The sequence below is a fragment of the Bradyrhizobium sp. genome (assembly GCF_016219575.1).
Lineage (GTDB): Bacteria > Pseudomonadota > Alphaproteobacteria > Rhizobiales > Xanthobacteraceae > Bradyrhizobium.
Genome location: NZ_JACRMG010000037.1, coordinates 55,355 through 107,947 on the forward strand (window position 1 = coordinate 55,355; position 52,593 = coordinate 107,947).

61 protein-coding genes, 1 pseudogene and 1 riboswitch (1 of these 63 running past the window's edge) are annotated in these 52,593 nt (G+C 64.9%); of the genes and pseudogenes, 25 read left to right on the forward strand and 37 right to left on the reverse strand.

What is annotated here, in order from left to right; genetic code table 11:
• The first annotated feature begins 132 nt into the window (after positions 1-132).
• Positions 133-756, forward strand: coding sequence for an outer membrane protein (locus HZB49_RS27465; RefSeq protein WP_291617169.1), 624 nt, complete (start codon positions 133-135; stop codon positions 754-756).
• A gap of 115 nt (positions 757-871) precedes the next feature.
• Here HZB49_RS27465 and HZB49_RS27470 read toward each other — a convergent pair whose 3' ends face one another.
• The 4 genes from HZB49_RS27470 to HZB49_RS27485 form a co-directional block, all read right to left on the reverse strand.
• Entirely contained in the window at positions 872-1,084 is a 213-nt protein-coding gene (locus HZB49_RS27470) for a cold-shock protein (protein ID WP_013501119.1), read from the reverse strand.
• Between the two features lie 261 nt (positions 1,085-1,345).
• On the reverse strand, positions 1,346-2,206 hold the full coding sequence (gene rlmJ / locus HZB49_RS27475) for a 23S rRNA (adenine(2030)-N(6))-methyltransferase RlmJ (RefSeq protein ID WP_291617171.1): 861 nt from the start codon (positions 2,204-2,206) through the stop codon (positions 1,346-1,348).
• Positions 2,207-2,345: 139 nt separating this feature from the next.
• A complete protein-coding gene (locus HZB49_RS27480; protein WP_291617350.1) occupies positions 2,346-3,041 on the reverse strand; it encodes a ribonuclease T2 in 696 nt (231 codons plus the stop codon).
• Between the two features lie 129 nt (positions 3,042-3,170).
• The gene (locus HZB49_RS27485) at positions 3,171-3,638 is read right to left on the reverse strand and encodes a hypothetical protein (protein WP_291617173.1); all 468 of its coding nucleotides are present in this window, start codon (positions 3,636-3,638) and stop codon (positions 3,171-3,173) included.
• 164 nt (positions 3,639-3,802) lie between these two features.
• On the opposite strand from HZB49_RS27485, the gene HZB49_RS27490 reads away from it, so the two are divergent.
• The gene (locus HZB49_RS27490) at positions 3,803-4,093 is read left to right on the forward strand and encodes a hypothetical protein (protein ID WP_291617175.1); all 291 of its coding nucleotides are present in this window, start codon (positions 3,803-3,805) and stop codon (positions 4,091-4,093) included.
• A gap of 38 nt (positions 4,094-4,131) precedes the next feature.
• Positions 4,132-4,674 (forward strand): DUF3617 family protein, encoded by a 543-nt coding sequence (locus HZB49_RS27495; RefSeq protein WP_291617177.1) that lies wholly within the window; start codon positions 4,132-4,134, stop codon positions 4,672-4,674.
• 773 nt (positions 4,675-5,447) lie between these two features.
• On the opposite strand, the gene HZB49_RS27500 is transcribed toward HZB49_RS27495, so the two are convergent.
• Positions 5,448-5,828: a hypothetical protein gene (locus HZB49_RS27500; RefSeq protein WP_291617179.1), complete on the reverse strand. Its 381-nt coding sequence runs from the start codon at positions 5,826-5,828 to the stop codon at positions 5,448-5,450.
• Between the two features lie 166 nt (positions 5,829-5,994).
• Here HZB49_RS27500 and HZB49_RS27505 point away from each other — a divergent pair, with 166 nt between their 5' ends.
• The gene (locus tag HZB49_RS27505) at positions 5,995-7,155 is read left to right on the forward strand and encodes an acyl-CoA dehydrogenase family protein (RefSeq protein ID WP_291617181.1); all 1,161 of its coding nucleotides are present in this window, start codon (positions 5,995-5,997) and stop codon (positions 7,153-7,155) included.
• Positions 7,156-7,232: 77 nt separating this feature from the next.
• Here the strand turns inward: HZB49_RS27505 and HZB49_RS27510 are convergent, their stop codons facing one another.
• From HZB49_RS27510 to HZB49_RS27540, 7 genes and pseudogenes are all read right to left on the reverse strand, one after another.
• Positions 7,233-8,219: an ABC transporter substrate-binding protein gene (locus tag HZB49_RS27510; protein ID WP_291617183.1), complete on the reverse strand. Its 987-nt coding sequence runs from the start codon at positions 8,217-8,219 to the stop codon at positions 7,233-7,235.
• Positions 8,206-8,433: pseudogene (locus HZB49_RS27515) on the reverse strand (ABC transporter substrate binding protein); the annotation flags it as partial. The pseudogene HZB49_RS27515 and the gene HZB49_RS27510, both read right to left, overlap by 14 nt.
• A gap of 136 nt (positions 8,434-8,569) precedes the next feature.
• Positions 8,570-9,418: a hypothetical protein gene (locus HZB49_RS27520; RefSeq protein ID WP_291617185.1), complete on the reverse strand. Its 849-nt coding sequence runs from the start codon at positions 9,416-9,418 to the stop codon at positions 8,570-8,572.
• Between the two features lie 205 nt (positions 9,419-9,623).
• The gene (locus HZB49_RS27525; protein WP_291617186.1) at positions 9,624-10,361 is read right to left on the reverse strand and encodes an enoyl-CoA hydratase-related protein; all 738 of its coding nucleotides are present in this window, start codon (positions 10,359-10,361) and stop codon (positions 9,624-9,626) included.
• A 272-nt stretch (positions 10,362-10,633) separates the two neighbouring features.
• Positions 10,634-12,022: an ATP-binding protein gene (locus HZB49_RS27530; protein ID WP_291617188.1), complete on the reverse strand. Its 1,389-nt coding sequence runs from the start codon at positions 12,020-12,022 to the stop codon at positions 10,634-10,636.
• Positions 12,023-12,032: 10 nt separating this feature from the next.
• Positions 12,033-12,761 (reverse strand): response regulator transcription factor, encoded by a 729-nt coding sequence (locus tag HZB49_RS27535; protein WP_291617190.1) that lies wholly within the window; start codon positions 12,759-12,761, stop codon positions 12,033-12,035.
• Between the two features lie 43 nt (positions 12,762-12,804).
• Positions 12,805-13,356 carry a MarR family transcriptional regulator gene (locus HZB49_RS27540; protein ID WP_291617193.1) on the reverse strand — a complete coding sequence of 184 codons (552 nt, stop codon included), beginning with the start codon at positions 13,354-13,356 and terminating at the stop codon, positions 12,805-12,807.
• A 363-nt stretch (positions 13,357-13,719) separates the two neighbouring features.
• Between HZB49_RS27540 and HZB49_RS27545 the strand changes: the two genes are divergently transcribed.
• The 4 genes from HZB49_RS27545 to HZB49_RS27560 all read left to right on the forward strand — a co-directional run bounded on the left by HZB49_RS27545 (position 13,720) and on the right by HZB49_RS27560 (position 17,355).
• Positions 13,720-14,793 carry a branched-chain amino acid aminotransferase gene (locus HZB49_RS27545; protein ID WP_291617196.1) on the forward strand — a complete coding sequence of 358 codons (1,074 nt, stop codon included), beginning with the start codon at positions 13,720-13,722 and terminating at the stop codon, positions 14,791-14,793.
• A gap of 186 nt (positions 14,794-14,979) precedes the next feature.
• Positions 14,980-16,485 (forward strand): histidine--tRNA ligase, encoded by a 1,506-nt coding sequence (hisS, locus tag HZB49_RS27550; RefSeq protein ID WP_291617198.1) that lies wholly within the window; start codon positions 14,980-14,982, stop codon positions 16,483-16,485.
• Between the two features lie 122 nt (positions 16,486-16,607).
• Positions 16,608-16,811, forward strand: coding sequence for a tautomerase family protein (locus HZB49_RS27555; protein WP_025590867.1), 204 nt, complete (start codon positions 16,608-16,610; stop codon positions 16,809-16,811).
• Between the two features lie 148 nt (positions 16,812-16,959).
• Entirely contained in the window at positions 16,960-17,355 is a 396-nt protein-coding gene (locus HZB49_RS27560; protein WP_291617200.1) for a thioesterase family protein, read from the forward strand.
• Between the two features lie 102 nt (positions 17,356-17,457).
• On the opposite strand, the gene proC is transcribed toward HZB49_RS27560, so the two are convergent.
• On the reverse strand, positions 17,458-18,288 hold the full coding sequence (gene proC / locus HZB49_RS27565; RefSeq protein ID WP_291617351.1) for a pyrroline-5-carboxylate reductase: 831 nt from the start codon (positions 18,286-18,288) through the stop codon (positions 17,458-17,460).
• 172 nt (positions 18,289-18,460) lie between these two features.
• Positions 18,461-18,961 carry a YbjN domain-containing protein gene (locus HZB49_RS27570; protein ID WP_291617202.1) on the reverse strand — a complete coding sequence of 167 codons (501 nt, stop codon included), beginning with the start codon at positions 18,959-18,961 and terminating at the stop codon, positions 18,461-18,463.
• Between the two features lie 409 nt (positions 18,962-19,370).
• A riboswitch (FMN riboswitch) is annotated at positions 19,371-19,523 on the forward strand.
• A gap of 80 nt (positions 19,524-19,603) precedes the next feature.
• Here HZB49_RS27570 and HZB49_RS27575 point away from each other — a divergent pair.
• Together HZB49_RS27575 and HZB49_RS27580 are read left to right on the forward strand one after the other, a co-directional pair.
• Complete coding sequence (locus HZB49_RS27575; protein WP_291617204.1) at positions 19,604-20,170, forward strand: 6,7-dimethyl-8-ribityllumazine synthase; 567 nt, start codon at positions 19,604-19,606, stop codon at positions 20,168-20,170.
• A 77-nt stretch (positions 20,171-20,247) separates the two neighbouring features.
• Complete coding sequence (locus tag HZB49_RS27580; protein WP_291617206.1) at positions 20,248-21,060, forward strand: SDR family oxidoreductase; 813 nt, start codon at positions 20,248-20,250, stop codon at positions 21,058-21,060.
• A 111-nt stretch (positions 21,061-21,171) separates the two neighbouring features.
• On the opposite strand, the gene HZB49_RS27585 is transcribed toward HZB49_RS27580, so the two are convergent.
• From HZB49_RS27585 to HZB49_RS27600, 4 genes are all read right to left on the reverse strand, one after another.
• A complete protein-coding gene (locus HZB49_RS27585; RefSeq protein WP_291617208.1) occupies positions 21,172-22,125 on the reverse strand; it encodes a ribose-phosphate pyrophosphokinase in 954 nt (317 codons plus the stop codon).
• A gap of 230 nt (positions 22,126-22,355) precedes the next feature.
• Positions 22,356-22,658, reverse strand: coding sequence for a type II toxin-antitoxin system RelE/ParE family toxin (locus tag HZB49_RS27590; protein ID WP_291617210.1), 303 nt, complete (start codon positions 22,656-22,658; stop codon positions 22,356-22,358).
• A gap of 2 nt (positions 22,659-22,660) precedes the next feature.
• Positions 22,661-22,918: a type II toxin-antitoxin system ParD family antitoxin gene (locus HZB49_RS27595; protein WP_291617212.1), complete on the reverse strand. Its 258-nt coding sequence runs from the start codon at positions 22,916-22,918 to the stop codon at positions 22,661-22,663.
• Positions 22,919-22,994: 76 nt separating this feature from the next.
• Positions 22,995-23,600, reverse strand: a complete 606-nt coding sequence (locus HZB49_RS27600) for a hypothetical protein (protein ID WP_291617214.1) — start codon at positions 23,598-23,600, stop codon at positions 22,995-22,997.
• A gap of 175 nt (positions 23,601-23,775) precedes the next feature.
• Here HZB49_RS27600 and HZB49_RS27605 point away from each other — a divergent pair, with 175 nt between their 5' ends.
• Both HZB49_RS27605 and HZB49_RS27610 read left to right on the forward strand, forming a co-directional pair.
• Positions 23,776-24,777, forward strand: a complete 1,002-nt coding sequence (locus tag HZB49_RS27605) for an NADP-dependent oxidoreductase (RefSeq protein ID WP_291617216.1) — start codon at positions 23,776-23,778, stop codon at positions 24,775-24,777.
• 199 nt (positions 24,778-24,976) lie between these two features.
• Positions 24,977-25,420 (forward strand): CBS domain-containing protein, encoded by a 444-nt coding sequence (locus tag HZB49_RS27610; RefSeq protein WP_291617218.1) that lies wholly within the window; start codon positions 24,977-24,979, stop codon positions 25,418-25,420.
• Between the two features lie 254 nt (positions 25,421-25,674).
• On the opposite strand, the gene pgeF is transcribed toward HZB49_RS27610, so the two are convergent.
• The 4 genes from pgeF to HZB49_RS27630 all read right to left on the reverse strand — a co-directional run bounded on the left by pgeF (position 25,675) and on the right by HZB49_RS27630 (position 29,157).
• Complete coding sequence (gene pgeF, locus HZB49_RS27615) at positions 25,675-26,442, reverse strand: peptidoglycan editing factor PgeF (protein WP_291617220.1); 768 nt, start codon at positions 26,440-26,442, stop codon at positions 25,675-25,677.
• A complete protein-coding gene (locus HZB49_RS27620) occupies positions 26,439-27,497 on the reverse strand; it encodes an SAM-dependent methyltransferase (RefSeq protein ID WP_291617352.1) in 1,059 nt (352 codons plus the stop codon). The genes pgeF and HZB49_RS27620 overlap by 4 nt, the downstream gene beginning before the upstream one ends.
• A gap of 85 nt (positions 27,498-27,582) precedes the next feature.
• On the reverse strand, positions 27,583-28,413 hold the full coding sequence (gene lgt / locus HZB49_RS27625) for a prolipoprotein diacylglyceryl transferase (protein WP_291617222.1): 831 nt from the start codon (positions 28,411-28,413) through the stop codon (positions 27,583-27,585).
• Positions 28,414-28,425: 12 nt separating this feature from the next.
• Positions 28,426-29,157, reverse strand: coding sequence for a dienelactone hydrolase family protein (locus HZB49_RS27630; RefSeq protein ID WP_291617224.1), 732 nt, complete (start codon positions 29,155-29,157; stop codon positions 28,426-28,428).
• A gap of 201 nt (positions 29,158-29,358) precedes the next feature.
• Here HZB49_RS27630 and HZB49_RS27635 point away from each other — a divergent pair, with 201 nt between their 5' ends.
• The 4 genes from HZB49_RS27635 to ychF all read left to right on the forward strand — a co-directional run bounded on the left by HZB49_RS27635 (position 29,359) and on the right by ychF (position 32,490).
• A complete protein-coding gene (locus tag HZB49_RS27635) occupies positions 29,359-29,622 on the forward strand; it encodes an accessory factor UbiK family protein (protein ID WP_291617353.1) in 264 nt (87 codons plus the stop codon).
• Between the two features lie 254 nt (positions 29,623-29,876).
• The gene (locus HZB49_RS27640) at positions 29,877-30,626 is read left to right on the forward strand and encodes a 50S ribosomal protein L25/general stress protein Ctc (RefSeq protein ID WP_291617226.1); all 750 of its coding nucleotides are present in this window, start codon (positions 29,877-29,879) and stop codon (positions 30,624-30,626) included.
• 25 nt (positions 30,627-30,651) lie between these two features.
• Positions 30,652-31,257 carry an aminoacyl-tRNA hydrolase gene (pth, locus tag HZB49_RS27645; RefSeq protein ID WP_291617228.1) on the forward strand — a complete coding sequence of 202 codons (606 nt, stop codon included), beginning with the start codon at positions 30,652-30,654 and terminating at the stop codon, positions 31,255-31,257.
• Positions 31,258-31,392: 135 nt separating this feature from the next.
• Positions 31,393-32,490 (forward strand): redox-regulated ATPase YchF, encoded by a 1,098-nt coding sequence (ychF, locus tag HZB49_RS27650; RefSeq protein ID WP_291617230.1) that lies wholly within the window; start codon positions 31,393-31,395, stop codon positions 32,488-32,490.
• A gap of 126 nt (positions 32,491-32,616) precedes the next feature.
• Here the strand turns inward: ychF and HZB49_RS27655 are convergent, their stop codons facing one another.
• A complete protein-coding gene (locus HZB49_RS27655; protein ID WP_291617232.1) occupies positions 32,617-32,910 on the reverse strand; it encodes a DUF4282 domain-containing protein in 294 nt (97 codons plus the stop codon).
• 194 nt (positions 32,911-33,104) lie between these two features.
• Between HZB49_RS27655 and HZB49_RS27660 the strand changes: the two genes are divergently transcribed.
• The 3 genes from HZB49_RS27660 to HZB49_RS27670 all read left to right on the forward strand — a co-directional run bounded on the left by HZB49_RS27660 (position 33,105) and on the right by HZB49_RS27670 (position 34,438).
• Positions 33,105-33,572 (forward strand): MaoC family dehydratase, encoded by a 468-nt coding sequence (locus tag HZB49_RS27660; RefSeq protein ID WP_291617234.1) that lies wholly within the window; start codon positions 33,105-33,107, stop codon positions 33,570-33,572.
• Positions 33,569-34,054, forward strand: a complete 486-nt coding sequence (locus HZB49_RS27665; protein ID WP_291617236.1) for a MaoC family dehydratase — start codon at positions 33,569-33,571, stop codon at positions 34,052-34,054. The genes HZB49_RS27660 and HZB49_RS27665 overlap by 4 nt, the downstream gene beginning before the upstream one ends.
• 237 nt (positions 34,055-34,291) lie before the next feature.
• Complete coding sequence (locus HZB49_RS27670) at positions 34,292-34,438, forward strand: hypothetical protein (protein ID WP_291617238.1); 147 nt, start codon at positions 34,292-34,294, stop codon at positions 34,436-34,438.
• Here HZB49_RS27670 and HZB49_RS27675 read toward each other — a convergent pair.
• The 7 genes from HZB49_RS27675 to HZB49_RS27705 form a co-directional block, all read right to left on the reverse strand.
• Positions 34,425-34,724 (reverse strand): hypothetical protein, encoded by a 300-nt coding sequence (locus tag HZB49_RS27675; RefSeq protein WP_291617240.1) that lies wholly within the window; start codon positions 34,722-34,724, stop codon positions 34,425-34,427. The two genes, HZB49_RS27670 and HZB49_RS27675, sit on opposite strands and share 14 nt — an antisense overlap.
• Before the next feature lie 53 nt (positions 34,725-34,777).
• Positions 34,778-35,191, reverse strand: coding sequence for a hypothetical protein (locus HZB49_RS27680; RefSeq protein WP_291617242.1), 414 nt, complete (start codon positions 35,189-35,191; stop codon positions 34,778-34,780).
• A 172-nt stretch (positions 35,192-35,363) separates the two neighbouring features.
• The gene (locus HZB49_RS27685) at positions 35,364-36,272 is read right to left on the reverse strand and encodes a hypothetical protein (RefSeq protein WP_291617244.1); all 909 of its coding nucleotides are present in this window, start codon (positions 36,270-36,272) and stop codon (positions 35,364-35,366) included.
• Between the two features lie 119 nt (positions 36,273-36,391).
• Positions 36,392-36,829: a nuclear transport factor 2 family protein gene (locus HZB49_RS27690; protein ID WP_291617246.1), complete on the reverse strand. Its 438-nt coding sequence runs from the start codon at positions 36,827-36,829 to the stop codon at positions 36,392-36,394.
• A 217-nt stretch (positions 36,830-37,046) separates the two neighbouring features.
• Positions 37,047-37,322: a hypothetical protein gene (locus HZB49_RS27695; protein WP_291617248.1), complete on the reverse strand. Its 276-nt coding sequence runs from the start codon at positions 37,320-37,322 to the stop codon at positions 37,047-37,049.
• Positions 37,323-37,527: 205 nt separating this feature from the next.
• Entirely contained in the window at positions 37,528-37,977 is a 450-nt protein-coding gene (locus HZB49_RS27700; RefSeq protein WP_291617249.1) for a nuclear transport factor 2 family protein, read from the reverse strand.
• Positions 37,978-38,110: 133 nt separating this feature from the next.
• On the reverse strand, positions 38,111-38,602 hold the full coding sequence (locus HZB49_RS27705; protein WP_291617252.1) for a nuclear transport factor 2 family protein: 492 nt from the start codon (positions 38,600-38,602) through the stop codon (positions 38,111-38,113).
• A 350-nt stretch (positions 38,603-38,952) separates the two neighbouring features.
• Here HZB49_RS27705 and HZB49_RS27710 point away from each other — a divergent pair, with 350 nt between their 5' ends.
• Positions 38,953-39,405, forward strand: coding sequence for a nuclear transport factor 2 family protein (locus HZB49_RS27710; RefSeq protein ID WP_291617255.1), 453 nt, complete (start codon positions 38,953-38,955; stop codon positions 39,403-39,405).
• Between the two features lie 217 nt (positions 39,406-39,622).
• On the opposite strand, the gene HZB49_RS27715 is transcribed toward HZB49_RS27710, so the two are convergent.
• Positions 39,623-40,438, reverse strand: a complete 816-nt coding sequence (locus HZB49_RS27715) for a hypothetical protein (RefSeq protein WP_291617257.1) — start codon at positions 40,436-40,438, stop codon at positions 39,623-39,625.
• A 77-nt stretch (positions 40,439-40,515) separates the two neighbouring features.
• On the reverse strand, positions 40,516-41,328 hold the full coding sequence (locus HZB49_RS27720) for a BglII/BstYI family type II restriction endonuclease (protein WP_291617259.1): 813 nt from the start codon (positions 41,326-41,328) through the stop codon (positions 40,516-40,518).
• 131 nt (positions 41,329-41,459) lie between these two features.
• On the opposite strand from HZB49_RS27720, the gene HZB49_RS27725 reads away from it, so the two are divergent.
• Complete coding sequence (locus tag HZB49_RS27725; protein WP_291617261.1) at positions 41,460-42,095, forward strand: MT-A70 family methyltransferase; 636 nt, start codon at positions 41,460-41,462, stop codon at positions 42,093-42,095.
• A gap of 13 nt (positions 42,096-42,108) precedes the next feature.
• Here the strand turns inward: HZB49_RS27725 and HZB49_RS27730 are convergent, their stop codons facing one another.
• The 5 genes from HZB49_RS27730 to HZB49_RS27750 all read right to left on the reverse strand — a co-directional run bounded on the left by HZB49_RS27730 (position 42,109) and on the right by HZB49_RS27750 (position 47,666).
• On the reverse strand, positions 42,109-42,810 hold the full coding sequence (locus HZB49_RS27730; RefSeq protein WP_291617263.1) for a BglII/BstYI family type II restriction endonuclease: 702 nt from the start codon (positions 42,808-42,810) through the stop codon (positions 42,109-42,111).
• Between the two features lie 75 nt (positions 42,811-42,885).
• Complete coding sequence (uvrB, locus tag HZB49_RS27735) at positions 42,886-45,906, reverse strand: excinuclease ABC subunit UvrB (protein WP_291617265.1); 3,021 nt, start codon at positions 45,904-45,906, stop codon at positions 42,886-42,888.
• Positions 45,907-46,231: 325 nt separating this feature from the next.
• Positions 46,232-46,435: a hypothetical protein gene (locus HZB49_RS27740; RefSeq protein WP_291617267.1), complete on the reverse strand. Its 204-nt coding sequence runs from the start codon at positions 46,433-46,435 to the stop codon at positions 46,232-46,234.
• Positions 46,422-46,667 carry a hypothetical protein gene (locus tag HZB49_RS27745; RefSeq protein WP_291617270.1) on the reverse strand — a complete coding sequence of 82 codons (246 nt, stop codon included), beginning with the start codon at positions 46,665-46,667 and terminating at the stop codon, positions 46,422-46,424. Before HZB49_RS27745 ends, HZB49_RS27740 begins: the two co-directional genes overlap by 14 nt.
• Positions 46,668-46,766: 99 nt before the next feature.
• The gene (locus HZB49_RS27750; RefSeq protein WP_291617272.1) at positions 46,767-47,666 is read right to left on the reverse strand and encodes a LysR substrate-binding domain-containing protein; all 900 of its coding nucleotides are present in this window, start codon (positions 47,664-47,666) and stop codon (positions 46,767-46,769) included.
• A gap of 289 nt (positions 47,667-47,955) precedes the next feature.
• Here HZB49_RS27750 and HZB49_RS27755 point away from each other — a divergent pair, with 289 nt between their 5' ends.
• From HZB49_RS27755 to HZB49_RS27770, 4 genes are all read left to right on the forward strand, one after another.
• Complete coding sequence (locus tag HZB49_RS27755; RefSeq protein WP_291617274.1) at positions 47,956-48,711, forward strand: sulfite exporter TauE/SafE family protein; 756 nt, start codon at positions 47,956-47,958, stop codon at positions 48,709-48,711.
• A 12-nt stretch (positions 48,712-48,723) separates the two neighbouring features.
• Entirely contained in the window at positions 48,724-48,984 is a 261-nt protein-coding gene (locus HZB49_RS27760; RefSeq protein ID WP_291617276.1) for a hypothetical protein, read from the forward strand.
• A 141-nt stretch (positions 48,985-49,125) separates the two neighbouring features.
• Positions 49,126-51,051 carry a hypothetical protein gene (locus HZB49_RS27765; protein WP_291617278.1) on the forward strand — a complete coding sequence of 642 codons (1,926 nt, stop codon included), beginning with the start codon at positions 49,126-49,128 and terminating at the stop codon, positions 51,049-51,051.
• Positions 51,052-51,063: 12 nt separating this feature from the next.
• On the forward strand, positions 51,064-52,593 hold the 5' portion of the coding sequence (locus HZB49_RS27770) for a PEP/pyruvate-binding domain-containing protein (protein ID WP_291617280.1). 90 nt of this gene lie beyond the right edge of the window; 1,530 of the gene's 1,620 nt are visible here — the first part of the coding sequence; its start codon is at positions 51,064-51,066; its stop codon lies off the right edge, out of view.

Below are 52,593 nucleotides of genomic sequence, written 5' to 3' on the forward strand. Positions count from 1 at the left end.
GCGGTAACTCCGCTTAACAAGCCTTTAACTTAAAACTCTCGATAACTCTTAGCCGAAAAGACTGCAATTCCGTAACCATGGCGGGCTTTCGCCGTCCTGGCCGCGGGTCGAGTGGCGTGGTGGAGAGTACCGATGACCAGGTTTGTGTTGGGCGCGCTCGCGTTCCTCGCGGCAGGCTGGAGCATCCAGGCGAAGGCGGCGGACTTCAACTACAATTCGCGCGGGCCCCTGACGGTCAACCAGCCGCTCAACGCCTATAGCTGGGCCGGTCCCTATCTCGGCGGCAATTTCGGCTACGCCTGGGGCAGCGTCGACAACGCCTGGGCCAAGCCGAGCGGCTTCGTCGGCGGCCTGCAGGCCGGCTACAACTTCCAGCGGGGCCCGTGGGTGTTCGGCGCCGAGGCCGACATCCAGGGCTCCAGCGCCGACGATACCTTTGCAACCTGGAAGTTCTCCAATCCCTGGTTCGGCACGGTGCGCGGCCGCGGCGGCTATGCCTTCAACAATGTGCTGTTCTACGGCACGCTGGGCCTGGCGTTCGGCGAGCTGCGCGCCTCCACCTTCGGCCTGTCGGAATCCCACACCAATGTCGGCTGGACCGCGGGCCTCGGTGCCGAGTTCGGCTTCGCGCCGAACTGGAGCGCCAAGATCGAATATCTCTATGTCGATCTCGCCAACAGCAACTTCGTGACCACCGGCGCCTCGCACGGCCTGAGCTTCGGCACGGTGCGGGCGGGGGTGAACTACCGCTTCTGAATACGAAACGCCCAACGAGAAAACGTCCGACAAGAATACCTGGCGTAACAACCTCCCGGCCGCCGAAAGTGGCCGGGATTTTTTTGTCTTCGCGAATCGAGAAAGCGAGCGCGCGTCAGGAAACGACGAGGTTGACCGCTTTCGGGCCCTTGCCCTTCTTGTCCGGCTCGACCTCGAAGCTGATGCGCTGTCCCTCGGTGAGGTCCTTCAACCCGGCGCGTTCCACCGCGGTGATGTGGACGAACACGTCGCGGCCGCCGTCGTCGGGCTTGATGAAGCCGTAGCCGCGCTCGCCGTTGAAGAACTTGACCGTCCCTGTCATGGCCATCGGGAAACCTCCCCCGTCTGCTTTGCCGACTCGCAGTTCCGCGTTCGGCCGACCGGACAATCGCTGCCGGAAAGCATGGCCACCTTGACGAATGTCGCGGCCAATTCCGCGCATTCGTCCGGCTGTTCTTCGGCCTTGTCACTCCGCCGCAACCATTCGCGGAAGCGGAACGTAAAGCCAGTCCCAACACCCTCAAGCATAATACGGTTCCCGGCGGGTTGCCTATGGCTTTGATGGCCGCAGGCCTGCCGCCGAGGCGCTCTAAGGCTTCGGCACCTCCAGCCGGAAGCGGCCGGCGCCGCCCTGGCCGAGCGGCTTTTCCAGCTCGGGGAGGATGGTCCTGAGTTCCGCCTGCAACGTCCACGGAGGGTTGACCATCAGCAGCCCGGTGGAAGCGAGCGGGCCTGAGGCCTGTTGCGGGGCGACGGAGAATTCCAGCCGCAGGCACTTTCCGGCGGGCGTTGCGCCTTGCGCGGCCTGCGCCACCTCGCGCGCCAGCGTGTCGGCGGCGCGCCGGCTCTTGACGGGGTACCAGATGAGATAGCTGCCGGTCGGCCATTTCTGGAAGGCGGCGCGGAAGCTTTTCGCCAGCCGCTCGAACTCGTCCTTTGCCTCGAAAGGCGGGTCGATCAGGACGAGCCCGCGCCGCTCCTTGGGCGGCACGAAGGCGGCCAGCGCCGTCCAGCCGTCGAGATCGACCACGCGCGCCTGGGTGTCGCGGCGCAGCGCATCGATCAGGGCCTTGCGCGCTTTCGGCTCGAGCTCGCAGGCGGTCAGCCGGTCCTGCGGCCGCAGCAGCGCGCGCACGATCAGCGGCGATCCCGGATAGGTCTTCAGCTCCGCGCCGGTGTTGAAGGACCTGACGATGTCGAGATAGGGCGCAACCAGCGGCAGCGCCTTTTCCGAGAAGCGCGCCTGCACGATGCGCGCGATGCCGCTTTTCCATTCGCCGCTGCGCTGCGCCTCCTCGCCGGCGAGGTCGTAGAGGCCGGCGCCGGCATGGCTGTCGATGACGCGAAAGGCGGCCGGCTTGTCCTGCAGATAGAGCAGCATGCGCGTCAGCACGATGTGCTTGACGACGTCGGCGAAACTGCCGGCGTGGAAGGCGTGGCGATAGTTCATGGGGAATATGGAGGTACCGAGCGGATTCCTTGTCTTTCTACTTCGTCATGCCCGGGCTTGTCCCGGGCATCCACGTCTTACTTACTTCGCGGCTCGAAACGTGGATGGCCGGGACAAGCCCGGCCATGACGCAGGATAACTATCCACCCCGCACCGGCGGCATCAGCACCTGGTCGCGGCGGCAGGCGCGGCGGTCGTTGTCGCCGCAGTCGCGGAACTGCAGGTCCCGGCTCATGCAGATGCGCACCTCGCTGAGGCGGCGCGAGTCGCAGGTCACCTGGATCGACGATGCGGTGAGTCCCGGGTTGGCCTTGATGAAATCCGCCTCCAGCTCCTCCGGCGAGATCAGCTTCGGATTCGGCAGTTGCAGCAGCTCGTGCGGGATCTTCACCGCGGCGCGCGCCTTGCGGATGGTCTCGAAATAGGCCCGCGTGCCGAGCCCCGAACAGGTGCCGTGCTTGTCCCACTGGTTGTAGATCAGCCCCGGCGCCGGCATCAGGTCCAGCATCGAGACCATGACATGGCGCTCCAGCCGCGGCGCGGGACGCCGGCAATATTCCGGAGAGCCGCGGTCGTATTGCGGCCACAGGCCATGGACCACGAAGGAGTAGGAGCGCTCGCTGCATTGCGCCCTGGAGCGCTCGGCATTGCCGCGCTCGGCCGCCGCCTCGCAGAAGGAGGGCGACCAGGACAGCGACAGCACATAGAAATCGAACTCGCCGGGGGCGTTCTGGCGGCGATCCTGCGCCTGCGCCGAGGCGAGGAAGGCCGGTCCGAGCAGGAAAATCAGCGCAACGAGAAACCGGGAAGCCAGCTTCGGCAGGGACTGCAACATCGGGAGATAATGAAATGGGAAGCAATGAACCATGACCGCGTCCTCACACCAGAGCGGGGCGGAGCCTAGCAGGCGGCGAGAACATTTCAAGAACAAAATTTTGGGTTGCTGCGGCCCCCCGGCGGCGAATCAGGGCCGCGCGGTCTTGCAGGCCGGGTTGAAGGCCCAGTTGCGGTCGAGGCCGACCACGCACCATTCGACGCCCTGGCCGAACCCGGCAAAGCCGCCATCCTCGATGATCGAGAAGTGCACCGGGCGCATCTTGCCGTCGGAGAGCAGCGCCTCGGCCGAGCAATAGCGGCGCGGAATGTTGTCGGACTGCCAGGGACGGAAGGCGGTCTCGCGGATATTGCCGTAGGCGGTGATGGCGAGGCTCGAATTCCAGAAGCTGCTCTCCTTCTCCCGGAACTGCGAGGTGATGGTGGGCAGCGCGCTCTCGCAGGGCGCGACCCGGCCGTCATAGCGGGGGCCGCTGAGCCAGAAATTCAGTTCCAGCGGGTTTGCGGCGCGGGCCTCGCCGAGAGCCAGAAGGCCGAACACGGCGCCGAGCACCGCGGCAAGGGCGGATTTTGTCGAGAATTTCAACGGCGCGCGCATGGGAATCCGCTTACGGTCGATTTGGCGGGACGGTGACGCGAAGGCGGGGGGAGGTCAAGTGCAGCGCGGCAACACCTGACGAGAGTTCGCCATGCGGCGGCCGGGCCGTTCTTTCCAGCGCCGGCCGGGCGCTCTAAGGTGCGCCCGTGAAGATGGAGTCGCCGATGCGAAAAGTTGTGGCCGCGGGCTTGGTTGCGATCTCTGGGATGCTGGCCGCTGCGCCGGCGCAGGCCGATTGGGTGCCGCCGTTCAAGGCCAACGACACCGGCGGCATCGTCGCGTTTTCGGCGGCCCAGCAGGTCGACGCGCGCCAGCTCGCGGTCGATCACTGCGCCTGGTACGGCAAGGTGGTGAAATTCCTCGCCGTGCAGGCCTATGAAGGCGGCTACATCTCCTTTGCCTGCCGCTGGGTGCCCTATGGCGCCAACGCGCGGCCGCTGGTCACGCGCTACTAGCTGCCGTTCCCTCATACCGCCAGACGGGAGCGCGACGCATGACGCGACAGCTTCTCTCATTCGTCTCCTCGCTCGGTTTGCTGGCGCTCGTGCCCTGTGCCGGCGCGCTGGCGTTGGAGCTGCCGGTCCGCAAGGCGGGCCTGTGGGAAATGAAGATGGTGCGCACGGGCGGCTCGACGCCCGACATGACCATGCAGCACTGCACCGATGCCTCCACCGACAAGCAGATGAGCACCTCGTTCTCGCCGGGCAGGGAGACCTGCTCCAAGCAGGACATCCAGAAGACCGCGACCGGCTATGTCAGCGATTCCGTCTGCAGCGTCGCCGGCATGACCATCACCTCGCATGCCGACATCACCGGCGATTTCAATTCCGCCTACACGGTGAAATCGACGTCGCGCACCGAAGGCGCGCCCTCCGGCATGCCGCGCGACTCCGCGACCACGATCGAGGCGAAGTGGCTCGGCGCCTGCAAGGCCGACCAGAAGCCCGGCGACATCGTGATGCCCGGCGGCATGAAGATGAACATCCTCGAGCTCGACAAGCTCAAGTCGATGCTGCCGAAGGGGATGCAGAAATAGCGAGCCGCGCTCGCGTCTCACACCATTGACGTCCCTGCGAAAGCAGGGACCCATAACCACGGGATCGGGTTGTTGAAGCAGGTTGTAGTTCCAGCCTTCGCAAAATGACTTCCTGTGGTTATGGATCCCGGATCGCGCTCGCTTGTCCGGGACGACAGCGGTGTGTGAGGCGCGTGCGCTCTCATTCCCGCGACTGGTTTTCGCCCGGGTTGTGCATCTTCGTCGGCCCTCTCTCTGACAGAGGGCGCAGGGAAGGCCGGGCGCCGACTGCGCCCGCATTGCCGTGTGCAAAAAAGTGGAAACGACGCACACGGGTTTGACAGGTACAGCCGGGACATCCCGGCCTTCCCCGCGCAATGGCTTTACGGCTTACTTCGTGCTCTCCCCGGTGAGCGGCCTTTATTGTCACCGTTGCCAGGCCCGCACAGGCGGGCCGGATAGACGCCAGGGTCGCGGCGCCAGGACCACACGACTTCGCCGTACGCCGCGGCGTTTTCGTCAGGTGAACACCCGACGCCGCAAGCGTCCATCGCAACCCGCGCCAACGTTCGTGACGACCGCGAAGCGTCCCCTCATGGTGGCGCGGGCTGATCGGGTTATGCCGCAAATCAGAATTCCGGTAAAGCGAAAATTTTTTCAATTTGGGGCTTGACACGATTCCGGCAAACCGAACTGATTTGCCCGTCGGGCCGGCTTGGCGCAGCCGCCACCCGGATCAAACGAAAGAGGCCGCAGACCCTGCGACCTCTCGTTGTTCGGACCTCGGCTGGCGGTCACCAGCGATAACGATATCCGCGGACGACCCGAGGGCCGTAGGCGTAGGGGCGGATAACCCGCCGGTACCTCGGACCGTAATAGACAGGGGGACCATAGTAGTAAGAAGGTGCGTAACCGTAGTTGTAGTACGCCGGGGCGTAGCCGCCGTAATAGACGGGGGCATAGCCGCCGTAGTAGCCGTATCCCGGTCCATAGTAGCCGTAGGGCCCATAGGCATACGCGCTGGACGCTATGCCGCCGATCACCGCGCCGGCAATCAGCCCGCCAGCGAGGCCTGGCCCCCAACCGCCTCGCCACGCATGAGCCGGCGACGGAGCCGCCAATGCAGCCACACCAATCGTGGCAGCGGTCGCCAACGCCAATACCGCCTTCTTCATATTCAACCTCCCGCTTTCCTGGGGAAACTCGACTGTTCGCCCGGCAATACTAATTCCTGCAGCCACCCTTTGTGAAAGGAATTGTCGTGCAGTTTAATGTTGATGAACGGGCAGTGTTGCGCCTGACTGCGGGTCCAGTTGCCAGCGGGGACCGGCCGGAGAAACAATGACCCATCGAATTGAAAGCATTGCCGCAGCGATCGAGGCCTTCATCCGGTCGGAGGTCATTCCTTACGAGAAGGATCCGCGCAGGGGCCGGCATGGCCCCAGCGACGAGCTGGTGCAGGAATTGCGCGCCAGGGCCCGCAAGGCCGGCGTGCTGACGCCGCAGATGCTGCCGGACGGATCGCAGCTCACGCAGCGCGAAACCGCAAAGCTCCTGATCAGGACCGGTCTGTCGCCATTGGGGCCGATCGCCTGCAACACCATGGCGCCCGACGGCAGCAACATGTTCCTGATCGGCAGGGTCGGAAACGCCGAACAGAAGGCGCGCTTCCTCGCGCCGCTGATGTCCGGCAAGGCGCGTTCGGCGTTCTTCATGACCGAGCCGGCGGAAGCGGGCGGCGCCGGCTCCGATCCCTCGATGATGCAGACCACGTGCCGGCTGGACGGCAATCACTGGGTCATCAACGGGCGCAAGAAATTCATCACCGGCGCCGACGGCGCCAGCATCGGCATCGTCATGGCGAAGTCGGACGCCGGCGCCTGCATGTTCCTGGTCGACCTGCCCGATCCCGCGATCCGCATGCTGCGGGTGCTGGACACGATCGACAGCGCGATGGCCGGCGGGCATGCCGAACTCGAGATCGACAACCTTCGCGTCCCCGCCGACCAGATGCTCGGCGCCTGCGGCGAAGGCTTCAAGTATGCGCAGATGCGGCTCAGCCCGGCGCGGTTGTCGCACTGTATGCGCTGGCTGGGCCTCGCCATGCGCGCCAACGAGATCGCCACCGATTATGCCTGCCGCCGCCATGCCTTCGGAAAGCCGCTGGTCGATCACGAGGGCGTCGGTTTCATGCTGGCGGACAATTTGATCGATCTCAGGCAGTCGGAATTGATGATCGACTGGTGCGCCGGCGTGCTCGACAGCGGTTCGCTCGCAACGGCCGAGAGCTCCATGGCCAAGGTGGCGGTGTCGGAAGCATTGATGCGGGTTGCCGATCGCTGCGTGCAGGTGATGGGAGGCAGCGGCATCACGGCCGACACGATCGTCGAGCAGGCCTTCCGGGAGATGCGCGCCTTCCGCATCTATGACGGCCCGACCGAAGTCCACCGATGGTCGCTGGCCAAGAAGATCAAGCGCGACTGGAACGCCGGGCAGCAGTGAACATCAGCGCAGGCGCATCTTCCGCAGGCCTGATGGCTGACCTTGCCTGCCAATGGCCATGAACAGACGCGGCTTTCCTACTCGATCACCTCGTCGGCGCGGACGAGCAACGCGGGCGCCACGTTGAGACCGAGCATCCTGGCAGTCTTGAGATTGATGATCAGTTCGACTCGGGTAGCCTGTTGTACCGGCAGATCGGCGGGCTTCTCGCCCTTGACGATGCGGCCGGTGTAGACGCCGGCGAGGTGGTAGGTCTCCGCGAGGTTGGTCCCGTAGCTCGCCAGGCCGCCGGCCGCAACGAACTCGCGAAATGGAAAGATGGCGGGCAGGGAATTGAGCAGGCTCAGTGCAGCGAGCCGATCGATATTGCTGATGAACAGCAGATCTGCAACGATCACAAGCGCACCGGCACCGCGCTCCCTGGCACTGGTGAAGACCATGTCGAAATCGCGGGCGTTGTTGGCATGCAGGATGTGAATCTTCAGTCCCATCCTGCCGGCCGCGGCCTCTATCTCCCGTATGTAGCCCTCGGTCGTGGCGAGATTTGCCGGATTGACAAGCAGCGCAATGGCCGTCGTCGCAGGAGTCAATTCATGGAGAATCTCGAGCCATTTCTGCGCCAGCTGGAGATTGAGATTGATGACGCCCGTGAGATTGCCGCCTGGATGATTGAGGCTGGTCACGAGCCCCAGCTCGACGGGGTCGGTGCCAAGCATGAAGACGATCGGGATCGTTGTGGTCGCCGCCTTTGCCGCGCGGACCGCGGGCGTGCTGCCGAGCGCGACGATGACATTTACCTGACGATTGACCAGTTCGGCAGCCATCGATGGCAATCGATCGGTTTGGCCACCGGTCCAGCGGTATTCGACCAGGACATTGCGGCCTTCGACGTAACCGGTTTCACTCAATCCTTTGCGGAAGGCAGCCACGAGGTGAGCCGCTTCGTCAGGCCGCGCATTTCTGAGGAAGCCGACCACCGGCTGTGTTGGCTGCTGCGCGCGGGCGGTGCGCGACCATGCAACCGCTGAACCGCCGAGAAAGGTGATGAATTCACGCCGTCTCATTTCCTTGACAATCCTGCCAGGCGCCGCATTGGGCGATATGATCACAGGGAGCGTCGCCCGACCAGTGGAGGCCTAGCGCATTGGCGGTCTTGAGGTTGACGACCAACTCACATCTTGTCGGCGCCTGCACCGGCAGGTGGCCGGGGTTCGCACCCTTGAGTATGCGGTCGACGTAACCGGCAGCGCGATGATAGAGGTCGAACTGATCGGGTCCGCAAGAGAGGGGAATCCGATCTCCGCGTTGGGTCACCAGGCGACGTCGCAGGTCCAGCCGACGGCGATCCGGTCTGGCCTCGTGGCGGCACTGAACAAAGGCTGCGGCCTGTTAGCTGATGCGCTTGCCCATTCGTTCAAGTGAGGATGTCCAGCGCCATTTCGCGCACCGGCAAATGCTCTGCCGGTCGGGCATCCAGGGCGACGTCAATTGTATGGGCGCCGAGCTCACACATGACCTGGGAGGGAACATCTCCGCGGAGAATGCACTCCCGGGCAAGATGTTCGAACTGGGCACGCACCTGTCGCAGCGTACTTTCGCGGACTACAACGCCCGGCTCTTCCTTCGCATTATCTTGCATGTAGGATCGCTCGCCCGCGACAGGCCCGGTCTCCAATGGAGAACGATGCCGCGCATCGCTCGTTTGATCCGACGCAGCGCGACCGTCGGCCTGACTGGCTTCAAGGGCGGCAATTTTCGCCTCGAGTTGCTCCTTCTCCTGACGGTGCTGAGCGCCGAGCGCTGCGAGCTCGACCTTGCAAGCCTCCAATCGAGATTCAAATTCCGCGCGCTCGCCAACAAACAAACTGCGGGAATCGGCGAGAAGCTGCTCTCCGGCCTGGATACGCGCTCTGAGCGCGTCAGTCTCCTGTTCGAAGGCAAGACGGGTCTCGGCAGATTCCATCGCGTTCCTGTCGATAGTTGCGCCTAACTCGGTGCGCAGCTCTTCGATTTCAAGCTTGAGTGTATGGCATTCTGCTTCCAGCTCATCAGCGTGATCGGTCACAGTCGAGTGCCTGTACCGCCACAGCTTCTCTTCGTCCAAGGCAGCCGCGAGCCGAACAGTCAGATCGTCAAGCAGTCCCGCAGCCTGATTCAAATACGACGAGTTCTGTCCATTGGACATCATGCTTGCGAATCGACGGAGAAACTGTGCGATTTCGAGAGCATTCGCCGGTTCAGCTGGGCTGAAATGATCGGTCATCAACATAATCTCCAGCGATAATCAAATTCCCGAAGATCTGACCGGCTTGACTGGGAGATCTCGATCGCTCTTTAACAGGCTGAAAAAACGGCAGCTACAGTTCAGCCGGGTTTTGTTGTCGCACCGTAACCTCGTGGCCAACGGTGAAATAAAGTGCGCGTCCCGGCGCAATCTTGATTTTCTTCCTGTCAGTGCAGTTCCATCCTCACTTCCCCCTGAAATCCGGCGTGCGCTTTTCCTTGAACGCCTTGACGCCTTCCTTGAGGTCGTCGCTGGCGCGGATCGGATCGAGCAGGCGGCGCACTTCGGCGACCGTCTCCAGCGGGCCCTTGGGCGTGACCTCGCGCGCGAGTTTCTTCAGGCCCTGCACCACCAGCGGGGCATTGGCGGCGATCTTGGCGGCCATGACCTGCGCCAGCTCGACGTGCCTGCCCTTCGGCGCGATCTGGTTGACGAAGCCGATCTGCCAGGCGCGCTCCACCGGCAGCTCCTCGCCGACCAGCAAAAATTCCATCGCCACCTTGTGCGGCATGCGCGCCAGCACCGAGGAGATGCCGCCGGCGGTGATGCCGATCTTCGCCTCGGGATAGATGAAGCGCGTGGTCTCGGAGGCCACGCACATGTCGGCCATCTGCACCAGCACGAAGCCGCCGCCGACCACCCAGCCCGACGTCGCCGCGATCACGGGCTTGTCGAGCTCGACGCCGAGCCCGGGCACCGCGTGCCACATGTTGTCGGGCAGGCCGTTCACGTCGGCGCCGACGGTGTAATAGCCGTCCTCGGCGGAAGCCAGTACCGCCGCGCGGTCGTCGCTGTCGCGAAAGCGCTGCCAGGCGTTGCGCAGCTCCGTGCAGAGTTCGTTGTTCAGCGCGTTGTGCGCCGAGCGGCGGTCCATGGTGATGGTCGCGACGCGGCTCTTGCTCTCGTATCTGACAAGGCTCATGGGAACTCCCGACGGGTTTGGCACTACGCTCACCTCTCCCCGCTCTTCTGCGGGGAGAGGTCGACGCCAGAGCGTAGCGAAGGCGGCGGGTGAGGGGCAAGATGAGAAGCTTGCTGCAAAAATGAACTCACCGAATCCCTGGTGAAAGAGTTCGAGTTGGAGGGACCATCGCCGCGGAAAACTCGTGGCCGGCCCCTCACCCGGATCGCATCTGCGATGCGATCCGACCTCTCCCCACGGAAGAGCGGGGAGAGGTGAGTGAGCCAGCTCAGCTAAACCGGAATCCTCACGCTTGCGCGCAAGCCGCCCATCGGGCTGTCGCCGAGCGTGATGTCGCCGCCGTGCGAGCGGGCGATGTCGCGGGCGATGGCAAGGCCGAGGCCCGTGCCGCCTTCGTCCTGGTTGCGCGCGTCGTCAAGCCGCAGGAACGGCTTGAACACCTCCTCGCGCATGTTGGCGGGAATGCCGGGACCGTCGTCGTCGACAGTAACGGTGAGATAGCGGTGGTCGCGATGGCCGGTGATGGAGATCGCGTTGCCGTGGCGCGCCGCGTTGGTGACGAGGTTGGCGAGGCAGCGCTTGAACGCGGCCGGCTTCACCGTGACCACCGGCAGGCCGTGGAAGGCGACGGTGGCCTTGTGGCCGTGGCGCTCGGCGTCGCTGCGCAACTCCTCCAGCGCCGCCGACATGTCGGTCGGCTGGGCGTGCTCGCCGGAATCGCCGCGCGCGAAGGCGAGATAGGCCTCCAGCATCGCGCTCATCTCGTCGACGTCCTTGCGCATGGCGTCGACCTCGGGGCTGTCGCCGATCAGCGCCAGCTCCAGCTTGAAGCGGGTGAGGACGGTGCGCAGATCGTGGCTGACGCCGGCCAGCATCGCGGTGCGCTGCTCGATCGAGCGCTCGACGCGGCCTTTCATCTCGATGAACGCCTGCGCCGCGCGCCGCACCTCGCGCGCGCCGCGCGGGCGGAAGTTGGGCGCTTCACGGCCCTTGCCGAAGCTCTCGGCGGCATCGGCCAGCCGCAGGATGGGGCGGATCTGGTTGCGCAGGAACAGCACCGCGACGATCAAGAGGATCGACGAGGTGCCGACCATCCAGAACAGGAAGATCTCCGAATTGGAGGCATAGGCGGCGCTCCTCTGCGCGAACACGCGCATCACGGCGTCGTCGAGCGCGATGCGGATCTCGACCAGGTTGGACTTGCCGACGGTATCGATCCAGAACGGCCGCGCGATCTGGCGGCCGAGCTGCACCGACAGCGTCTGGTCGAGCAGCGAGAAGAACGGCTTCGGCCCCGGCGGCGGCATGTCGCCGGCGGGCAGGAAATCCACCACCAGGCCGAGTCGCTGCTGCGCAATACGACGGAGCTGGGCGCGGTCCTTGTCCTGCGGATAGACCTTGTAGACGTCGATCAGGGTGGCGATGTCCTGCACCACGGCGGCCGACAGGCGCCGCGTCACCGTGTTCCAGTGCCGCTCCATGAACACGAAGGCGACGACCGACTGCAGCACCACCATCGGCACGATCATGATCAGGAGCGCGCGGGCGTAGAGGCCGGTCGGCATCCAGCTCTTGAGTTTGCCGCTCATCCGGTCGTTGGCCGCGGCCATCCGCTGCGAGGCGGTGCGGATCAGATTGAGGCCGGTGTCGAGCGTGCTCATTATTTGTCTATCAAGGCGAGGCGACCAGGCGATAGCCGATGCCGCGCACCGCCTGCAGGAACAGCGGGTTGGCCGGATCGCGCTCGATCTTGCGGCGCAGGCGGTTGATCTGCACGTCGACGGCGCGCTCGTTCACCGTGCCGCCCGAGGTCAGCGCCGCGCGCGGCACGGTCTCGCCGGGCGCCTGGCCCAGGATGCGCAACATCTCGCGCTCGCGGTCGGTGAGGTGGATGATCTCCTCGCCCTGGCGCAGCTCGCCGCGTTCGAGATGGAACACGTAGGGGCCGAACGCGACCTGCTCCAGCGCCGCCACCTGCGGCGGCGCGCTGCGCTTGAGGATGTTGCCCATGCGCAGCACCAGCTCGCGCGGCTCGAACGGTTTTGCCACGTAATCGTCGGCGCCGATCTGCAGGCCCTCGATGCGGGCTTCCGATTCCGAGCGCGCGGTCAGCATGATGATCGGCACGGTGGAGGACTGCCGGATGAAGCGCGCGAGATCGAAGCCGGTCTCGCCGGGCATCATCACGTCGAGGATGAGCAGATCGAAATGCAGCCCGAGCAGTTTGGCGCGCGCATCACCGGCGCTGGCCGCCGTGGTGACGCGGTAGCCTTCGCTGGCCAGGAAGCGCGACAACAGATCGCGGATGCGGCGGTCGTCGTCGACCAGCAGCACATGCGGGGCGTCGTCGGCCGGCTGTGCCGGCGGCCGCGCTGCGGCCATCATCGCGCTCGCATTCATGGCTTGCTCACTTTCAGGTCTTGCACTCTCAGGTCTTGCACGCTCAGGTCTTGGCGGGCTTGCCGCTGCCGAAGATCGTCTCCAGCACCTTGTCGGGATCGTCGCGGTCGATCATCGCGCGCAGGAACTGGCGCACGGTCTCGGTGCCGGCCGGGCCGATCTCGGCAATCGCGCGGTTGATGCGGTCGGTCTGCATGCCCGCAAGCTTGCCCACCAGCGCCTCGCCCTTGGGCGTGGCGTAGAGCAGGCGCTGGCGGCGGTCGTTGTTGCCGGTCTTCTGGATGATGTAGCCCTCGTCGAGCAACTGCTTCAGCACGCGCCCCAGCGACTGCTTGGTGATGCGCAGCACGTCGAGGAGGTCGGCGACCTTCAGGCCGGGATAACGGTGGACGAAATGCAGTACCCGGTGATGGGCCCGGCCGAAGCCAAAGGCCTCCAGCTCGTGGTCGGCGTCGCCCACGAAATCGCGGTAGGCGAAGAACAGGAGCTCGATGATATCCCAGCGCAATTCGCCCGCGCGGGCGCTGCCGGGGGAGACCTCGGCGCCCCGCGAATCGGGCTGGGCGGCCGGCCTTGAGAAATTTATGTCAGCCATGTTGACATATCTTCGGTTCAATGTTACAAAACTGCCCGTCCGCTACGAAACATTATGTCGTTTCGCTTGCGACAGCGTTCGAGGCGGCCTGAGAAAGCCAGCGATGGCGGCTGAGGCCGGCGAATTGGTCTACCGTGCGATTGTCGAGCGGCATATCGGCAAACATACTGGACTTCGCCATCCCGCAAAAGCATGTCCTGGGGGCACGCGGCTGTGGTAACCCGCCGCAAGACGGGGTGGGGCGAGGCCCGAACCAGCAGCGGCGCGTATCGCGCCAGTCCGGGAGAGAACCCAATGGCTGTTTCTTCGGCTGTTTCCTTGGCCAGCAAGCCGGCACCCGTTTCGACATCGGGAAGCGAGGCAATGAAATTCGAGATCCATCCCACGGCCAGTCCGACGTCCGACAAGGACCGCACGGCCAAGCTCGCCGATCCCGGCTTCGGCCGGGTCTTCACCGATCACATGGCCATCGTCCGCTACAACCAGGCGAAGGGCTGGCATGACGCGCGCGTCGAGTCGCGCGCCAATTTTCCGCTCGATCCGGCGCTTGCCGTGCTGCACTACGCGCAGGAGATTTTCGAAGGGCTGAAGGCCTACAAGCGCGACGACGGCGGCGTGAACCTGTTCCGCCCCGACGCCAATGCGCGCCGCTTCCGCAGCTCGGCCGACCGCATGGCGATGGCGCAGCTGCCGGAAGCCGTGTTCATCGAGGCGGTCGAGCAGCTGGTGCGAATCGACCGGGCCTGGATCCCGGGCGGCGAGGGCTCTCTGTATCTGCGGCCCTTCATGATCGCGAGCGAGGTTTTCCTCGGCGTGAAGCCTTCGGCCGAATACATCTTTGCCGTCATCGCCTCGCCCGTCGGTTCCTATTTCAAGGGCGGCCCCGCGCCGGTCTCGATCTGGGTGTCGGAGAACTACACGCGCGCCGCCGTGGGCGGCACCGGCGCCGTCAAATGCGGCGGCAATTACGCCGCGAGCCTGCGCGCGCAGGCGGAAGCCATCGAGCACGGCTGCGACCAGGTCGTGTTCCTCGACGCGGTCGAGCGCCGCTATGTCGAGGAGCTCGGCGGCATGAACATCTTCTTCGTTTTCGAGGACGGCTCGCTCTCGACGCCGCCGCTCGGCACCATCCTGCCCGGCATCACCCGCGACTCCATCATCCAGCTGGCGAAGGACGCCGGCAAGCAGGTGCGCGAGGAGGCCTACACGATCGAGCAGTGGCGCGCGGACGCCGCCAGCGGCAAGCTGAAAGAGGCGTTCGCCTGCGGCACCGCGGCAGTGATCTCGCCGATCGGCAAGGTGCGTTCCGGAAGCGGCGATTTCCTCATCAACGGCGGCGCCGCCGGCCCCGTCGCCATGGGCCTGCGCAAGCAGCTGGTCGACATCCAGTACGGCCGCACCAACGATCCGCACGACTGGATCGTGAAGGTGTTCTGAGCGGGGCACGTCTTAAGGGACGAACGAACTAGCCACATTTGACGTCATGCCCGGGCTTGTCCCGGGCATCCACGTCTTTGGTACCGCCAACGAGGTGGCGCGTGGATGGCCGGGACAAGCCCGGCCATGACGAGTTCTTGGATACGCTGGTTGCCGCGTCGCGCATCGGCTGGTACCAAGCCGCCCATGAAGGACAAACCCAAGAAACCGCAGAAATTGAAGGCGCGCCTGCCGCGCGGGCTGGAAGATCGTGGCCCCGCCGCGATCGCGGCGACGCGGGCGATGGTCGAGAAAATCCGCGAGGTCTATGAGCGCTATGGCTTCGAGCCGGTGGAAACGCCGGCGATGGAATACACCGATGCGCTCGGCAAGTTCCTGCCTGACCAGGACCGGCCGAACGAGGGCGTGTTCTCGTTCCAGGACGACGACGAGCAGTGGATCTCGCTGCGCTACGATTTGACCGCGCCGCTGGCGCGCTATGTCGCGGAAAGATACGGAACGGATAGCCTGGTTCTGCCGTATCGCAGCTATCGTTTCGGCTGGGTGTTCCGCAACGAAAAGCCCGGCCCCGGCCGCTTCCGCCAGTTCATGCAGTTCGACGCCGACACGGTCGGAAGCGGCTCGCCCGCGGCCGACGCCGAGATGTGCATGATGGCGGCCGACACGATGGAGGCGCTGGGCATTCCGCGCGGTTCCTATGTGGTGAAGGTGAATAACCGCAAGGTGCTTGATGGGGTGATGGAGTCGATCGGGCTTGGCGGCGATCAGAATGCCGGCCGTCGACTTACCGTGCTTCGGGCGGTCGACAAGTTCGATCGATTGGGTGAAGGAGGGGTTCGCGCGCTGCTTGGCGAAGGCCGCAAGGATGAGAGCGGCGACTTTACCAAGGGCGCGGGTCTTCAAGGCGATGCCGTCGACCTGGTCCTGAATTCTACGTGCCCGGAGACGGGGACCAACGACGAGATCATCGCAAAGCTCGCGCGGGGTACCGACTACGAGGCGGGCGCCGAAGGCGTCACTGAGCTGGCGGCCATCTCGCAGCTTGTTGCTGCCTCCGGCTATAGCGACCGCGTTCGCATCGATCCCTCCGTCGTCCGTGGCCTCGAATACTACACCGGCCCCGTCTACGAGGTCGAACTCCTGCTCGACACCAATGACGAGAAGGGCCGCCCGGTGCGTTTCGGCTCGGTCGGCGGCGGCGGGCGCTATGACGGCCTCGTCTCGCGCTTCCGCGGCGAGCCGGTGCCGGCGACCGGATTCTCCATCGGCGTGTCGCGGTTGCAGGCGGCGCTGACCATGCTCGGCAAGCTCGACACGCGGCCGGATTTCGGCCCCGTCGTCGTGACCGTGTTCGACCGCGACCGCGTCGCCGACTACCAGAAGATGGTAGCCAGCTTGCGCAGCGCCAACATCCGCGCCGAGCTCTATCTCGGCAACCCCAAGAACATGGGCAACCAGCTCAAATATGCCGACCGCCGCAATTCGCCTTGCGTCATCATCCAGGGCTCGGACGAGAAGGCGCGCGGCGAGGTGCAGATCAAGGATCTGATCGAGGGCGCCAAGGCGGCGGCCGCGATCGCCTCTAACCAGGAATGGCGGGAGACGCGCCCTGCGCAATTCTCGTGCAGGGAAGACGAGATCGTCGCCAGGGTGCGCGACGTGCTGGCTCGGCATGACGTGAAGTGGGGTTAGCTATTCGCTGCCACCGTCATGCCCGGGCTTGTCCCGGGCATCCACGTCTTGTTTGATAGTGAAGATCGTGGATGGCCGGGACGAAGCCCGGCCATGACGAAGAACAAAAAGGGAGTAGCGAAATGCCTGAGATTACCGTGAGCATGGCCGCGGGCCGCACCGACGAGCAGAAGGCCGGCATGATGCGCGACATCACCCAGGCGCTGGTGAAGAATCTCGGCGTCGATGCCGATGCGGTGGTGATCCAGATCAACGAGGCGCCGCTGGCCCACAAAATGAAGGGCGGCAAGACCTTCGTCGAGCGCGCAGCTGCGGCGAAGAAATAACTGTCGCCCCGGCGGCACGCCGGGGCCCATAACCACAGGTGCTTGTGGTTATGGCAGGCTGGGGCTCCAGCTTTCGCTTACATCTGACATCGGTGGTTATGGGTCCCGGCGTTCGCCGGGACAACACCGGTGTGTTCGGAATATCTCCATGGACGCACGCGAATTCATCCAGGTCGGCATGAGCGTCGAGCGCACGCTGGTGGTGCCGGCGGAGCGCACGGTCGGGCATTTCGTGCCCGGCATGCCCATGGTCTATGCGACGCCGATGATGATCCTGGAAATGGAGATGGCCTCGGGCGATGCGATCCGTGGGCATCTGCCGCCGGGCTGGGTCACCGTCGGCACCGAGGTCGATGTCCGCCATCTTGCCGCAGCGCTGGTCGGCGCCACCGTGCGCACGATTTCGAAGGTGATCGCGGTGGAGCGCCGCGTGATCCGCTTCGAGGTCGCGGCATTCGAAGGCGAGCGCAAGCTCGGCGAAGGCCGTCACGCCCGCGGACTGATCAACGTGGCGAAGTTCAACGCGCGGCTGGGGGCGAAATAAAGACTCGTCATGCGCGGGCTTGACCCGCGCATCCATCCTGAAACGAGTCCTTTTCAAGAATGATGGATTGCCGGGTCAAGCCCGGCAATGACGGCTTAGCCGTCACTTCGCCAGTTCCATCGAGCGCTTCGTTGCCGCGGCAATCGCGCGGATCATCAGCGGCTGCAGGCCGTCCTTGGCCATCAGCACTTCCAGTGCGGCCTGTGTGGTGCCGCCGGGCGAGGTGACGTTCTGCCGCAAGGTCGCCACCGGCAGATCGGAGCGGTGCAGCAGTTCGCCAGAACCAGCGACGGTCTCGCGTGCAAGCTTCATCGCAAGCCCGGCCGGCAGGCCGGCTTCGACGCCGGCGCGCGCCAGTTCCTCTGCGAGCAGGAAGACATAGGCCGGGCCCGAGCCGGAAACGGCGGTCACGGCGTCCATCAGCTTCTCGTCCTCGGCCCACTCCACCGCACCGGTGGCGCGCAGGAGCGCATCGGCGATGGCGCGCTGCGCGGCGCTGACGCCCTTGGCCGGCACCGCCACCGTGATGCCGCGGCCGATCGCGGCCGGCGTATTGGGCATCGCGCGCACCACCATGCCGCCGCAGACTTCCTCCAGCGCGGAGATTTTCGTGCCGGCCATGATCGAGACCACCAGCGTCGACGGTCCGACGAACGGCTTGACCAGGGGGCCTGCTTCGCGGAACGACTGCGGCTTCACGGCCAACACCAGCGTCTCGGCGGCGGCCATGTCTTTCGGATTGATCCGAACGCCCTTGCCCGCCAGCGCCTTGATCTCGTCGGAGGGAGTAGGCTCGACCACCACGACGCGCTTGGCATCGAGCCCGCCGGCGAGCCAGCCGGTCAGCATCGCGCCGCCCATCTTGCCCGCGCCCGCCAGCACGATGGTGCCGGTGATGTTTTTCAAAGCGTTGCTTGTGCTCACGATGTTCACCACGAATACCGCCGTCGTCCCGGCGAAAGCCGGGACCCATAACCACAGTCGGTTTTAGTGGACGGAGGTGATCGCAACAAGCATCGTGCGACACAATTGCATTCACGGAATATGGGTCCCGGCGTTTGCCGGGACGACACCGAGTGTGCCGTGGTGCTGTCGGCTAAGAGCCTTACGCCTCGCCTGCGGTGTCGAACATCGCGGCGTTCATCGCTTCCTGCGCCGATTTGCCGGCCCAGACCACGAACTGGAACGCGGGGTAGTAGCGCTCGCAGCCATGGATGGCGCCGGCGACCATCGCCTCGCACTGCGCGGTCGAAGCCGTCAGGCCGTTCGGCAGCACCAGCGCCTGGCGGTGCATGACCATGCCGGTGTGCATCCAGAGATCGAAATGGCCGACCCACAATTGCTCGTTGATGGCGGCGACCAGCCGCTGCACCTCGTTGAGCCGCGCCTGCGGAATCTTCATGTCGAAGGCGCAGGCCAGGTGCAGCGCCTCGATCTCGCCCATCCAGGTGAAGGAGAGCTGGTAGTCGGTCCACTGGCCCTTGGTGACGATCGTCACCTCGTCCTCGCCGGAACGCTCGAAGGCCCAGTTGTTGTCCGACGCGATGTCTTCGACGACCGCGAGCGGGTTGGTCTTGGAATCAACGATGCCTTCGAGGAGGGACATTTCCGTCTCGACCTTGTGTTCTTGCTTGGTTGGTACGAACGCGAGCGACCGGCTGGCGCGCGACGTGCTCGTCGCCGCCGACTGCAATCCCCCGATCGGCTCAGAGCATCTTTGGGGCCTGCGCGGATCAAGTGATGTGATTTGCGGAATCCGCGCAACCGCGGCCGGAGTCCGTCCACAGAATGGGCTGTGGATTCCACAGCTCAATCGTTAATTTCGGAACAAAACGGAATCGGAATCGCCGCATTTACAATTCGTTAACGAATGTACCGGCCCGGTTTCGGTGCATTTGGCCGCCCCGAGATTCGATTTTCGGCATGGGGACATGCGGTTTCGGCGTGTCATGGCCTCTTGCCCGCCCCGGTGTGCGACTTATAGTTCCAGTCAGGCCGGTCCATTCCGGGTCGGCCGATGTTCTCAGGGCGGGGTGAAAGTCCCCACCGGCGGTAAGGGCGGCAACGCCCAAGCCCGCGAGCGCCTTCCTCCCGAAACGGGGGAAGGGTCAGCAGATTCGGTGTGAATCCGAAGCCGACGGTCAAAGTCCGGATGGAAGAGAACGGTTTGCGGCGCTTCACGCGAATAGCCTTCGCGTGGGCACCGACGTTCCGTGTGCCCTGATTCTGGTCCTGAAAGAGGAAAGCCATGAATCAGACCTTGCTTGAAGCAGAAGCCAAGACCCAAATCCCCGACACACCGCAACCGCCCGGGCGTCCGCCCGCGCCGGTGCATCCGCGTTTCGCCAAGCCGCAGCGCATCGCCTTCGTGCAGGCCTGCTGGCATCGCGAGGTTGTGCAGGAGGCGTGCACCGCCTTCCTCGACGAGATGGAGGCGCGGCATGTGCCGCGCTCGGCGGTCGACCTGTTCGAGGTACCGGGCTCGTTCGAGATCCCGTTGCATGCGCAGATCCTCGCCAAGACGCGGCGTTACACCGCGATCGTGGCGGCCGGCCTCGTCGTCGACGGCGGCATCTATCGCCACGAATTCGTGGCCGACACCGTGATCAAGGCGCTGATGGACGTGCAGCTGCGCACGGAAGTGCCGGTGTTCTCGGCGGTGCTGACGCCGCAGCAGTTCCACGAGAGCGCGGTGCATTACGAGTTCTTCCGCAAGCACTTCGCCATCAAGGGCGTCGAGGTCGCGGAAGCCTGCGCCAACACGCTGCTCAGCCTGGAGCGGCTGCGCGGCCAGGTCGCCGCGGGCATCGTGTAGCCCGCACGTCCGCAGGCGATTGCACAACGGCAACTCCCGGCTATCCTGCCGGGAGTTGTCTCTTGAAAGGGGGCGGCATGAGCGATGATAAACATTCCGACTGGCTCGGCCTGTCCGGCCGCGTTGCCGTCGTCACCGGCGGGGGCGGCGGCATCGGCCGCGCCACCGCAGTGAGTTTTGCGAGGGCGGGCGCCAAAGTCGCCGTCATCGATCGCGACGAGAAGGGCCTGGACACGACGCGCAGCGAGTTGCGTGCGCTCGGCGCCGAGCCTGTGGTGGCGGCCTGCGACACGTCGGATGCGGCGAGTGTCGCGGCTGCGGCGGAAGCAGTGGAGAAATCGATCGGCCCGTGCGGCATCCTCGCCAACACCGCGGCCATCCTGCGCGCGGGCGGACTGGACACGCTGACGCTCGCCGAATGGAACGCGACGCTCGCGGTCAACCTCACCGGCTATTTCCTCTGCGCGCAGATCTTCGGCGCCCAGATGCGCAAGCTCGGGCGCGGCAGCCTCGTGCATGTCGCCTCGGTGGCCGGCTCGAATGCGCAAGGATTTTCCGGCGCCTACAGCGTCAGCAAGGCCGGCGTCGTCATGCTGTCGCGCCAGCTCGCCAGCGAATGGGGCCCGCACGGCATCCGCAGCAATGTGGTGAGCCCCGGCCTCGTGGTCACGCCGATGAGCCAGGCGTTCTACGACACGCCGGGGGTGACCGAGCGCCGGACCGCGGTGGTGCCGATGCGCCGCATCGGCGCGCCGCAGGACATGGCCGACGCGATCCTGTTCCTCGCCAGCGACCGGGCGTCCTACGTCAACGGCGACGAGATCACCGTCGACGGCGGCTTCACGCGAACCATCATGAATCTGGTGCCGCGGCCGGGCCACGGGTCTTGAAGCTGTAGGGTGGGCAAAGCGAAGCGTGCCCACCTTTCTTGCAAATATTTCTGAGATCAGCGCGCGGAAGGTGGGCACGGCGCAAGCGCGCCTTTGCCCACCCTACAAATCCTAGTCGAACAGGCTCGACACCGACTCTTCGGCCGCGGTGCGCTGGATCGCTTCCGAGATCAGATCGGCGATCGAGAGCGAGCGGATGTTCGCCGTCTTCTTGATCGCGTCGGTGGCCTGGATCGAGTCGGTGATGACGAGCTCTTTCAGTTTCGACGAAGCGATGCGCGCAGCGGCACCGCCGGACAGCACGCCGTGGGTGATGTAAGCGTAGACATCCTTGGCGCCGTTGGCGAGCAGCGCATCCGCCGCGTTCACCAGCGTGCCGCCGGAGTCGACGATGTCGTCGACCAGGATGCAGGTATAGCCGGCGCATTCGCCGATCACGTTCATCACCTCGGACTCGCCGGCGCGTTCCCTGCGCTTGTCGATGATGGCCAGCGGGGTGTTGATGCGCTTGGCGAGCCCGCGGGCGCGCACCACGCCGCCGACGTCGGGCGACACCACCATCACGTTGGAGAGGTCGAAGCGCTCCTTGATGTCGCGCACCATCACCGGCGAGGCGAAGAGGTTGTCGGTCGGGATGTCGAAGAAGCCCTGGATCTGGCCGGCATGCAGGTCGAGCGTCATGACGCGGTCGACGCCGGCCTGGGTGATCAAATTGGCGACCAGCTTGGCCGAGATCGGTGTCCGCGAGCCGGAGCGGCGATCCTGGCGGGCATAGCCGAAATAGGGAATCACCGCCGTGATGCGGCGCGCCGAGGAGCGGCGCAGCGCGTCGGTGATGATCAGCAGTTCCATCAGATGGTCGTTGGCCGGAAACGACGTCGACTGCAGGATGTAGGCGTCCGAGCCGCGGACGTTCTCCTGGATCTCGACGAAGATCTCCATGTCGGCGAAGCGCCGGACCACGCCCTTGGTCAGGGGGGCACCGATTCCGTCGGCGACCGCCTGTGCCAGCGCAGGATTGGAATTTCCGGCAATCAGCTTGATGGAGCCGTTCTTGGCGGACATCGACGCCTCTTTCCGCGCCTTGCTGGATACGACGTTCAGCATCTCGCTACACACCCTCGAGCCCGGCGGGTTTCGATGGGCGAGGGAATAACAGGGACAAAGTGTCGCTGGCAACCCGCTACCCTGGTTTTCCCGAGCAAAAATGGCCCGAAAATCTCCGGGATTGGCCGTTCATGGAGGATTTGAGTTAGGCGGCCGTCGGTTCCCCGGCGGGTTCGATTCCGCCCCAGTCAGCGCCGCTCCCGTATTGAGATGCGCGTGAGGTCGCGTGCACCGTCGACCACGCGAACGATCCGCACATTGTCGTCCTCGATGCGATACAGCGCCAGCCAGCGGTCGATAACCAGCATGCGCGCGTCTGGCGCGATGTCGGGACGTTCCGGACCAAGGGCGGGAAAGTCCGCAAGATCCCGGCAGCGCGACTCAATGCGTTCCAGGCAGCGGTCTGCCGTTGCTTGGCTGTCGGTGGCGATGTGAATCCAGATATCGATGAGGTCGGTGCGGGCTTGGTGCGTGTAGCGAACCCGCGCCATAGCTACTTCGTCTTGCCCAGTTTCTTGCGGGCCTCAGCCTTTACTGCAGCCAGGTCAAGCTCGCCTGCGTCGCCGCTGGCGAGACCCGTCTGATAGGCCTCGCGGAGCCACTGCAGCTTGGCAGCTTCGATCTGCTCGTGGCGCTCCATCAAGCGCAGCGCCTCGCGCACGACTTCGCTAGCCGAGGTGTAGCGGCCTGACGAAACCTTTGCGTTGACGAATTCACCCAGTTCGTCGGTCAGCGAGACGTTCATATTCATGGGCCGGCTCCTTGACGACCAATATGGCGCCAACCACAGACTTTGGCAATGTTAGGCATTTTTCGCCGGAGGGTAGTCAGTGCGCGTTATAGGCGAGGGCTCGCACAGACGATGCCGCGTCGGCCACCGCAGGCCCGCGTTTTCCCGGGGTCGGGGCGGGCGGCGGCGCGTCGGCCGGCGTGCCGTTGATCATGCTGGAGAGGCCGGCGAGGCCGGCTTGCGCGATTCTCCGCAGCACCATGTCGTCGGCATGGGCCCAGGCGTCGCGGCCACCCTTGCCCGCGGGCTCCTCGCCGGACAGGCGCAGCGCGCGCTGCTGGCTGCCGTCATAGACGTCCCAGACCCAGGCGATCACAGTGCGGCCGCGCACCACCTGCGCCGAGAGATAGCTGCGCACGCGATAGGTCGCCGCACTCTCGCGCGAGACGATGGCGAGGTTGCGCAGCTTGGATTCGCTGTCGAGCACGCCGACCATGCGGTCGAACACCTGCGGCGGCGGGCCGTCGATGGATTCGAAGGTGACGGTCGCAGGCCCGCCGGTCGCCAGCGCAAACGCGCCGCCCGCCGGGCCGCCGGTCGAGGCGCAGCCGCCCAGTGCGCATGCCGCCAGCAGCGCTGCTGCGATTGCCGCGCGCGAAACAAGCCGGCTGGTCCGGCGCAGTCTGGTTGACGCGTCCCTCATCGACCCCTGCGATATCGTTAATGGCCGTTAACGTCTAGGGCAGCCGGGACACAGCAAGAGGGGGAAAACGGCTGCGATATCAGCCGGATTTGCCTCATCCTGGGACAAAGGCGGTATGCCGGACGGGCTTTCGCGCTACTATGGCCGCAACTCGTCCATCGGGCTGGGGTGATGCATGCGGGCCTTTCTTCTCGACGGCTATGGGGCGATTGCGGACCACGTGAAGCTTGCGGATGTCGTGGATCCCATCCCGCGGTTCAACGAGGTGGCGATCGAGATCCATGCCGCCAGCCTCAATCCGATCGACTTCAAGATCGTGCGCGGCGACCTCAAGCGGGTGTCGAAATATCAGCTGCCACGCACCTTCGGCTTCGATGCCAGCGGCGTCGTGTTGTCGGCGGGGTCGCAAACGACCAAATTCAAGCCGGGCGACGTGGTCTATGCGCGCGCCTCGCGCGAGAGCATCGGCACCTTCGCCGAGCGGATCGCGCTTCCCGAACAGTTCGTCGCGCTGAAGCCGGCGCGCGTCTCGCATGCGGAAGCCGCCTCGCTGCCGCTGGTGGGCCTGACCACGCTGCAGGGATTTGGCAAGGTCGGCGCCCGCGCCGGCCAGCGCATCCTGATCCATGCCGGCGCCGGCGGCATCGGCACCTTCGCGGTTCAGTATGCAAAGCACATCGGCCTCCATGTCACCTCGACCACCAGCTCGAAGAACGCCGACTTCGTCAAATCGCTCGGCGCCGACAGGGTCATTGCCTATGACCGCGAGAACTATCTCGAGCAGGGCGGCGACTACGACATCGTCTACGACACGCTCGGCGGCGCCTTCACGATCGACGCCTTCAAGGTGGTGAAGCGCGGCGGCGCCGTCATCTCGCTGAGCGGTCCGCCCGACCGCGATTTCGCCCGGCGCATGGGCGCGGGCCTCGTGGTGCGCGTCGCGGTCTGGCTGATGAGCCGGAAGGTCTATGCGGCGAGTGAAGCCGCCGGCGCCAGCTATTGCTGGTTCTTCACCGAGCCGGATGGCGAGCAGCTGCGCGAGATCGCCGGCCTCGTCGACAGCGGCGCGATCAAGCCGGTGATCGACCGCGAATTCGCCTTCGAGCAGCTGCCGGAGGCGCTGGCCTATCTCGAGAAGGGTCGCGCCCGCGGCAAGGTCGTGCTGAAAGTGAAATAGGCGGAACGTCTGCAAGTGATCCGAAGCGGACATTGAGCGAAACGCAAACGTTGTTATCGGTCACGCTAAGTCCCGCTGTCGGGATCGGTGGCAGGCTTTTGCCGCGACATCGGCGCGGTGCTGACAAGGCAGGATATTTCGACTAACCTTCAATGCGACGATCAAGGCGATGCAGGACAGGGCCCACGAGAGAAGATCGATGAGCACAGTAAAAAGCGCTCTGGCACAGAAGAGTGGCGCCCTGATCCATGTTCGTTCCGGCGACATGATCGTCGAGGCTTTGCGCCAGATGCGCGAAAAACGGGTCCGGTCGGTGCTGGTCATCGACGACGACGTGCTGGTCGGTATCGTGACCCAGGGTGACTGCGCAATCAAAGTGCTGCTGCCCGGGCTCGATGCGAAGCAGACGCCGGTGGGCCAAGTGATGACGGGCAACCCGGTGACCGTCAAGCCGGACGATCCGCTGGACGGCTGCATGGCAATGATGGCTAAGCGCGGTTTTCGCCATCTGCCAGTGCTGGACGCGGGCAAGGTCGTGGGCGTGATCTCGATCGGAGACGTCGTCAAGAACATCATCCGGGATTTGGAGCACAACGTGGACGACCTGATGGGCTTTATCATGAGGGACGGCCCCGGGGGCTGACAGGCGAACCGCGGTGCCGTCGCATCCCGTCCGCGATCCTGCGGCGGGCGTCATCGGATGCCACCGCTTGGTTAAGTGATCTGCTGAGAATGACCGCCTGTGGCCCCTGAAGCGCGATGCGATTTGGTTGAATCGTCATCGCGCTTTAGGTTGTTGTTTGAGCATGATCTTTTCGGAAAACCGCTTCACACTTTTCCGGATCATGCTCTGGCAGACCTCGTCAATGTCTGCTTTCGGCTCCAACGATCACCGCCCTATTCGCGCTCCAGTGCGATGGCGTGGACGTGGCGGCCGTAGTCCGGCTCTTTCCGATGCACCGAGCGGCGATAGCTGAAGCAGCGTGCGTCGGAATAGGTGTCGATGCCGAGATCGTCGATCAAGAGCACGCCGGCATTCTCCAGCCGCAGGCGGATGAAGCCGCCGAGGTCGAACATTGCGTGTCCGTCGCGCTCACCCGGCAGGAAGAAACGTCCGTACTCGGCGTCGGCATCGAGGAAGCGTTCGACGAATTCGGGGCCGACTTCGTAGGAATGCTGGCGGATCAGGGGGCCGATGGCGGCGACGATACTGCCTCTGATGGCGCCGAGCTTCTCCATCGCTCCGATGGTGGATTCCAGGATGCCGGTGAGCGCGCCCTTCCAGCCGGCATGCGCCGCGCCGATCACGCGCGCTGAGGGATCGACGAACAGGATCGGGCCGCAATCGGCCGTGGTGACGCCGATCGCAAGGCCTTCCGTGCGGGTGACGATGGCGTCGGCCCTGGGGCGTGATCCGTTCCATGGCCCTGACGCCACGACCGTATCGGGCGAATGGATCTGGTGCAGCGTGAGGAAATGCTCGGGCCTCACGCCCATCTGCGTTGCCATCCGTGCGCGGTTTTCCGCAACCTTGGCCGGATCGTCCTGTGACCCGGGCCCGCCGTTGAGGCTGGCATAGACACCGTCGGACACGCCGCCCTCGCAGGTGAAGAAGGCGTGGCGCAGGCCGGGCACGGCCGACAGCAGCGAAGAGCCGAGCATCATCGCTTCGCTTCCTGCGTCTCGTCGGAAAGTCCGGCGAGCGAGATTAGATCGGGCTGCGAGATGCCGATCACCTTGAACATCGATCCCATGCCGCCGCGGCCGGTTTCGGTGAGCCGCTTCAGCGCGCCGTCGATGTCGGCCGAGACTTCGTGCGTGGCCTTGGCCATCAGCGTCGCCGCTCGCGTCTCGATGCCGAGCCGCTTCAGGAAATCGCCCTGCGTCACCGGGCCGTGCACGCGCGCGCCGAGATCCTCCGCCGCGCGCGCCAGCGCCTGGAAGTCGACATGGGCGGTGACGTCGGCTTGCCCCGGGTTCTTCAAGGGGTCGGTGAAGCTGTGGCGGGCGATCGCCTGGAAGGTGTCACCGGCATCGCTGCGCAGATGGCCGTAGTCGATGATCAGCGCCGCGCCGTCCTGCTCGCGGACGCGGCGGGCGATCTTCATGATCTCCTTGTCCGGCCGCCATTCGAAGATGGCGCCGACGGGAGCGGCGCGCACCAGCGGCGGCAGCAGCACCTCGAAGCGCGGCGTCGGTTCGGGCATATGGCCGAATACCAGCTTCTCGTTCTTGTCGAGCTCGACGGTGCGCTCGTGCCAGCCGGTCTCGCGCTTGACCATCTGGTGGATCGGCAGCACGTCGAAATATTCATTGGCGAAGATCACCGCAGGGCCGTCCAGCACGTCGTCGATGCTGTCGTGCCAGGTGATGTTGCGCACGCCCGACAGCGTCGAGCGCTGCTTTTCGCGCAACACCGGGTTCACCTCCACCATGTGGATGGTGAGCGACTGGTAGAGCGGCGGCAGCACCCGCAGCGCGCGCAGCGCATCCGCCATCATGGTGCCGCGGCCGGGGCCGAGCTCGATCAGCCGCAGCAGCGGCGGCTGGCCGATCGCGCGCCACACCGAGGCCGCCCACAGGCCGAGCAGCTCGCCGAACATCTGGCTGACTTCCGGCGCGGTGGTGAAATCGCCCTCGCGCCCGAGCGGATCGCGCGACACGTAATAGCCGTGCTGCGGATGCATCAGGCACAGTTCCATGTAGCGCCAGACCGGCATCGGTCCCGACGACTTGATCAGTTTTCTGATCTCACTCAGCAGCGGCGAAAATTCAGCGTTCACGTTCAGCCCGGAATGAAATTAACTATTTGGCGGCGGTTCCCTTGCCACGCCATGCCAGCACAATAAGGATGATCCCTGCAACAATCATCGGCAGCGACAGCAGCATGCCCATGGTCAGGCCGCCCCACAGGAAGCCGAGCTGCGGGTCGGGCTCCCTGAACAATTCGCCGGTGATGCGCGCCAGCGCGTAGATCGCGATAAAGCTGCCGAGGATCAGGCCGGGCCGCCTCAAGGCGCCCATCCGGATCATTATCGCCAGCACTGTGAACAACAGGATGCCCTCGAGCGCCGCCTGGTAGAGCTGGCTCGGATGGCGCGGCAGCGGCCCGCCATTGGGAAAGACCATCGCCCAGGGCAGGCCGGGGTCGGCGAGGCGCCCCCACAATTCGCTGTTGATGAAATTGGCGAGCCGCCCCAGGAACAGGCCGATCGGTCCGACCGCGGTCACGATGTCGCCCAGCGACAGGATCGGGATGCCGTTGCTGCGGGCAAACCACATCACGGCGACGACGCAGCCGAGGAAGCCGCCGTGGAACGACATGCCGCCCTCCCAAAGCATGAAGATCGCGGCCGGATGCTGGATGAAGAAGGGCAGATTGTAGAACAGCACATAGCCGGTGCGGCCGCCGACGATGATGCCGACGGTGACCCACAGGATGAAATCGTCCATCTGCGCCAGCGTAATCGGCGCCGGCCCGCCCCACAGCTTCTCGTTCTTGATCAGCGCGCGGGCATAGATCCAGCCCAGCACGATGCCGCCGATATAGGCGAGCGCATACCAGCGGATCGCGATCGGTCCGAGCGAGATCGCGACGGGATCGAAGACGGGAAAGGCGATGGCGAGATAGGGCATGCGCTCGGAAGACTAGACGAGATTGCGGCGATAGAGCGAGAGCAGCCGCTCCCAGTGCCGTTCGGCGGCGTCGCGGTGATAGACCGGGCGCTTCGGGAAGGCAAAGCCGTGATGCGTGCCGGGATAGATCTCCACCTCGTTCTTCGTGCCCTTCATCGCCGCACTCACCTTGTTGATGATTTCCTGCGGCGCGTAGATGTCGGTCTCGGCGCAGGCGAAATAGAGCTCGGCCCCGGTCTTGCTTGCGGCCAGGTGCGGACTGTCGGCCTGGTCGGTGGCCAGATGCGTGCCGTAGATCGAGGCTGCCGCCTTGACCCGATCGGGAAAATGCGTGGCCGCGTTCACCGCGTAACGCCCGCTCATGCAATAGCCGACGGTGCCGACGATTTTCGTGTTTGCGGCCGGTTGTCCCTCGGCATAGGCGAGCAGCGCCGTGGTGTCTTCCATCACAAGCGGGATGTTGATCGAGTTCATGAAGCCGAACATCCGCTTGCGTTCGGGCGCCTCCGGATCGGGCGGAATCGGACCCAGCTCCATCACGCCGGAGCGGTAATAGAGATTCGGCAGCATCACGTAATAGCCCGACGTGCCGAGCCGGCGCGCCATGTCGCGCAGCTCCTCGCGGATCGCCGGCGCATCCATGTAGAAGATGATGACGGGAAACGGCCCGCCGCGCTCGGGATGGGTGATGAAGGTGGTGGTCTTGCCGTCCCTGGTGGGAATCTCGACTTGCTGATCGATCATGGGCGTTTCGCTGCCGTTGGCTGATTCTGATTTTTGATTTGCGCGCACAATACGATTGCAAGGAAAGGCGAACATGACAAGGCAATGGTCCAGGGCATTGCCAGGGCAAGCCCGGGCATGGCGGGCTTGAACTCGGGGGCCGGCATCGCCATTGTCTTGTTTGAAATTGCCGTGACCTCATTCGCAGCGGAGAGTTTTGCGATGACCCAGACCACCAACCGGTTCTTCGACGAGATCGGACGCCTGATGAACGACGCCGCCGGCGCCGCCCAGGGGGTCAAGCGCGAGGTCGATGCGGTCATGCGCAACCAGGCCGAACGCATCCTGCGCGACCTCGACCTGGTCAAGCGCGAGGAGTTCGAGGCGGTGAAGGACATGGCGCGGCTGGCGCGCGAGGAAAACGAGGCGCTGAAGGCGCGCATCGCGGCGCTGGAGGCCAAGCTCGGCGGCACGCCGACTGGCTAGGCACTTTCTTTCCTCGTCATGCCCGGGCTTGACCCGGGCATCCACGGCTTTGGTGCCAAGAACGTGGATGGCCGGGACAAGCCCGGCCATGACGAAATCGGGGTCGTTTCACCCCACATTTCCTTGTCATTTCCAGACTTTGAGGCTAAAAGCCCGCCAACTTCGCAGCCCCCGCACCCCTGGAGGCTTGCTGCGGAGTGCGCAATAGGCCGCCTTGCGGCCTATATTCTTTTACAAAACAAGGACTTAGACAAATGGCGACGACCGTCAAGGAATTGAAGGCGACCGCACGTCCGAAGAGCGGCAAGGGGGCCGCCCGGGCAGAGCGTCGCGCCGGGAGAGTTCCCGGAGTGATCTACGGCAACAACCAACCCCCGGTGACCATCTCGGTCGACGACCGCGAACTGCGCCAGCGCATCCTGGCCGGCCGCTTCACCACCACGCTTTACGACATCGATCTCGAGGGCAAGAAGCACCGCGTGATTCCGCGCGACTTCCACCTCGATCCCGTGCGCGACTTCCCGATCCATGTCGACTTCATGCGGCTCGGCGAAGGCGCCACCATCCGCATCCACGTGCCCCTGCACGTGGTCAACTCGGAAACCGCTCCGGGCATCAAGCGCGGCGGCACCGTCAACATCGTCACCCATGCGCTCGATCTGGAGTGCTCGGTCGACAACATCCCGCAATATATCGAGGCCGACGCCTCGGGGCTCGAAATCGGCCACTCGCTGCATCTGACCGACATCAAGCTGCCGGCCGGCGTGAAGTCGCTGACCCGCAGCGATGCGACGCTTGTCACCATCGTGCCGCCCTCCGGCTACGCCGAAGAGCAGAAGGCGGCTGCGGCTGCTGCGGCGGCTGGTGCTGCGGCTCCGGCGGCGGGCGCGGCTGCTCCGGCGGCGGGTGCTGCGGCTCCGGCGGCGGGCGCTGCGGCTCCTGCAGCGGGTGCTGCGGCTCCGGCGGCGGCGAAGGCGCCTGCCGGCGGCGACAAGAAGAAGTAAGGCGGCTCCGGCAGGATGCCGCGTCATGCGCCTGTTTGTTGGCCTCGGTAATCCCGGCGCGAAATACGCGCAGAACCGGCACAACATCGGGTTCATGGCCGTCGAGGAAATCGCACGGCGTCATGGTTTCGCACCATGGCGCCGTCGTTTTCAGGGCGAGACCTCGGAAGGCACGCTCGAACGCGAGCGCGTCGTGCTGCTGAAGCCGGCGACCTACATGAACGAGTCCGGTCGCGCCGTGCAGGAGGCGGCCAACTTCTTCAAGATTGCGGCCGGCGACGTCACCGTGTTCCAGGACGAACTTGAGCTGCCGGCGGCGAAAGTGCGGGTGAAGGTCGGCGGCGGCATTGCCGGTCACAACGGCCTGCGCTCGATCTCCTCGCATATCGGCAACGACTACCGCCGGGTGCGGCTCGGCATCGGTCATCCCGGCATCAAGGAGATGGTGCATCACCACGTGCTGTCGGATTTCGCCAAGGCCGACCGGCCGTGGGTGGAGGCGCTGTGCGAGGCGATCGCCGACAATGCAGGCTTGCTTGCGGCGGGGCAGGACTCCTCGTTCGCGAACAAGGTGCATCTGGCGCTGCTGGCGAAGGGATTTTTGGACAAATCGGGCGAAGGTGAAAAGTAACGCTCGTCATCGCGGGACTTGATCCGGCGATCCATCCTTTCAAGAAGGATGGATACGCGGGTCAAGCCCGCATATGACGACATCAAATTAATTCAGGCGCAGCGGCTTGGTGCGCGCGAAGCGGAAGATACGTTAATGGGATTCAAATGCGGTATCGTCGGCTTGCCCAATGTCGGCAAGTCGACGCTGTTCAACGCGCTGACGGAAACGGCGGCGGCGCAGGCGGCGAACTATCCGTTCTGCACCATCGAGCCGAATGTCGGCGAGGTCGCCGTGCCCGATCCGCGGCTCGACAAGCTCGCGGCGATCGCCAAGTCCGGCCAGATCATCCCGACGCGGCTGACCTTCGTCGATATCGCCGGCCTCGTGCGCGGCGCGTCGAAGGGCGAGGGCCTCGGCAACCAGTTTCTCGCCAACATCCGCGAGGTCGACGCGATTGCGCATGTCGTGCGCTGCTTCGAGGATTCCGACATCACCCATGTCGAGGGCAAGATTGCGCCTTTGGCCGATATCGAGACCATCGAGACCGAGTTGATGCTCGCCGACCTCGACAGCCTCGAGAAGCGCGTCGACAATCTCTCCAAGAAGGCCAAGGGCAACGACAAGGAGGCCAAGGAGCAGCTCGACCTCGTCAACCGCGCGCTGGCGCTGGTGCGCGACGGCAAGCCGACCCGCCTGCTCGAGCGCAAGCCGGAAGAAGAGCGCAGTTTCCGCATGCTGGGGCTGCTCACCTCAAAGCCCGTGCTCTACGTCTGCAACGTCGAGGAAAGCTCGGCCAAGGACGGCAACAATTTCTCGAAGCAGGTGTTCGAGCAGGCCAAGAAGGAAGGCGCGGTCGCGGTCGTGATCTCCGCCAAGATCGAATCCGAGATCGCCACTCTTTCGCGTGAGGAGCGCGCCGAGTTCCTGGAGACGCTGGGGCTGGAGGAAGCCGGCCTCGACCGCCTGATCCGTGCCGGCTACCAGCTGCTCGACCTCATCACCTATTTCACCGTCGGCCCGAAGGAGGCCCGCGCCTGGACCATCGACCGCGGCACCAAGGCGCCTGCGGCCGCCGGCGTCATCCACACCGATTTCGAAAAGGGCTTCATCCGCGCCGAGACCATCGCCTTTGACGACTACGTGGCGCTCGGCGGCGAGGCCGGCGCACGCGACGCCGGCAAATTGCGGCTGGAAGGCAAGGAATACGTCGTCGCCGACGGCGACGTGATGCACTTCCGGTTCAATACGTAAGTGATGCGTAGGGTGGGCAAAGGCGCGCTTCGCGCCGCGCCCACCTTCGCGAGCACGCCCGTGAAGGTGGGCACGCTACGCTTTGCCCACCCTACGATGCTCTACGATTCCTGCAATGACGAAGGGCTAGTGCATCCCGCCCTGGTCGCGGATGGCGCCGAGGTGCTCGTTGATGCGGAACACGATCAGGATGAACTCGGCGGCGATGCGCGAGAACACGATGCCGACCACGACGCTGGCGATCGAGGACAAGAGCAGGATGAAGCCGACGAACGGGCTGATCGCCATGTAGGTCAGGCCCGACAGGATGCCGTAGATGCCGAACAGCACGATCAGGCCGATCGCCAGCCAGTAGAACGTCTTGATGATGGTGGGCGTGATGAAACGGTCCCACTGAAACAGATCCTGCAGATCGAACATCTCTCTTCCCCCAGCCTGAAGGCAGATTAGGTCGCGTCGAACCCGGCCGTTGGCCTAGCCCCGAAAAACGCCCCGGACAAGCCCGCAAGAGCGCCCGAATCGGCGCGCTCATGCGCCATGCATTTGCTCGGGTTGAGATTGCCGGAAATAACGGCCACAATCGGGCTTCCTTCCGGCATTTTTCTCCCTGAGCTATGACCACGCTGACATTCGAAGACTTCAAACCCGGCCGTTTCGGTACGTTCGGCCCGCGCCGCGTCACGCGCGAGGAAATCCTGGAGTTTGCGGGCGAATTCGACCCGCAGCCGATGCATCTCGACGAGGAGGCCGCCAGCCGCTCGATGCTCAAGGGCCTGTCCGGCTCGGGCTGGCATCTCTGCTCGGTGATGATGCGGCTATTGTTCGACGGCTTCATCGGCCGCACCGCCTCGCTCGGCTCGCCCGGGGTGAGCGAGGTGCGCTGGATGGCGCCGCTGCGTCCCGGTGACGAACTGACGCTCGACGTCGACGTGGCCGAGGCGCGGGTCTCGAAGAGCCGCCCCGACACCGGCATCGTCACCTTCAAGTGCACCGCGCGCAATGCGGCGGGGCAGGCGCTGTGCGAGATGACGTCGCCGATCATCGTCAGGCGGATCGTCGCGACGGCGGAGCAGTCGCGATGAATTTCTACGAGGATATGGAAATCGGCGCTCGCCGCGAGATTGGCGCCTACACCTTCACCGCGGAAGCGATCAAGAAATTCGCCGCGAAATACGATCCGCAGCGCTTCCACCTCGACGAGGAGGAAGGGCGCAAATCGCTGTTCGGCGGGCTTGCCGCCTCCGGCTGGCATGTCGGCTCGGCCTGCATGAAGATGCTGGTGGCCGACGGGCAGCAGAGGGTCAAGGAAGCCATCGCACGCGGCGAGAAGGTCGCGGTATGGGGACCATCGCCGGGCTTTCGCGACCTGCGCTGGATCCGCCCGGTGCTTGCCGGCGACACCATCAGCTTCTCGACCGGCATCGAGTCCAAGCGCTTGTCGGAAAAGCGTCCGGGCTGGGGCATCCTGCAGGCCCGCACAGGCGGCGTGAACCAGCGCGGCGAGGAGGTCTATTCCATCCGCGCCACCGCCTTCGTGCCGCTGCGCGATGCGGCGGCGGCGTGATTCTCTCCACTCGTCATGCCCGGCCTTGTGCCGGGCATCCACGTCTTCGGTGCCGCGGAAAGAAAGACGTGGATGGCCGGGACGAGCCCGGCCAACGGCGACGCAATGAACATGGTTACCGCAGTCTGCCGCCGTTTCCGCGCAATTAATCCTGTTGGGTAGCAGTCCGTTTGCGCTAACGCATTGTGAACCTCTGCCCGCGATAGTCGCCCGCGAACAAGCGGGTAGGGGACCACCATGGCGGATCGCAGCGCGTTGCAGTTTGTCGGCTTTATCTTCGCGACCGTGACGCTGGCGGTGATGCTGGCCACGGGAATGGTGGTGAAGGGTTACGCAGACGGCGCCTACGCGCTCGACGGCGGCCGCACGGTCATCGTTCGCTAACCAAGCCGAAGATCAGCGGCTCCACAGCAGCGCCATCACGACGACGGCCGCAACCAATATTCCGACGAAGCGGATCAAAATGGTTCCGATGTGGTGCTGCGAAGCCCGCACCGGAATCGGATCGGTATTGCCCGGACGAATGCTTTCCATCTGAAATGTCCCAAAACTGAACGCCCGCCTGGCGGCGGCCCCGATGTTGGTCGCGGCCGCCCGCAATCTCGTTCAAATCCACGCTGAAATTTCGGCCTTGCTTTTTTTTGCTGCGCTTCTTGCCGGCCCCGAACATGAAACCGCCGCCCTCCCGAGACGGAGAGCGGCGGCGTCTTGATAGAGCAGAACTCAGCTGTTGCGAAGGCCGTCGGCGGCGCGTTTCCACTGATTGACGTTGTCGGCGATCATGCGCGTCGATTTCATCGCGGCCTGGCTGAGCTGGGCATAGCCGGAGATCTCGCGCTGGACGCGCTGGCCCTCCGCATGCAGGAGGTCGCGCAGGCTTTCCAGCTCGGAGATCAACTTCTCGATTTCGCCGAGCGAGGTGCCGGCGACGCGCTGGATCAGCGAGTTGACGTTGTTCGCGGTTGCCTCCGCGTTGGGATCGACGGGCGCGGTTTCCGGGCTCTGGATCGGCGGCCTCCGCAGATAGGCGATGTCGTTACGGACGAATTCGCGGATGCCATCCTCGACCTGCGAGACGGCGGCGCTGTCCACATCGACGGTTTCTTCGATCTCTTCGGCACGATTGTGAGCGTTCATCGGCTATTCCCTTGGTTCGCGTTGGCGCGAGCGCGGACGTCCCCCGCACGACGAAGGTCAAGTTAGGGGGGCCGAATTTGACCGCATCTGGGCCAATCTGCGGCGATGCTGGGTTGATTCAGGGGGAGTGAAAGGCGGAAAAACCGGGTATCGGCGGGCGTCTTCAGCCGCCTCACCAGCTGCGCTTGAAGCCGGCGCTGATGCTCTTGCTGGTGGCGCCGGCCGGCGTCTCGCCGATCGATCCGGACACCGTGACGCCGTCGAACAGTTTTTGCTCGGCGCCGATCCTGCCCAGCCATTTGTCGTCGCTGGAGGACAGCGTGCGGCCTGCGGTGAAGCTGGTGCCGGTATCGCCGATCGAGAGTTTTGCCGATTGCTCGGTCTCGGTGTTGCGCGAGGGGTGCGCCGGCACGCCCGGCACGGGGACGAGCCCCTGCTGGATCACGTTGTAGCCGTTCTGCAGCGTCAGAAAATAGCTGTCGCCGAGCGGCACCGACTTGCTGATGCGGGTGCCGAGCTTGCCCTGCTCGGTGGCGGGATCGACGCGGGCCTCGACCGAGGTCTTGTCCCAGATCGAGCCGACGCCGGGGGCCGATATCGCCGCCCAGGCGCTGCCGGAGGAACTTTCCGGCGCGGCGTTGGGAGAGATTTTCTGCTGCAGCAGGTCGCCGCTGGTGGTGCCCGGTGCGGGGTTGACCACGGTCATGTCGGCGCCGATGCGGGTGTCCCAGAACGGCGAGATCGACTGCTTCACCGACACGGCAGCCGCACCATTGCCCTTGGCATTGGACGACCACGATGTGTCGCTGCCGTCGGCGGGCTTCGAAGCGGTGCGGCCTTTGGCGGACGGCAAATGCAGCTTCGAGGCATCGACGTCGAGCTGGCTCCAGTCGAGCTTGTCGATGTCGACCCCCTTCAGGATGTCCTCGTCGTTCTTTTCGGGCGCTGCGGCCGCATCGTCGGCCTCATCGGCTGCCCCGGCGGCAGCAGGGGATTGCGCCATCGCCGCTGCCGAGAGCAGGCAAAAACCTGCCGCCAGCGAAAGCCGCCGCCATTGCCGCGTGGATGCCGTGAACTTCATGACCCTGCCTGGTTCGAGCCGGACCTACATGCGGTCATTCTGGCGCAAAATTGTGGCGGTGTTCCATCGCCGTCATTCCGGGTTCGCTTCGCGCCCCGGAATAACGACGCAAATCTGCGTCACGCCGATACCGCGACCATCCTCATATGCGGCGGATAGACCGTCTGCTCGGCCAATTCGTAGCTGTCGATGAGGATGCGCATGCTGGACAGCCGGCCCTCCCTGAACTGGGCGAAATGCGCCAGCCGTACCCGCACCGGCTTGTTGGTGTCGAGCACCGTCAGCGAGTAGCGCAGCAGCGAGGAGGCCGCTTCCCTCCCCAGCATGATCTGTTCGCGGTCGAAGCGGTGGACGCGGACCCGATCGGCGATCTGCCGGATCACCTCCAGCACCGCGGCCTTGCCGCGGCGCGAGCCGAAATAGGGAAACAGCTCGACCGGCCCATGGATGGTCCAGTCGACATCTTCATCGATCAGCGGCTCGATCTCGGCGAACTGGCGCTCGTTGATCGCGCGGTGCAACGCGCGCGAAAAGCGCCAGAGACTATGCTCTGTCATCTTGGGTCGTCCCTGAATTTGGATAGCGCGATCCCGAAAAGTGGAAACCGGTTTTCGGAAAAGATCGCGCTCAACTAAGCCAAGCAGCCGACAGGCCCTGCCGCGTCATCAATGACGGCGGGGCGGCGGCTGCGTCTCATTCAACTATTGGTCGTTGAAATAGGCCGATGGTTTGAAAGGACAATCGGCGTTTTTGCATTGCACAAATGCCGTGGTATTACGGATGTCCCCTCTTCCGGGGCGGTTTTGGCGGCCGTTCGAGGGCGATTTGGGCATCGCGCCAGGCCAGCACGCCGAAGGCCACGGCGCCGGCGAGGCCGCCCAGAACGGCTCCCAGGGGCATGAAGGTGAAAAACACCAGCATGCCGCTATACCCTTCAAAGTTCGAGGTTTTGAAGATTTCGACCCAGGCAAGACCGGCGCCGACGCCGAGTGCGGCACCGCCCAAAGCGCCCAGCAACAGACCCAGCAAAACCAGCAACGCGATCTTCATTCGTCCCTTGACGGGGCCGCAAGCCCGAGAGCGGCCCAGTGCTGGGTCGTGAGGGTGCCCGGAAAGGTTCACGGGCCGGACAAGAAATGGTGAAGCCTCTCGGCCGGTCATTCCGGGGCGATGCGCAGCATCGAACCCGGAATCCGGAGCTGACGGCGCGAGGTTCCGGGTTCATGCTTCGCATGCCCCGGAACGAAAACCTGCTCTACGGCTCCCCCGTCGCCTTCCCGGTCAGCAGGGAGGAGAGATCCTTTTCCAGCACCTGCTCCACCAGGTCGAAGGTGTCCATCACCTCGCGGATCTGCGAGATGCGGCCGTCGCGCAGGGTGAAGAAGACCGCAAGGTCGAACTGCACGACCCGGTTGTTCGCCCGCTTGCGAAAGAACAGGCGGAGCAGGGCCGCGACCTTGTCGCCCTCGGCGAGGATGATCGGCACTTCGTGGCGCATCTCGGTGTAGCGGCTGTAGACGGTCTGCCACATCGCGCGCAGCTCCGCCTTGCCGCGATGCGAGCCGAGATGCGGCAGGATGTCGACGGGTGCGTTGGAGAAGAATTCGACGTCGTCGGTGCAGCGCCCCAGCGCGCTCTCGATGTCGCCGGCGTAGAAGGTCTCGAACATGTTCAGTACACGCTGACGGTTCAGCTCTTCGGTCATTTCCTGCTCCGTCCGCGCCGTTGCGACTCGAATCCCGCTGCATTGTCGCCGGAACGCCGCGGCAGGCAATCCGCCAAAGGGACCAGACGGTCCGCCGAAACCGCGGCAGGTGCGGCGCGTAACGGCCGGCCGCCTATTTCGCCGGTGCGAGCGGCGGCGTGATGCGGCCGGGCGGACGCAGCGCCGGGCCGGTCTCCCGCAGCAGCGGCCCCACCAGATCGCGCCCGCTGAGCTGCTCGACCCAGTCGATGGTGTCGAAGAAGCAGCGGATCTCCGTGATCAGGCCGCCCCGCAGCTCGAGGAAATTGCCGCTCGGCAGCCGGATCACCCGGCCGTCGTCGCGCTTGGTGTAGGTGACGTCGACGATCGCCGCGGCGCGCTGGCTGTCCGCGACCAGGAAGGGGACCTCGTGCCGGCGCTGGCTGTAGCGCGCATCCAGCACCGCCATCAGGTCCGCCACCGCCTTGCGGCCGCGCTGCGGACCGAGATGCGGAAACAGCTCGACCGGCAGATAGACCATCAGCAGCATGTCCTCGGCACAGCACTTCACCGCGGCCTCGACGTCGCCGCCGTAATAGGCCGCGAAGAAGTTCAGCACGCGCTGCCGGTTGATGTCGTCGGCCATTCCGTCTCTCCGCCGGTGCGACTGATTCGCGCAGGCTGCGCCTGATTCTGGACCGGTTCGCGCGTGAATCAATCGGCAAAACCACGGGGGCGGCACCGCCCAGGCGGGGACGACCGGACCTGCCCATCCATTGTGCGATCGTCCGGAATCCCGCGCTTGTCCGGCACGGCACACGGACTATCCTGTGCGGAAGGTCGGAACGGCACGCCATTGCCGGTCCGCAATTGCGAGCGTGAAGTCATTGACGAACGGTCCGTGCGCCGTCCCCTGCGGGGCGCGATGTCGAATTTTTGTGCCGGCTTTCTCGAAGGCGTGAGCAGGCGACGTATTATCGAATTTGGGAGGCTGCAATGCGCGCCGTTTATTTGATTGCCATCGTGCTGCTGACCGCATTCGCGACGCCTGTCCCTGCACAACCGGTTTCGGGCGAGGCCGAGGTCCGCGCCGCATTGAAGCAATGGATGACCGATTTCAACGCCGGCCGCGCCGACAAGGTTTGCGACATCTTTGCGCCGACGCTGCGCGCCGACGTCGACGGCTTTCCCGAGCGCACCTTCGACATCCAGTGCAAGGTGCTGCAAACCGTGCTCGCCGATCCCGACCATTCCCTGAGCTACGCGCTCGACATCAAGGAAATCCTGGCCGACGGCGACATGGCGGCGGTGCGGCTGCTGTGGACGCTGACGTCGAAGAACAAGAGCAGCGGCGAGACCAAGGTGACGGAAGAGCAGGGCCTCGACATTTTCGGCCGCAGCAGCGACGGCCGCTGGCAGATCATCCGCTTCATGAGCTACGAGCGGTAGCGAGCCGCGCCGCCTGCGGCGCGGACTGACGGTAGTTGCAGCCCCGCGAGCTCCCTGCCCAAAACACGCAAAACAACCCCATGCAAAGTAGCAGTCCGTAGGGCGGATTAGCGAAGCGTAATCCGCCGCAGATGTGCGCCTCCCGAAAGATGGCGGATTACGCCTTTGGCTAATCCGCCCTACGTCTTTGCTCCTCGCATGACCATGCGGGCGCAGCTCAATTCGGCGGAAGCACCTTCCGCGTGGCGAGATCGATCATCACCCGCCCCTTGTTCTCAAACCCCGGCGGCACATAGGCATCGCCCTTCGCGAGCGTGCCGAACGTCTCCTTGGGCTTCGGAAAGCCCTTGCCGCAGGCGGTCCTGAAGATGTCGGCATCGGCGTAAGACGCATCGAACGCCACCGTCTCCTTGCGCGGGCCCGCGGCGAGCTTCGACAGCTCGAAAAAGGCCGGCGGCTTCTTCCTGCAGGTCACGACGTTGGCGCCATGCGCCCCGGTCGAATCCGTCGCCCGCAGCAGGAAATCGTGTTTGATGCCGATGCCCTTGCCGTAGTCGCGCGCGAACGCCATCTGCGCCACGCCGCCCTCGAGATAGCCTTGGCCCATGTGCCCGGCGAGGCAGACCAGCGAGTCCTGCTTCTCGCTGCGCGGCACCACGATGCAGTCGTTGACCCGCGCCCCCGGCTGAAAGCCGACGAAGCCGTACTTGCCGCCGGCCAGCTCGAACACGGCCGAGCCGCCGTCGTCATTGGCCCGCGCCTCGCAGCCCGAGTCGTAATTGACCACCAGCAGCGGATTGCCCGACGCGATGAATCTTCCGCTGAACCGGTCCTTGAGCAGCTTGACGTCGCAGCCGTTCTTGCGGCCGCTGGCCGGATACCCCTTCGCCCGCGTGCAGGTGTCGCCCTTGATGTTGGCGGCATCGCAGAAGGTGGCGAGGAGGGCGCGGTCGGTGGCGTCCTGGGCGAGGGTGGGGGAGGTGAGGAGAAACACACTGAGCACGAGCGCAAGCGCTTTAACGACTTTCGACATGGAGCAACTCTATGAGATAGGACTATCTAGTTCGATTTGGGTCGCAAGGCTCGGTCGGATCGGATGCGCGTTCGAACTCAAAGGAAGCCTTTTTCTGATTCCGAATCGTCTTCGCTTTCTTCAAGAAGCTTCTTTACCTCCTGAGGATCTTCACCAAATGTCACCAGCGAATCGGGTAGCCCGATGAGGACTAGCGGACAGGGATTGCCGACACCGCGCAGAACACGGTCCTGCAATTTGCCCCAATGCGTTGTGGAGGCACCAAACTTGTCTCCGACAAAATGATCGACGAATGCATCGCGAAAAGGAACTGGGTTCTTCTTTCGCGTAACGCGCTTTATCACGTCAGCAATCTGCCGCCTCGTGCGATTGAGACCGATCCGTTCCATATCGTCGTGGGAGTTTACTTGGTGCTCATCCACGAAACGTCGAACAAGGCGTTTCATCGATCCGTGCAATGAGCAACCGCGCGTAACGATGATACCCAATGAGATCGCACCGTCGGCATGGAGCCTCTTGAAGTTTTCAAGATCGCGATCGAAGAAGGGATCCTTGTTATTCCACTCGATCTCGAAAGCAATCGTTCCCGCGGCGAACGTCTTGACGTGATCGATTTCGTGAGACTGAGCTTCTCGCTCGACGCCGTCGATAATTCTTTGCACCACGAAAATGTGCTTGCGCCATTCATGAGAGGCGAGCGCCCTTCGAAGCCTCTGGGTGCCCTTGGCTTCACCGCCCCCAGACCCGATGATTTCTTCGATTGGAATGGTCGAAGACAGCAGCACGCCTTCCAATTGCTCGGCGACTTCCGGGAAATCGATGCTGAGAATGGCCTTGGCGTGAGATCGAAATTCGATCTCGAAACCGCGCTCCTTAAGCCGTTCAAACATCTGTCCGGTGCCCCCAGCCGAAGACCCGAACATTTATCACCAACTATCTTGAGAACGTAACGTGAACATGATATTATGCGTTTCGCATTGCGCGTATATCGTTTGCCATGCCTAACGCCTTGGAGTCGCCCATGCTTTCTGCGGGACAGGATTTGCTGCGCTTTGCAGAAGGCCGTCGGTTCGCGACAATCCTTGCCGACCCGCCGTGGCAGTTCACCAACAAGACGGGGAAGGTTGCCCCTGAGCACAAGCGGCTCTCGCGCTACGGCACGATGAAACTCGACGAGATCAGCGCCCTCCCAATTTCGGAAATCGCGGCGCCGACGTCACATCTGTATCTATGGTGTCCCAACGCGATGTTGCCCGATGGCCTAGCCGTGATGAAGGCATGGGGCTTCAACTACAAATCAAACATCGTTTGGCACAAGGTACGGAAGGACGGCGGCTCCGACGGCCGCGGCGTTGGATTCTATTTCCGTAACGTCACCGAACTGATCTTGTTTGGCGTGCGTGGAAAGAACGCACGCACATTGGCTCCCGGTCGTCGGCAGGTGAATCTTCTTGCGACGCGTAAGCGTGAGCATTCGCGTAAGCCCGATGAGCAGTACGACATTATTGAGGCCTGCTCACCTGGGCCGTTCGTTGAGCTATTCGGTCGCGGTCCTCGAAAGGGGTGGACGACCTGGGGCAATCAGGCGGAAGACTACAAGCCAACTTGGAAGACCTATTCCAATCACTCGCAGGCACGTTTGATCGCGGCAGAGTAGAGGAGATCGCTTCTTAGCGGTACGGCTGACCGTCCCAAGTCCGCTCACTGGCGGCTACTATGAGGACCGGGCACGTTCCCATGACCCCACGACGGACGCGCATTTGTGCCTTGTCGAAGGCGGTTACAGTCGACGTGCTTAAATCTATGGGAAGCCTTGTGGTTCGATCCGCTTCAGGACGTGTCGCCTGATACTGCGACCAGATCTTTCTAGCCAATTTCAGAAGGCTTAGCCGATCCTTAGTGATGATGACACCGGCTGATATTACTCCCGCCTCGTGCCACGACCGGTATGAAGCCAGGTCGCGATCGAGGTTCCCGTCCTTCGCATTCCACTCGACGTCGAGAACCACACGGCCCTTATGGTTATCGACGAGATAGCCTTCCTGCCGCACCGGCGGGAGATTTCCTATCACTGCGTTGTCGCTGTTGAGCAAGATGCCTCGGGTCTCAAGGTCAAGGCGGGCTTCTTGCCAGCCGCGAGCTGAGAATAGACTGTCGATCTGCTCCGCGATGTCGCCTCGGTTTCCGCCCGGCTTTAGCCAATATTCCGGACTTAACCGGTAGGTAGACAGAACATCAACAATGTCCTCCCATTCAGATCGGCAGACCGCTTGCATGACTGCGGCTGCTGAGTTCGTCTCCATGAACTCCCAATGATCGCGCGCCGCTGCCGGCAAGACGCTGGAATCATCGTAGGTGTGGGTCTCGAACATATATACTGGCCACTCGCGTCGTGTCGTGTCTTGGGTGTCGAGGTAAGTCGAATGACGTTTGCCTCGCTTGCATAGCTACCTCTTCTTCCACCCACCCCTTTTCCCCGGCGCACCGCCGGTCGACCGCGGGCTCGGTCCGAATTCCGGGCCGGACTGCCGGGAGTCCGTCGGCTGGATGATGCGGCTGGTGCTGCCGAACGGTTTTGCGGGGAGGGCGCGCTCGGCGCGGTAGGGCAGGGACTCCGGGCCGTGCATCTCGTCGAGGTCGGGCTTGTGGACGCGTGAGCCGCCGCTGACACCGCCCGTGGAATGCCCCTCATCCGCCTTCGCTCCTTGAGCTACGGCGGACATGCCCCGACCTTCTCCCCGTGAAGAACGGGGAGAGGGGGAGGAGCCGCCGCTTCGGCTGGCCTTCAGTGCCGACTGTACGCTCTTCTTCTTCATCGCGCTGACCGGGAGATTCGCGGCCTCGCCGTATTTCTTCGTGCCGGTGTAGGCGCCGGCGCGGCCTGCGACGGCCTTCTGCTTGGCGGTGGGGTCGTCGACCACGGCCATTTCGGTGGCGCGCAGGCGTTTGACTTCGTCGCGCAGGCGGGCGGCTTCCTCGAAGTTCAGATCGGCGGCGGCTTCGCGCATGCGGGTTTCGAGATCGCCGAGCACCGCCTCGAAATTGTGGCCGATGCTGATCACGTCGTCGGCCATGCCGCCGTCGCCGATCTCGACCAGCACATGGTCGCGCTCGTAGACGCTGTTCATGATGTCGTGGATCGAGCGCTTGATGCTTTCGGGCGTGATGCCGTGGGCCTCGTTGTATTCGACCTGCTTCTCCCGGCGGCGGTTGGTTTCCGCGATGGCGCGCTCCATCGAGCCGGTCATCTGGTCGGCATAGAGGATCACCTTGCCGTCGACGTTGCGCGCGGCGCGGCCGATGGTCTGGATCAGCGAGGTCTCGCTGCGCAAAAAGCCTTCCTTGTCGGCGTCGAGGATCGCCACCAGCGCGCATTCGGGAATGTCGAGGCCCTCGCGCAGCAGGTTGATGCCGACCAGCGCGTCGAACGCGCCGAGGCGAAGATCCCTAATGATCTCGATGCGCTCGATGGTGTCGATATCGCTGTGCATGTAACGCACGCGAATGCCCTGCTCATGCAGATATTCGGTGAGGTCTTCCGCCATGCGCTTGGTCAGCACCGTGACCAGCGAGCGGTAGCCGGCCTGCGCGGTGGCGCGCACCTCGCCGACGAGGTCGTCGACCTGGGTGCGGGCGGGTCTGATATGTACGGGAGGATCGATCAGCCCGGTGGGGCGGATCACCTGTTCGACGAACACGCCGCCGCTCTCGTTCAGCTCCCAGCCGCCTGGAGTAGCCGACACTGCGACCGATTGCGGGCGCATCATGTCCCATTCCTCGAAGCGCAGCGGGCGGTTGTCCATGCAGGAGGGCAGGCGGAATCCATATTCGGCCAGCGTCGCCTTGCGCCGGAAGTCGCCGCGGAACATGCCGCCGATCTGCGGAATGGTGACGTGGCTCTCGTCGGCGAACACCAGCGCATTGTCGGGCACATATTCGAACAGCGTCGGCGGCGGCTCGCCGGGGCGGCGGCCGGTGAGATAGCGCGAATAGTTCTCGATGCCGGCGCAGCTTCCGGTCGCTTCCATCATTTCGAGGTCGAAGGTGGTGCGCTGCTCCAGCCGCTGCGCTTCCAGCAGGCGCCCCTGGTTATGCAGCTCGTCGAGCCGCAGCTTCAATTCTGACTTGATCGACTTGATCGCCTGCACCAGCGTCGGGCGCGGCGTCACATAGTGCGAGTTGGCGTAGATCTTGATGAATTCGAGCTCGTCCTGCTTGTGGCCGGTGAGCGGATCGAACTCCTCGATATTTTCAACGGTGTCGCCGAACAGATTCACGCGCCAGGCGCGGTCTTCGTAATGCGCGGGGAAGATGTCGATGACGTCGCCGCGGACGCGGAAGGTGCCGCGGGCGAAATCGGCCTGGGTGCGCTTGTACTGCAGGGCGACGAGGTCGGCGATCAATTGCCGCTGGTCGATGCGCTCGCCCTTCTTCAGCGCAAAGGTCATCGCGGTATAGGTCTCGACCGAGCCGATACCGTAGATGCAGGACACGGAGGCGACGATGATGACGTCGTCGCGCTCCAGCAGCGCGCGCGTCGCCGAGTGGCGCATGCGGTCGATCTGCTCGTTGATCGAGGAATCCTTCTCGATATAGGTGTCGGTGCGGGGAACGTAGGCTTCCGGCTGGTAGTAGTCGTAATAGGAGACGAAATACTCCACCGCATTGTCGGGGAAGAAGCTCTTGAACTCGCCATAGAGCTGCGCGGCCAGCGTCTTGTTCGGCGCCAGGATCAGGGCCGGGCGCTGCGTCGCCTCGATCACCTTGGCCATGGTGTAGGTCTTGCCGGAGCCGGTGACGCCGAGCAGCACCTGGGTGCGGTCGTTGCGCTCGATGCCTTCGACCAGTTCGGCGATCGCGGTCGGCTGGTCGCCCCTCGGCTCGTATTCCGACTTGATCTCGAAGCGCACGCCGCCTTCGGATTTTTCCGGGCGCGGCGGGCGGTGCGGCGTCCACACCTTGAGCTGGCCATCCTCGCCGCGGAATTCCGGGCGGCCCTCGCGGATCAGGCTTTCCAGCGCCTCGGCGGTGGCCTGGACGCCGAGCGCTTCCATCTTGTTGCGCGGCGGCCGCGCCAGCTCGGCTTCGTCATCCTCCGCGGTCGGCAATCCCAGTTGCCGCGCCAGCTCCGGATCGAGCATCGGGATGGTCGCCGCGGTGCCGTAATTGGCCTGCGGTGCTTCCTCGAGACCCTCGCGCGCGGCGTCGCGCTTGCCGACATCCTCCTGCGTGCCGCGCGTCGAGGCCCGCGCGCGATGCGCGGCGGCCTCGCCACTGGAGCGGCGGTCCCAGGAATTGTCCGGCGGCGGCTGCAATCCGGTGCCCGAGCCGAGGCCGCTTTCGCCGCGGTTGATCGCGGGATTGAGCAACTCGGCCAGCGCCGGCCCGATCGGTTGCACGTCGGGGCGATGCGCTTTGGATTTGGGGGCTTTGCCGGGCCTTTTCGGGGTGTCTGACTTCTTCGCCATGGGGCGAATATGGGATGCTTCCGACGCGCAGGAAAGGGCAAACGCGGACCGATTCCGGCAACGTTCGCCGTGCTGTCAGCAGATGGCAGCACGCGTACTCGCGCGGAAGTCCGAGTCGGTTTTCGTCATGGCCGGGCCTAGAATCGTAGGGTGGGCAAAGCGAAGCGTGCCCACCTTTCTGGCGCCGCCGGCAATAACGGTGGGCACGGCGCAAGAGCGCCTTTGCCCACCCTACGGGAGCTTCGTCCAGCGGCAAGGAAAGACGTGGATGGCCGGGACAAGCCCGGCCATGACGAAGAGTAATTGCTAAGGCATGGATGGAGACCTACGCCACCGGCTCGCCCGCGGTCTCGACGATGTCGAGATGGATGCCGCCGCAGCGGGTGCAGCGCATGGTCCAGTATTCGCAGCCGCCGCGACCGACGCGGCCGGGGATGATCTTCAGCACCACGAGGCCGGCGCTGCACTTCGGACAGGCCGACAGCACGGGAGTGGAAGCGACGGCCGGCGCGATCTCAATGCGCTGCATGAGACGCTCCCAGAGACGTTCCCTGGCTGCGCAGCCCGCAGCGGTCGATATGGCTCTTGGCATGGTCGATCGCCGCTTCGGGATCGTGCCAGGCGAAGCCGACATCGAGGGCGGTAAACGCAATGCCGTCGATCACGACCGGCTCGCGGTCCGCCCGGCGGATCCGCGCATGCCACAGGCCCTTGCCGGCCTCGAAGGATTCAATGTCAAAACCGTCATAGAGGCAGGCCATCGCGCGCTCCGGGTTCTCTGTGGTTGCAGGAGACCACGGAATTTCCGCCCGGGCTGTGAAGCGCCTCACACATGGCCGGCAAATTCGCGGGGGCGTCCCTTAGCCGCGCGCGGCCTTGCGGCGGCCGGCCGGCTCGGCGGCGGCGCGCATGATCCAGCGCCGGAACGCGGCAAAGTCGCGTTGCTCGGTACGAAAGCTGCGATAGACCAGGTACCAGCGCATGCCCTTGGGCACGCTGAGGCCGAACGGCGCCACCAGCCGCCCGGCGGCGAGGTCGTCGTCGATATAGGGGCGGATGCCCATGGCGATGCCGAGCCCGTCGACCGCGGCCTGCAGCGCCTGGCCGTAGAACTGGAATTCCGGCCCGCGTGCGGTCAGGCGCGGCACCTGCGCCGCCTTCAGCCACAGCGGCCAGTCGTCGGGCGAATGGGCGACGCGCAACAGGCTCGGTCCCTTCAGGTCGCCCGCGCGCTTCAGCCCGGCCGCGAGGCGCGGCGCGCAGACCGGCGTGAGGTCGGCGGCGAACAGCGGCTCCGCGGTCAGGCCCGGCCAGTTGCCGTCGCCGAGCCGGATGCCGCAGCTCCAGTCTTCGCCGAACGGCACGCCGGCGCCGCCGGTGGTGATGCGCACGTCGATGTCGGGTTCCTCCTTGCGAAAGTCGGCGAGCCGCGGGATCAGCCATTTCATCAGGAAGGTCGGCCCGACGCCGATGGTGAGCACGCGCACGCTCGCCGGCGCGGTGACCTGCGCGGTGAGGCTTGCCAGCGCATCGAAGATCGGCGTCAGCCCGCTCTGATAGGCGCGCCCCGCCGCCGTGGTGACCAGCTTGTTGGCCTTGCGTTCGAACAGCGCGACGCCGAGCCGCTCTTCCAGCAGATGCACCATGCGGCTGACCGCTGCCGCCGACACGTTGAGCTCGTTGCCCGCCGCGGCGAAGCTGCCGCTGCGCGCCGCCGCCTCGAATGCCTTGATGCCGTTGAGGAAGAGCAGCCGACGCAAAATCTCGACCCTCAGGAAAACTGATGCCAGGGCAAGATAACTCAGTTTGCGCCGCCGCGACAAGCGCGGCACTAATATGAAGGTATAGTTCGAATTGATTCAGGCGCTGCCTTCCTTCGCCTCGCCCCGCGTGCGGGGAGAGGCCGGAGCGCATCGTGAGATGCGATCCGGGTGAGGGGGACTCTCCGCGAGTCCATCTGTCACCGAATTTGCGGAAGCGGCCCCTCACCCCAACCCTCTCCCCGTAAGAACGGGGAGAGGGAGAACTGGCAGTTTGCAGGGAAACGCCGTGACGCCGCTTCTAATCGCCGCACTCGGATTGCTGATGGTCGCGACCGCCTTCCTGTCCGGCATTTTCGGCATGGCCGGCGGGCTGATCCTGATCGGCGTGCTGCTGACCATCCTGCCGCTGCCCTCGGCGATGGTGCTGCACGCCGTCACGCAGATGGCCTCGAACGGCTGGCGCGCCTTCCTGTGGCGGGCGCATATCCGCTGGCGGCCGGTGGCGATCTACCTGATCGGCTGCGGGCTGGCGCTCGGCGCCTGGTCGATCACCCGCTACGTGCCGGACAAGCCGATCGCGCTCCTGCTGCTCGGCATCACGCCGTTCATGGCGCGGATGACGCCCGCGAGCATCAAGCCCAATCCCGACAGCATCGCGCAAGGCTCGTTCTACGGCTTCATCTGCATGGGGCTGATGCTGATGACCGGCGTGTCCGGCCCCTTGATGGACACCTTCTTCCTCGGCGGCAATTTCAACCGCAAGGAGGTGGTGGCGACGAAGGCGGCCTGCCAGGTCGCGAGCCATTTCGTGAAGCTGGTCTATTTCGGCGGCATCATCGACCAGGCCGCCTCGCTCGATCCCGTGCTGGCGGTTGTTGCGGTCGCAGCCTCGATGCTCGGCACCACGCTGGCGCGGCGCCTGCTGGAGGCGATGAGCGACGTCCAGTTCCGCACCTGGGCCAACCGGCTGATCACCACGATTGCCTGCTATTACATCGGGTATGGCAGCTGGCTGTTGTTGAGCCCCTATCTCAAGGCATGACGGAGGTCTCACATGCGCGATGCGACCGATGCCCTGGTGCTCGATCTCGTCGAATGGGTGGCGCGCGAGCCGCGGCCGTACTCCGAGGTGATCGACACCTGGCGCACCTCGTGCCCGCGGCTGACCATCTGGGAGGACGCGGTGGATCGCGGCTATGTCGCGCGCAGGCCCACGGCCGACGGCCTGCGCGTTACCGTCACCGAAGGCGGCGAGCGGTTCCTGCGCGAGCACGGGCGAAACCGGCCGCGCACGGGTCGCGGGAAGCTGTCCTGACGGCACGGTTGAACGGTCATTCGATCGCCGACCTCCACGTGCGGGCGTAGAGGCAATTGTTGCAGCCATATGAATGATCTAGCTCAACGCGGCAGCGCTGCGCCTGGGGCACATTGACCCCGGTTGTCAGAGGGGTGCGCCGTGAAGACCGTCATCGTCAAGGAACTGGGCCAGTCCGACATTCTGTTGCCGTCGCTGGTGGCGGAAGGACTGGCCGCGAACGACCGCATCAAGCTTCGCCTGAGTGCGCTGCAGGCCGCCGCGCAGCATGCCCGGGAGCCGAACCGCGCCGTCGCCGACCTCGGCGTCGAAAGCCGGGCGGCCGGAATTGCCCCGGCCGCGCTGGTGACGTTGATCGGCGGCGCCCATCTCGCAGGCGACGGCAGGATCGTCGCGCCCGGCCTCGCACCGCTGCTCAAGGGCATCAACGACGATGCGGAAGCCATGATCCGCGCCGTCGCCGCCGGCGAGCCGGCCGAGGGCGAGACGTTCGGGGCGCGGCTGGGTGCGCTTGGCGCCGCCGGCCATCTCGAGGCCGCCGCCGAAATCGAAATTGCCCGCATCGGGCGCCTGACCGGCATCGCAGAGGAGGGGTCGGACAGCCTTCACAGGCTGGTCATGGACCTGCACAAGGCGCTGAACCGGCTGGCGGCAAGCCGCTCCGAGGAGGTGGTGGCCGGCGCCCGCGCCTTCGGCATCCGGAAGGAGGATCACGCCGCGGTCGAGAGCTTCATGCGCGGCGTCAACGACACCCGCGCGCTGAAATTCAACCATCCGGGCCTCGACGCCACGGCGGTCCGTTCGGGCGAGCGCCTGGTGATCCAGAACGACATCGGCACCACCGACGCGCATGTCGTCGTCATCGCGGTCACCGGCAATGCCGTGACGGTGACCTACACCGACGTGCACCGCTCGCGCGCCAAATTCTTCGTGTCGCTGTTCGACCGCTTCGCGGTCAAGTGGAGCGGTCTCGACAAGCATGCCGCCGCGGGGCTGGAGGAGGACAGCTCCTTCTTCCTCGTCACCGCACTCTATGAAGCGCCCGCCGCCGAGGATCGGGACGCGTTCCTGACGGCGGTCGGCGCTTCGCTGGTCTTCCTGATCGACTGGAACAAGGCGCGCAAGCTGCTGCGCAACTGGGTCACCAAGGACGACGCCGCGCGCATTCTCGATTGGGCCGCAAGGCACCGGATCGGGCACCGCGCCTTCCTGGAGCTCGGCGGCAACGACCTGCTCGGCGCCGCCGTGCGCAACGCCGCGCCGACCCGGATCGGTTTCGGCGAGCGGCTGAACCAGGTGCTGGGCCGCGACGCGGCGATGGATTTCCTGAAGGCGACGCTGCAGATATCGACCGAGGCGCTGCTCGCCGGGCAATCGTCCCGGCTGGCGCGCGACCGCATCGGGGCGGATCTGGTCCGCCACCTCGACCGGGTCGACAGCGCGCTGCTCGCCGTCGTGCTGCGCCAGATCGGACTGGCGCACGACGTTGCCATGGCCCTGTTTCACCACATCTCCGATACCAGGGCCGATCCGGCCGCGCGCAGGCAACTCGCCGCGCGTGCCAGCCGGATCGAGCAGAAGGCCGACCGGATCGCGATCGAGGCGCGCGGGGAGATCGCCCGCCTGAATGCGCGGCCGATCATCGGAGAGCTGGTCGACCGCGTGGAGGAAGCCATCGACGAATTCGAGCAGGCCGCCTTCATCGCGTCGCTGACGCCCGGCGTGACCGACGCCGTGCTGCAAGCGGCACTCGTCGAGCTGTCGTCCGTTGCCGTTAGCGCGACCGAGATTGCCGCATCCGGGCTTGCCGCCGCGGCGGAAGTGCAGGAAGGCCGCCGCGCCGATTCGGAGGATGCGCTTGCAGCGGTTGCCCGACTGATCGACGCCGAGCACGCCGCCGATTCGCGCGAGCGCGACATCACCGCGCGCGTGTTTGCGGGCAGCCTCGACGTGATCGCATCGTTGTCGGCGCTGGAGCTTGCCCGCGCCATCGAGCGGTCGACCGACAGGCTCGCGGGCTTCGGCCACCTGCTGCGGCGCTACACCATGAGTGATCTCTCTGCCTGAGGAATGCTTTCCATGAAAATCGTGCGAATTGGCGGCGGTTCGGCCGAGCTGGCTTCCGCGGAGCAGATCGGCGCAAAGGCGGCAAACCTCGCGCGCATGGCGGCGCTCGGCTTGCCGGTCCCGCCCGCCTTCGTGCTGCCCGTCAGCCTGTGCGCCGACATCGTTGCCGGAAAGGCCCATGCGACGCATCGCCTGCTCGATGGATTGCAGGAGGGCATTGCCTTCCTGGAGGAGGCCACCGGCAAGACGTTCGGCGATCACCGCAGGCCGTTGCTGGTATCGGTGCGGTCCGGCGCCGCGCGCTCGATGCCGGGCATGCTGGACACCGTGCTCGACGTCGGATGCACGTCGGCGGCGGTGCGGGGGCTGGTCCGCGCCAGCGGCAGGCCGCGCCTGGCGTGGGATTGCCGCCGCCGTTTCCTCGAGAGCTATGCCGAAACGGTTGCCGGTCTCGATCCCGCGCCGCTTGCCGCGCGGCTGGAGGAACTGATTGCCGCAGAGGGTGTGACGAGCGACCGCGAACTCGACAGCGAAGCGCTCGAACGGCTCGCTTCCGACCAGCAAAAGCTGGTGGAGGATAATGATGACGGCTGGCTCGAGGACGCCGTCCTGCAGCTCGAGCGCTCGGCCCGCGCCGTCTATGGCTCATGGATGAGCGAGCGGGCGCAAACCTACCGCCGGCTCGAGGGACTGGAGCATCTGCAAGGCACCGCCGTCGCCGTCCAGGCCATGGTGTTCGGCAATGGCGGACCGTCGTCCGGCGCGGGCGTCGCGTTCTCGCGCGATCCCTCGACCGGCGCGCCGCAGCCGGTGATCGACGTGCTGTTCGACGCGCAGGGCGAGGACGTCGTCTCGGGACGGCGGACGCCCGACACGGAAGTGACGCTGGCCCGCACGCTGCCGTCCGTTGCGGACGAGCTCGGCAACGTCCTGAAGCGGCTGGAATGGGAATTCCGCGATGTGCAGGACGTCGAATTCACCATCGAGGAAGGCAAGCTTTGGATCCTGCAGACCCGCGCGGCGAAGCGGACGCCGCGCGCGGCGCTGCGGATCGCCATCGATCTCGTGCGCGAAGGATTGATCACGCGCGAGCAGGCGCAGGAGAAGATCGCCGGCATCGACGTTGCAAGCCTCGTCGAGGCGTCGCTGGTTTCGCCGCCGCCGCCCGCCGCCGTCGGGATCGGTGCTTCCGGCGGCATTGCGGCGGGCCGGGCGGCCTTCGATTCCGAAGGCGCCCAGCGCCTTGCCGGTGCCGGCGATCCCGTCATCCTGATGCGGCCCGACACCTCCACCGCCGACATCGCGGGCTTTGCCGCGGCCGCAGGTATCGTGACGGCAGTCGGTGCGCGCACCGCGCATGCGTCGCTGGTCGCGCGTCAGATGGGCAAGCCGTGCCTGGTCGGATGCGCCGAAATCCACGTCGACACCATCGCGCAATGCGCGCGGATCGGCGACAAGGTCGTTTCGGCCGGCGACTGGATCACGGTGGACGGCAATGAGGGCCGTCTCTATCTCGGCCGTTGCGAGATCGTCCTGCGCCGG

What these genes read in the sequence shown, in the direction of transcription:
- HZB49_RS27470 (WP_013501119.1), bottom strand. Translation starts at nt 1,084, where the DNA reads ATGGCCATGACAGGGACGGTCAAGTTCTTCAACGGCGAGCGCGGCTAC.
- HZB49_RS27575 (WP_291617204.1), top strand. Translation starts at nt 19,604, where the DNA reads ATGAATCAGACCTTGCTTGAAGCAGAAGCCAAGACCCAAATCCCCGAC.
- HZB49_RS27635 (WP_291617353.1), top strand. Translation starts at nt 29,359, where the DNA reads ATGACCCAGACCACCAACCGGTTCTTCGACGAGATCGGACGCCTGATG.
- pgeF (WP_291617220.1), bottom strand. Translation starts at nt 26,442, where the DNA reads ATGATGCTCGGCTCTTCGCTGCTGTCGGCCGTGCCCGGCCTGCGCCAC.
- pth (WP_291617228.1), top strand. Translation starts at nt 30,652, where the DNA reads ATGCGCCTGTTTGTTGGCCTCGGTAATCCCGGCGCGAAATACGCGCAG.
- HZB49_RS27690 (WP_291617246.1), bottom strand. Translation starts at nt 36,829, where the DNA reads ATGACAGAGCATAGTCTCTGGCGCTTTTCGCGCGCGTTGCACCGCGCG.
- HZB49_RS27485 (WP_291617173.1), bottom strand. Translation starts at nt 3,638, where the DNA reads ATGCGCGCGCCGTTGAAATTCTCGACAAAATCCGCCCTTGCCGCGGTG.
- HZB49_RS27740 (WP_291617267.1), bottom strand. Translation starts at nt 46,435, where the DNA reads ATGCAGCGCATTGAGATCGCGCCGGCCGTCGCTTCCACTCCCGTGCTG.
- HZB49_RS27590 (WP_291617210.1), bottom strand. Translation starts at nt 22,658, where the DNA reads ATGGCGCGGGTTCGCTACACGCACCAAGCCCGCACCGACCTCATCGAT.
- hisS (WP_291617198.1), top strand. Translation starts at nt 14,980, where the DNA reads ATGAAGGACAAACCCAAGAAACCGCAGAAATTGAAGGCGCGCCTGCCG.
- ychF (WP_291617230.1), top strand. Translation starts at nt 31,393, where the DNA reads ATGGGATTCAAATGCGGTATCGTCGGCTTGCCCAATGTCGGCAAGTCG.
- HZB49_RS27730 (WP_291617263.1), bottom strand. Translation starts at nt 42,810, where the DNA reads ATGTTCGAGACCCACACCTACGATGATTCCAGCGTCTTGCCGGCAGCG.
- HZB49_RS27570 (WP_291617202.1), bottom strand. Translation starts at nt 18,961, where the DNA reads ATGTCCCTCCTCGAAGGCATCGTTGATTCCAAGACCAACCCGCTCGCG.
- HZB49_RS27695 (WP_291617248.1), bottom strand. Translation starts at nt 37,322, where the DNA reads ATGAAGATCGCGTTGCTGGTTTTGCTGGGTCTGTTGCTGGGCGCTTTG.
- HZB49_RS27465 (WP_291617169.1), top strand. Translation starts at nt 133, where the DNA reads ATGACCAGGTTTGTGTTGGGCGCGCTCGCGTTCCTCGCGGCAGGCTGG.
- HZB49_RS27745 (WP_291617270.1), bottom strand. Translation starts at nt 46,667, where the DNA reads ATGGCCTGCCTCTATGACGGTTTTGACATTGAATCCTTCGAGGCCGGC.
- HZB49_RS27680 (WP_291617242.1), bottom strand. Translation starts at nt 35,191, where the DNA reads ATGAACGCTCACAATCGTGCCGAAGAGATCGAAGAAACCGTCGATGTG.
- HZB49_RS27725 (WP_291617261.1), top strand. Translation starts at nt 41,460, where the DNA reads ATGCTTTCTGCGGGACAGGATTTGCTGCGCTTTGCAGAAGGCCGTCGG.
- HZB49_RS27670 (WP_291617238.1), top strand. Translation starts at nt 34,292, where the DNA reads ATGGCGGATCGCAGCGCGTTGCAGTTTGTCGGCTTTATCTTCGCGACC.
- HZB49_RS27535 (WP_291617190.1), bottom strand. Translation starts at nt 12,761, where the DNA reads ATGAATGCGAGCGCGATGATGGCCGCAGCGCGGCCGCCGGCACAGCCG.
- HZB49_RS27705 (WP_291617252.1), bottom strand. Translation starts at nt 38,602, where the DNA reads ATGGCCGACGACATCAACCGGCAGCGCGTGCTGAACTTCTTCGCGGCC.
- HZB49_RS27505 (WP_291617181.1), top strand. Translation starts at nt 5,995, where the DNA reads ATGACCCATCGAATTGAAAGCATTGCCGCAGCGATCGAGGCCTTCATC.
- HZB49_RS27560 (WP_291617200.1), top strand. Translation starts at nt 16,960, where the DNA reads ATGGACGCACGCGAATTCATCCAGGTCGGCATGAGCGTCGAGCGCACG.
- HZB49_RS27700 (WP_291617249.1), bottom strand. Translation starts at nt 37,977, where the DNA reads ATGACCGAAGAGCTGAACCGTCAGCGTGTACTGAACATGTTCGAGACC.
- HZB49_RS27675 (WP_291617240.1), bottom strand. Translation starts at nt 34,724, where the DNA reads ATGTTCGGGGCCGGCAAGAAGCGCAGCAAAAAAAAGCAAGGCCGAAAT.
- HZB49_RS27760 (WP_291617276.1), top strand. Translation starts at nt 48,724, where the DNA reads ATGCGCGATGCGACCGATGCCCTGGTGCTCGATCTCGTCGAATGGGTG.
- HZB49_RS27620 (WP_291617352.1), bottom strand. Translation starts at nt 27,497, where the DNA reads ATGCCGGTCTGGCGCTACATGGAACTGTGCCTGATGCATCCGCAGCAC.
- HZB49_RS27525 (WP_291617186.1), bottom strand. Translation starts at nt 10,361, where the DNA reads ATGAGCCTTGTCAGATACGAGAGCAAGAGCCGCGTCGCGACCATCACC.
- HZB49_RS27685 (WP_291617244.1), bottom strand. Translation starts at nt 36,272, where the DNA reads ATGAAGTTCACGGCATCCACGCGGCAATGGCGGCGGCTTTCGCTGGCG.
- HZB49_RS27555 (WP_025590867.1), top strand. Translation starts at nt 16,608, where the DNA reads ATGCCTGAGATTACCGTGAGCATGGCCGCGGGCCGCACCGACGAGCAG.
- HZB49_RS27715 (WP_291617257.1), bottom strand. Translation starts at nt 40,438, where the DNA reads ATGTCGAAAGTCGTTAAAGCGCTTGCGCTCGTGCTCAGTGTGTTTCTC.
- HZB49_RS27500 (WP_291617179.1), bottom strand. Translation starts at nt 5,828, where the DNA reads ATGAAGAAGGCGGTATTGGCGTTGGCGACCGCTGCCACGATTGGTGTG.
- HZB49_RS27655 (WP_291617232.1), bottom strand. Translation starts at nt 32,910, where the DNA reads ATGTTCGATCTGCAGGATCTGTTTCAGTGGGACCGTTTCATCACGCCC.
- HZB49_RS27630 (WP_291617224.1), bottom strand. Translation starts at nt 29,157, where the DNA reads ATGATCGATCAGCAAGTCGAGATTCCCACCAGGGACGGCAAGACCACC.
- HZB49_RS27665 (WP_291617236.1), top strand. Translation starts at nt 33,569, where the DNA reads ATGAATTTCTACGAGGATATGGAAATCGGCGCTCGCCGCGAGATTGGC.
- HZB49_RS27490 (WP_291617175.1), top strand. Translation starts at nt 3,803, where the DNA reads ATGCGAAAAGTTGTGGCCGCGGGCTTGGTTGCGATCTCTGGGATGCTG.
- uvrB (WP_291617265.1), bottom strand. Translation starts at nt 45,906, where the DNA reads ATGGCGAAGAAGTCAGACACCCCGAAAAGGCCCGGCAAAGCCCCCAAA.
- rlmJ (WP_291617171.1), bottom strand. Translation starts at nt 2,206, where the DNA reads ATGAACTATCGCCACGCCTTCCACGCCGGCAGTTTCGCCGACGTCGTC.
- HZB49_RS27600 (WP_291617214.1), bottom strand. Translation starts at nt 23,600, where the DNA reads ATGAGGGACGCGTCAACCAGACTGCGCCGGACCAGCCGGCTTGTTTCG.
- HZB49_RS27580 (WP_291617206.1), top strand. Translation starts at nt 20,248, where the DNA reads ATGAGCGATGATAAACATTCCGACTGGCTCGGCCTGTCCGGCCGCGTT.
- HZB49_RS27585 (WP_291617208.1), bottom strand. Translation starts at nt 22,125, where the DNA reads ATGTCCGCCAAGAACGGCTCCATCAAGCTGATTGCCGGAAATTCCAAT.
- HZB49_RS27595 (WP_291617212.1), bottom strand. Translation starts at nt 22,918, where the DNA reads ATGAATATGAACGTCTCGCTGACCGACGAACTGGGTGAATTCGTCAAC.
- HZB49_RS27530 (WP_291617188.1), bottom strand. Translation starts at nt 12,022, where the DNA reads ATGAGCACGCTCGACACCGGCCTCAATCTGATCCGCACCGCCTCGCAG.
- HZB49_RS27520 (WP_291617185.1), bottom strand. Translation starts at nt 9,418, where the DNA reads ATGACCGATCATTTCAGCCCAGCTGAACCGGCGAATGCTCTCGAAATC.
- HZB49_RS27605 (WP_291617216.1), top strand. Translation starts at nt 23,776, where the DNA reads ATGCGGGCCTTTCTTCTCGACGGCTATGGGGCGATTGCGGACCACGTG.
- HZB49_RS27510 (WP_291617183.1), bottom strand. Translation starts at nt 8,219, where the DNA reads ATGAGACGGCGTGAATTCATCACCTTTCTCGGCGGTTCAGCGGTTGCA.
- HZB49_RS27540 (WP_291617193.1), bottom strand. Translation starts at nt 13,356, where the DNA reads ATGGCTGACATAAATTTCTCAAGGCCGGCCGCCCAGCCCGATTCGCGG.
- HZB49_RS27640 (WP_291617226.1), top strand. Translation starts at nt 29,877, where the DNA reads ATGGCGACGACCGTCAAGGAATTGAAGGCGACCGCACGTCCGAAGAGC.
- HZB49_RS27660 (WP_291617234.1), top strand. Translation starts at nt 33,105, where the DNA reads ATGACCACGCTGACATTCGAAGACTTCAAACCCGGCCGTTTCGGTACG.
- HZB49_RS27545 (WP_291617196.1), top strand. Translation starts at nt 13,720, where the DNA reads ATGAAATTCGAGATCCATCCCACGGCCAGTCCGACGTCCGACAAGGAC.
- HZB49_RS27710 (WP_291617255.1), top strand. Translation starts at nt 38,953, where the DNA reads ATGCGCGCCGTTTATTTGATTGCCATCGTGCTGCTGACCGCATTCGCG.
- HZB49_RS27720 (WP_291617259.1), bottom strand. Translation starts at nt 41,328, where the DNA reads ATGTTTGAACGGCTTAAGGAGCGCGGTTTCGAGATCGAATTTCGATCT.
- HZB49_RS27610 (WP_291617218.1), top strand. Translation starts at nt 24,977, where the DNA reads ATGAGCACAGTAAAAAGCGCTCTGGCACAGAAGAGTGGCGCCCTGATC.
- HZB49_RS27495 (WP_291617177.1), top strand. Translation starts at nt 4,132, where the DNA reads ATGACGCGACAGCTTCTCTCATTCGTCTCCTCGCTCGGTTTGCTGGCG.
- HZB49_RS27480 (WP_291617350.1), bottom strand. Translation starts at nt 3,041, where the DNA reads ATGTTGCAGTCCCTGCCGAAGCTGGCTTCCCGGTTTCTCGTTGCGCTG.
- lgt (WP_291617222.1), bottom strand. Translation starts at nt 28,413, where the DNA reads ATGCCCTATCTCGCCATCGCCTTTCCCGTCTTCGATCCCGTCGCGATC.